This is a genomic window from Micromonospora sp. NPDC047521 (genome assembly GCF_055587305.1).
Genome location: NZ_JBVJGN010000002.1, coordinates 519250 through 575554 on the forward strand (window position 1 = coordinate 519250; position 56305 = coordinate 575554).

The 56305-nt window shown below is 72.2% G+C and carries 51 protein-coding genes and 1 tRNA gene (2 of these 52 running past the window's edge); 20 read left to right on the top strand and 32 right to left on the bottom strand.

Annotation, left to right across the window (positions count from 1 at the left end; genetic code table 11):
* The 7 genes in view from pknB to ACZ6N8_RS06395 are tightly spaced (at most 30 nt apart) and all read right to left on the bottom strand, a layout consistent with a single transcriptional unit that may run on beyond the window.
* Positions 1-717: the 5' end (the start) of a Stk1 family PASTA domain-containing Ser/Thr kinase gene (gene pknB, locus ACZ6N8_RS06365; protein ID WP_466007984.1), read on the bottom strand. Its footprint begins 1101 nt before the window's first position; 717 of the gene's 1818 nt are visible here — the first part of the coding sequence; it begins with the start codon at positions 715-717; its stop codon lies off the left edge, out of view.
* Positions 714-2120 (bottom strand): serine/threonine-protein kinase, encoded by a 1407-nt coding sequence (locus tag ACZ6N8_RS06370; protein WP_466007986.1) that lies wholly within the window; start codon positions 2118-2120, stop codon positions 714-716. Before ACZ6N8_RS06370 ends, pknB begins: the two co-directional genes overlap by 4 nt.
* Position 2121: 1 nt before the next feature.
* On the bottom strand, positions 2122-3627 hold the full coding sequence (locus tag ACZ6N8_RS06375; RefSeq protein ID WP_466007988.1) for a peptidoglycan D,D-transpeptidase FtsI family protein: 1506 nt from the start codon (positions 3625-3627) through the stop codon (positions 2122-2124).
* Positions 3624-5114, bottom strand: coding sequence for an FtsW/RodA/SpoVE family cell cycle protein (locus ACZ6N8_RS06380; RefSeq protein WP_466007990.1), 1491 nt, complete (start codon positions 5112-5114; stop codon positions 3624-3626). Before ACZ6N8_RS06380 ends, ACZ6N8_RS06375 begins: the two co-directional genes overlap by 4 nt.
* Positions 5115-5144: 30 nt before the next feature.
* Complete coding sequence (locus tag ACZ6N8_RS06385; RefSeq protein ID WP_466007991.1) at positions 5145-6599, bottom strand: PP2C family protein-serine/threonine phosphatase; 1455 nt, start codon at positions 6597-6599, stop codon at positions 5145-5147.
* The gene (locus ACZ6N8_RS06390; protein ID WP_074315675.1) at positions 6596-7081 is read right to left on the bottom strand and encodes an FHA domain-containing protein FhaB/FipA; all 486 of its coding nucleotides are present in this window, start codon (positions 7079-7081) and stop codon (positions 6596-6598) included. The genes ACZ6N8_RS06385 and ACZ6N8_RS06390 overlap by 4 nt, the downstream gene beginning before the upstream one ends.
* Positions 7082-7087: 6 nt before the next feature.
* Entirely contained in the window at positions 7088-7876 is a 789-nt protein-coding gene (locus tag ACZ6N8_RS06395; protein WP_139586798.1) for an FhaA domain-containing protein, read from the bottom strand.
* A 208-nt stretch (positions 7877-8084) separates the two neighbouring features.
* Here ACZ6N8_RS06395 and ACZ6N8_RS06400 point away from each other — a divergent pair.
* From ACZ6N8_RS06400 to ACZ6N8_RS06410, 3 genes are all read left to right on the top strand, one after another.
* Positions 8085-8170 (top strand) — tRNA-Leu (locus ACZ6N8_RS06400).
* Positions 8171-8234: 64 nt separating this feature from the next.
* Entirely contained in the window at positions 8235-9350 is a 1116-nt protein-coding gene (locus ACZ6N8_RS06405; protein ID WP_466007993.1) for an NAD-dependent epimerase/dehydratase family protein, read from the top strand.
* Positions 9347-10153, top strand: a complete 807-nt coding sequence (locus tag ACZ6N8_RS06410) for a WecB/TagA/CpsF family glycosyltransferase (protein ID WP_466007995.1) — start codon at positions 9347-9349, stop codon at positions 10151-10153. Before ACZ6N8_RS06405 ends, ACZ6N8_RS06410 begins: the two co-directional genes overlap by 4 nt.
* Before the next feature lie 66 nt (positions 10154-10219).
* On the opposite strand, the gene ACZ6N8_RS06415 is transcribed toward ACZ6N8_RS06410, so the two are convergent.
* Entirely contained in the window at positions 10220-11779 is a 1560-nt protein-coding gene (locus ACZ6N8_RS06415; protein WP_466007997.1) for a S8 family peptidase, read from the bottom strand.
* Positions 11780-11912: 133 nt separating this feature from the next.
* Between ACZ6N8_RS06415 and ACZ6N8_RS06420 the strand changes: the two genes are divergently transcribed.
* The gene (locus ACZ6N8_RS06420; RefSeq protein ID WP_466007998.1) at positions 11913-12581 is read left to right on the top strand and encodes a hypothetical protein; all 669 of its coding nucleotides are present in this window, start codon (positions 11913-11915) and stop codon (positions 12579-12581) included.
* Here the strand turns inward: ACZ6N8_RS06420 and ACZ6N8_RS06425 are convergent.
* The 3 genes from ACZ6N8_RS06425 to ACZ6N8_RS06435 form a co-directional block, all read right to left on the bottom strand.
* Positions 12564-12950, bottom strand: coding sequence for a hypothetical protein (locus tag ACZ6N8_RS06425; protein ID WP_139586803.1), 387 nt, complete (start codon positions 12948-12950; stop codon positions 12564-12566). The two genes, ACZ6N8_RS06420 and ACZ6N8_RS06425, sit on opposite strands and share 18 nt — an antisense overlap.
* Before the next feature lie 204 nt (positions 12951-13154).
* Complete coding sequence (locus tag ACZ6N8_RS06430) at positions 13155-13376, bottom strand: DUF397 domain-containing protein (RefSeq protein WP_466008330.1); 222 nt, start codon at positions 13374-13376, stop codon at positions 13155-13157.
* On the bottom strand, positions 13346-14227 hold the full coding sequence (locus tag ACZ6N8_RS06435) for a helix-turn-helix domain-containing protein (protein ID WP_030487606.1): 882 nt from the start codon (positions 14225-14227) through the stop codon (positions 13346-13348). The genes ACZ6N8_RS06430 and ACZ6N8_RS06435 overlap by 31 nt, the downstream gene beginning before the upstream one ends.
* Positions 14228-14855: 628 nt before the next feature.
* Between ACZ6N8_RS06435 and ACZ6N8_RS06440 the strand changes: the two genes are divergently transcribed.
* Together ACZ6N8_RS06440 and ACZ6N8_RS06445 are read left to right on the top strand one after the other, a co-directional pair.
* Positions 14856-15140 carry a hypothetical protein gene (locus tag ACZ6N8_RS06440; protein WP_466008000.1) on the top strand — a complete coding sequence of 95 codons (285 nt, stop codon included), beginning with the start codon at positions 14856-14858 and terminating at the stop codon, positions 15138-15140.
* A gap of 103 nt (positions 15141-15243) precedes the next feature.
* Positions 15244-15681 (top strand): hypothetical protein, encoded by a 438-nt coding sequence (locus ACZ6N8_RS06445; protein ID WP_466008002.1) that lies wholly within the window; start codon positions 15244-15246, stop codon positions 15679-15681.
* Positions 15682-15688: 7 nt separating this feature from the next.
* Here ACZ6N8_RS06445 and ACZ6N8_RS06450 read toward each other — a convergent pair whose 3' ends face one another.
* Positions 15689-16582, bottom strand: coding sequence for a PASTA domain-containing protein (locus ACZ6N8_RS06450; protein ID WP_466008004.1), 894 nt, complete (start codon positions 16580-16582; stop codon positions 15689-15691).
* A 123-nt stretch (positions 16583-16705) separates the two neighbouring features.
* Entirely contained in the window at positions 16706-17401 is a 696-nt protein-coding gene (locus ACZ6N8_RS06455) for a PASTA domain-containing protein (protein ID WP_466008006.1), read from the bottom strand.
* A gap of 114 nt (positions 17402-17515) precedes the next feature.
* Between ACZ6N8_RS06455 and ACZ6N8_RS06460 the strand changes: the two genes are divergently transcribed.
* Positions 17516-18865, top strand: coding sequence for a hypothetical protein (locus ACZ6N8_RS06460; protein WP_466008008.1), 1350 nt, complete (start codon positions 17516-17518; stop codon positions 18863-18865).
* A gap of 20 nt (positions 18866-18885) precedes the next feature.
* On the opposite strand, the gene ACZ6N8_RS06465 is transcribed toward ACZ6N8_RS06460, so the two are convergent.
* Together ACZ6N8_RS06465 and ACZ6N8_RS06470 are read right to left on the bottom strand one after the other, a co-directional pair.
* A complete protein-coding gene (locus ACZ6N8_RS06465) occupies positions 18886-20364 on the bottom strand; it encodes a glutamate-cysteine ligase family protein (protein WP_139586898.1) in 1479 nt (492 codons plus the stop codon).
* Positions 20365-20649: 285 nt separating this feature from the next.
* Positions 20650-21231 (bottom strand): YceI family protein, encoded by a 582-nt coding sequence (locus tag ACZ6N8_RS06470; protein WP_139586897.1) that lies wholly within the window; start codon positions 21229-21231, stop codon positions 20650-20652.
* Between the two features lie 99 nt (positions 21232-21330).
* Here ACZ6N8_RS06470 and ACZ6N8_RS06475 point away from each other — a divergent pair, with 99 nt between their 5' ends.
* On the top strand, positions 21331-21846 hold the full coding sequence (locus ACZ6N8_RS06475; RefSeq protein ID WP_466008010.1) for a MarR family winged helix-turn-helix transcriptional regulator: 516 nt from the start codon (positions 21331-21333) through the stop codon (positions 21844-21846).
* A gap of 255 nt (positions 21847-22101) precedes the next feature.
* On the opposite strand, the gene ACZ6N8_RS06480 is transcribed toward ACZ6N8_RS06475, so the two are convergent.
* From ACZ6N8_RS06480 to ACZ6N8_RS06490, 3 genes are all read right to left on the bottom strand, one after another.
* Positions 22102-24774 (bottom strand): ATP-binding protein, encoded by a 2673-nt coding sequence (locus ACZ6N8_RS06480; protein WP_466008012.1) that lies wholly within the window; start codon positions 24772-24774, stop codon positions 22102-22104.
* A 168-nt stretch (positions 24775-24942) separates the two neighbouring features.
* Positions 24943-26091, bottom strand: a complete 1149-nt coding sequence (locus tag ACZ6N8_RS06485; RefSeq protein ID WP_466008014.1) for an acyl-CoA dehydrogenase family protein — start codon at positions 26089-26091, stop codon at positions 24943-24945.
* A gap of 77 nt (positions 26092-26168) precedes the next feature.
* Positions 26169-27701, bottom strand: a complete 1533-nt coding sequence (locus ACZ6N8_RS06490; RefSeq protein WP_466008016.1) for an acyl-CoA carboxylase subunit beta — start codon at positions 27699-27701, stop codon at positions 26169-26171.
* 151 nt (positions 27702-27852) lie between these two features.
* Here ACZ6N8_RS06490 and ACZ6N8_RS06495 point away from each other — a divergent pair, with 151 nt between their 5' ends.
* On the top strand, positions 27853-28425 hold the full coding sequence (locus ACZ6N8_RS06495; RefSeq protein ID WP_466008018.1) for a snapalysin family zinc-dependent metalloprotease: 573 nt from the start codon (positions 27853-27855) through the stop codon (positions 28423-28425).
* Between the two features lie 61 nt (positions 28426-28486).
* On the opposite strand, the gene ACZ6N8_RS06500 is transcribed toward ACZ6N8_RS06495, so the two are convergent.
* The 5 genes from ACZ6N8_RS06500 to ACZ6N8_RS06520 form a co-directional block, all read right to left on the bottom strand.
* Positions 28487-29398 carry a hydroxymethylglutaryl-CoA lyase gene (locus ACZ6N8_RS06500; protein WP_466008332.1) on the bottom strand — a complete coding sequence of 304 codons (912 nt, stop codon included), beginning with the start codon at positions 29396-29398 and terminating at the stop codon, positions 28487-28489.
* A 224-nt stretch (positions 29399-29622) separates the two neighbouring features.
* The gene (locus tag ACZ6N8_RS06505) at positions 29623-30960 is read right to left on the bottom strand and encodes an acetyl-CoA carboxylase biotin carboxylase subunit (RefSeq protein WP_466008020.1); all 1338 of its coding nucleotides are present in this window, start codon (positions 30958-30960) and stop codon (positions 29623-29625) included.
* 72 nt (positions 30961-31032) lie between these two features.
* Entirely contained in the window at positions 31033-31632 is a 600-nt protein-coding gene (locus tag ACZ6N8_RS06510; protein ID WP_466008022.1) for a TetR/AcrR family transcriptional regulator, read from the bottom strand.
* A gap of 73 nt (positions 31633-31705) precedes the next feature.
* Complete coding sequence (locus ACZ6N8_RS06515) at positions 31706-34567, bottom strand: hypothetical protein (RefSeq protein WP_466008024.1); 2862 nt, start codon at positions 34565-34567, stop codon at positions 31706-31708.
* Positions 34568-34569: 2 nt separating this feature from the next.
* Positions 34570-36357 (bottom strand): HSP90 family protein, encoded by a 1788-nt coding sequence (locus ACZ6N8_RS06520; protein ID WP_364370067.1) that lies wholly within the window; start codon positions 36355-36357, stop codon positions 34570-34572.
* 120 nt (positions 36358-36477) lie between these two features.
* On the opposite strand from ACZ6N8_RS06520, the gene ACZ6N8_RS06525 reads away from it, so the two are divergent.
* Positions 36478-37686 (top strand): MFS transporter, encoded by a 1209-nt coding sequence (locus ACZ6N8_RS06525; RefSeq protein WP_466008026.1) that lies wholly within the window; start codon positions 36478-36480, stop codon positions 37684-37686.
* On the opposite strand, the gene ACZ6N8_RS06530 is transcribed toward ACZ6N8_RS06525, so the two are convergent.
* Positions 37683-38840 carry an FAD-dependent oxidoreductase gene (locus ACZ6N8_RS06530; RefSeq protein ID WP_466008028.1) on the bottom strand — a complete coding sequence of 386 codons (1158 nt, stop codon included), beginning with the start codon at positions 38838-38840 and terminating at the stop codon, positions 37683-37685. The genes ACZ6N8_RS06525 and ACZ6N8_RS06530 overlap by 4 nt on opposite strands.
* A 107-nt stretch (positions 38841-38947) precedes the next feature.
* Here ACZ6N8_RS06530 and ACZ6N8_RS06535 point away from each other — a divergent pair, with 107 nt between their 5' ends.
* The 3 genes from ACZ6N8_RS06535 (at position 38948) to ACZ6N8_RS06545 (ending at position 41316) form a co-directional block, all read left to right on the top strand.
* Complete coding sequence (locus ACZ6N8_RS06535) at positions 38948-39520, top strand: TetR/AcrR family transcriptional regulator (protein WP_466008030.1); 573 nt, start codon at positions 38948-38950, stop codon at positions 39518-39520.
* A gap of 69 nt (positions 39521-39589) precedes the next feature.
* Positions 39590-40135 carry a SigE family RNA polymerase sigma factor gene (locus ACZ6N8_RS06540; protein ID WP_364370079.1) on the top strand — a complete coding sequence of 182 codons (546 nt, stop codon included), beginning with the start codon at positions 39590-39592 and terminating at the stop codon, positions 40133-40135.
* Positions 40132-41316: a hypothetical protein gene (locus tag ACZ6N8_RS06545; RefSeq protein WP_466008032.1), complete on the top strand. Its 1185-nt coding sequence runs from the start codon at positions 40132-40134 to the stop codon at positions 41314-41316. Before ACZ6N8_RS06540 ends, ACZ6N8_RS06545 begins: the two co-directional genes overlap by 4 nt.
* Before the next feature lie 50 nt (positions 41317-41366).
* Here the strand turns inward: ACZ6N8_RS06545 and ACZ6N8_RS06550 are convergent, their stop codons facing one another.
* The 3 genes from ACZ6N8_RS06550 to ACZ6N8_RS06560 form a co-directional block, all read right to left on the bottom strand.
* Complete coding sequence (locus ACZ6N8_RS06550) at positions 41367-42269, bottom strand: sulfurtransferase (RefSeq protein ID WP_466008034.1); 903 nt, start codon at positions 42267-42269, stop codon at positions 41367-41369.
* A gap of 72 nt (positions 42270-42341) precedes the next feature.
* On the bottom strand, positions 42342-42788 hold the full coding sequence (locus tag ACZ6N8_RS06555) for an imidazolonepropionase-like domain-containing protein (RefSeq protein WP_466008036.1): 447 nt from the start codon (positions 42786-42788) through the stop codon (positions 42342-42344).
* A gap of 2 nt (positions 42789-42790) precedes the next feature.
* A complete protein-coding gene (locus ACZ6N8_RS06560) occupies positions 42791-43558 on the bottom strand; it encodes an SGNH/GDSL hydrolase family protein (protein WP_466008038.1) in 768 nt (255 codons plus the stop codon).
* Positions 43559-43810: 252 nt separating this feature from the next.
* On the opposite strand from ACZ6N8_RS06560, the gene ACZ6N8_RS06565 reads away from it, so the two are divergent.
* The 6 genes from ACZ6N8_RS06565 to ACZ6N8_RS06590 all read left to right on the top strand — a co-directional run bounded on the left by ACZ6N8_RS06565 (position 43811) and on the right by ACZ6N8_RS06590 (position 49421).
* Positions 43811-44935: a transporter substrate-binding domain-containing protein gene (locus tag ACZ6N8_RS06565; RefSeq protein ID WP_466008040.1), complete on the top strand. Its 1125-nt coding sequence runs from the start codon at positions 43811-43813 to the stop codon at positions 44933-44935.
* On the top strand, positions 44899-45939 hold the full coding sequence (locus ACZ6N8_RS06570) for a hypothetical protein (protein WP_466008042.1): 1041 nt from the start codon (positions 44899-44901) through the stop codon (positions 45937-45939). Before ACZ6N8_RS06565 ends, ACZ6N8_RS06570 begins: the two co-directional genes overlap by 37 nt.
* Positions 45940-46058: 119 nt before the next feature.
* Positions 46059-47828, top strand: a complete 1770-nt coding sequence (locus ACZ6N8_RS06575; RefSeq protein ID WP_466008044.1) for a proline--tRNA ligase — start codon at positions 46059-46061, stop codon at positions 47826-47828.
* Between the two features lie 56 nt (positions 47829-47884).
* Positions 47885-48310 (top strand): CBS domain-containing protein, encoded by a 426-nt coding sequence (locus ACZ6N8_RS06580; protein ID WP_466008046.1) that lies wholly within the window; start codon positions 47885-47887, stop codon positions 48308-48310.
* A 26-nt stretch (positions 48311-48336) separates the two neighbouring features.
* Positions 48337-48765 (top strand): SufE family protein, encoded by a 429-nt coding sequence (locus ACZ6N8_RS06585; protein WP_387117173.1) that lies wholly within the window; start codon positions 48337-48339, stop codon positions 48763-48765.
* A 20-nt stretch (positions 48766-48785) separates the two neighbouring features.
* Entirely contained in the window at positions 48786-49421 is a 636-nt protein-coding gene (locus ACZ6N8_RS06590) for a DsbA family oxidoreductase (RefSeq protein WP_466008048.1), read from the top strand.
* Positions 49422-49475: 54 nt separating this feature from the next.
* Here ACZ6N8_RS06590 and ACZ6N8_RS06595 read toward each other — a convergent pair whose 3' ends face one another.
* The 5 genes from ACZ6N8_RS06595 to ACZ6N8_RS06615 all read right to left on the bottom strand — a co-directional run bounded on the left by ACZ6N8_RS06595 (position 49476) and on the right by ACZ6N8_RS06615 (position 52793).
* Positions 49476-50024: a YbaK/EbsC family protein gene (locus ACZ6N8_RS06595; RefSeq protein WP_357992535.1), complete on the bottom strand. Its 549-nt coding sequence runs from the start codon at positions 50022-50024 to the stop codon at positions 49476-49478.
* 83 nt (positions 50025-50107) lie between these two features.
* A complete protein-coding gene (locus ACZ6N8_RS06600; RefSeq protein ID WP_278136729.1) occupies positions 50108-50302 on the bottom strand; it encodes a hypothetical protein in 195 nt (64 codons plus the stop codon).
* 74 nt (positions 50303-50376) lie between these two features.
* A complete protein-coding gene (locus ACZ6N8_RS06605; RefSeq protein WP_466008050.1) occupies positions 50377-51030 on the bottom strand; it encodes a GAP family protein in 654 nt (217 codons plus the stop codon).
* 63 nt (positions 51031-51093) lie between these two features.
* On the bottom strand, positions 51094-52473 hold the full coding sequence (locus ACZ6N8_RS06610) for an MFS transporter (RefSeq protein WP_466008052.1): 1380 nt from the start codon (positions 52471-52473) through the stop codon (positions 51094-51096).
* Positions 52474-52532: 59 nt separating this feature from the next.
* The gene (locus ACZ6N8_RS06615) at positions 52533-52793 is read right to left on the bottom strand and encodes a hypothetical protein (protein ID WP_466008054.1); all 261 of its coding nucleotides are present in this window, start codon (positions 52791-52793) and stop codon (positions 52533-52535) included.
* Positions 52794-53011: 218 nt separating this feature from the next.
* Here ACZ6N8_RS06615 and ACZ6N8_RS06620 point away from each other — a divergent pair, with 218 nt between their 5' ends.
* On the top strand, positions 53012-56305 hold the 5' portion of the coding sequence (locus ACZ6N8_RS06620) for an HAD-IC family P-type ATPase (RefSeq protein WP_466008055.1). The gene runs 1140 nt beyond the window's last position; the window shows 3294 of its 4434 coding nt (coding positions 1-3294); it begins with the start codon at positions 53012-53014; the stop codon falls past the right edge of the window.

The window sequence follows — 56305 nt, forward strand, 5'->3', positions numbered from 1 at the left end:
GCTAGGCGTCGGCGGGGTCTCCCGTACGTGCTGGTACGCGACGCTCACCGGGCTGTCGCCCACGAACGGCGGGTGCCCGCAGACCAGCTCGAAGAGCACGCAGCCGGCGGCGTACACGTCGGAGCGGGCGTCCACGGCCTCGCCGCGCGCCTGCTCCGGGGACAGGTACTGCGCCGTGCCGATCACCGCGCTGGTCTGCGTCATGGTGGTCGCGCCGCTGGCCAGAGCCCGCGCGATGCCGAAGTCCATCACCTTGACCTGGCCGGTCTGGGTGAGCATCACGTTGCCGGGCTTGATGTCCCGGTGGATGATGCCGTGCCGGTGGCTGAACTCCAGGGCCGCGCACATGTCGGCGCAGATCTCCAGAGCCCGGCGGGGCTGCAACCGACCCTCGGCGCCGAGCACCTCCTTGAGCGTCCGGCCGTTGACGAACTCCATGACGATGAACGGCAGCGTCTCGCCGGTCGGCGCGGTCTCCTCGCCGGTGTCGTAGACCGCCACGATCGCCGGGTGGTTGAGCGACGCCGCGTTCTGCGCCTCCCGCCGGAACCGCATCTGGAACGTCGCATCCCTGGCGAGGTCGGTGCGGAGCATCTTGATCGCGACGTCCCGACCGAGCCGGAGGTCGCGACCGCGGTGCACCTCGGCCATGCCGCCATAGCCGAGCAGCTCGCCGACCTGGTACCTGCCACCGAGCAGGCGGGCCTGCGCTGTCATCGCGTCTGTCGTCCTTCGCTCGTCGTCGTCCCGCCGTCGACCGGCTGGAGCCGTACCTCACGACGGTACGACGTCCGGGTCGGATCGTCGCGTCCGTCGAGCCGCAGCGCGCCGGACGTCGCCGCGTGCGGAGCCAGCGCACCGGTTTCGCCGGACTGCGACTGCTTCCGCAGGTTGTAGGAAATCACGCCCGAGCAGAGCAGGACCAGTACGGCGAGCAGGATGGCGAGAAGCACCATTCCGGGCCGGGACCTGTGGGGTTCGGGCGTGGATGGCGTCGGGCCGGCCTGCCGCACGTACGCCGGGGGGTGTTCCTGCCGGGTCTGTGCCGGCGGCACCGCCGCGGCGCCGCGCGGGTAGCCTGCCGCGCCGGCCGGGGGCCGGGCGTACGGGACGGCCGGCGCGACGGCGGTGGGGCGGGGCTGCTGGGGCGGGGCGACGGCGGTCGGTCGCTGCCCGGCGGGCGCCGGACGGTGCGGGGCGCGGTGGTGCTGCGACTGGGGCACCTGGGCCCGACCGGGTGCCGCCGGTGAGGCCGGCGCCCCGGAGACCGGGCCGGGGTGACCGCCGCCCCGGGCCTGCTGGGAAAGCGCGGCCTTGAGCTGACGGGCGACCTGCGCGAGAGCTGCCGCGCTGGGCCAGCGCGCGGCCGGGTCCTTGGCCAACGCCCGTTCCACAACGGCCCTGACCTGCGGCGGGATGTCCGCGGGCAGTGGGCGGGGCGTCTCCCGGACGTGCCGCATGGCGATGTCGAGCGGGTTGTCACCCTCGAACGGGCGCCGCCCGGCGAGGCACTGGTACGCGACCACGCCGAGCGCGTACACGTCGGACGCCGGGGTGGCGACGCCGCCCGTGGCCTGTTCGGGCGAGATGTACGAGGCGGTGCCCAGCACCGACCCGGCGGCGGTGAGCTGGCCGACCAGGTCGGAGCGGGCGATGCCGAAGTCGGTGAGCACGAGCGTGCCGTTCGGCCGGACCAGCAGGTTGCCCGGCTTCACGTCCCGGTGCACGATGCCCTTCTCGTGCGCGGCGTGCAGCGCGTCGGCGGCCTGCGCGACGAGGGCCATCGTCCGGGCCGGGGTGAGCCGGCCGACCCGGCTCAGCGTCGACGACAGGGCGTCGCCCTCGACGTACTCCATGACCAGGAAGGCGATCTGCTGGTCGTTGCCGAAGTCGTAGACGTCCACGACTCCTGGGTGGTTGATGGTGGCCATCGTCCGGGCCTCGCCGCGGAAGCGTTCGGCGAAGTCCGGATCGTCGAGCAGGGCGGGGAGCAGGCTCTTCACCGCCACCGTCCGCCCGAGGACCTGGTCGGTGCCGCGCCACACGTCGCCCATGCCGCCGCTGGCGATCCGCTCGTCGAGACGGTAGCGGTTGCCGAGCTGGACCCCGGGGCTGAGCATGTCAGCGGCCCCCGGGGTCGGCGATGGCCGCGCGCATGATCTGACCGGCGATCCGGGCCGCCTCGGCGCTGCCACCGCTGCCTGCCTGCTCCAGCACCACGCAGACCGCGGAGACGGGCTTGTCGTTCTTGTCCAGGGCGAAGCCGATGAACCAGCCGTGGTCGGGCCGGTCCGGGGCGGACTGCGCGGTGCCGGTCTTGCCACCGACCTTGTAGCCGCTGATCGCGGCCTTCTTACCTGTCCCGTTCTGGACCACGCTGACCATCATGTCCCGCAGGTCGCCTGCGACCTGCGGGGTGACCGGCTGGCGCAGCTCCCGCGCGTTGGCGGTGTAGTAGCTGGTGGTGCGGTCGGGAGCGAGCAGTTGCCGCACCAGGTACGGCCGCATCTGCTTGCCGTTGTTGGCGACCGAACCGGCGATCATGGCGCCCTCCAGCGGCGTCATCCGCACGTCCCGCTGACCGATCGAGGACTGGGCCAGCGCGGCCGGGTCGTCGCCGCCGTCGGTGTTCTGGATGGTGCCGGTCCGGCTGGCCGCCGTGGGCAGGCCACCCTCACCGAGCTGCCCGACAGTCAGGTCCTCCTGCTCGAAGCCGAACTGGCGGGCCTTCTCCTTGAGGGCGTTGGCACCGAGTCGCACACCGAGCTGGGCGAAGCCGGTGTTGCACGACTCGGTGACCGCCTCCATCAGGGTGACCTGCGACTCTGGGCAGATCGAGGGGGCGGCGTTACGGATCGGCTCGCCGGACGTGGGAGGGGTGTAGCTGGAGCCGGCCGGGATCGGGGTGTTCTTCGTGACGCCGTTCTCCAGCGCCGCCGCCGCCACCACGATCTTGAAGGTGGAGCCCGGCGGCAGCGTCTCGCCGAGCGCCCTGTTGTTCAGTGGACGTTCCGGGTCCTGTTCCAGCTTGTTGAACGCCGCCGCCGCCTCGTCCGTGTCGTGGCTGGCCAGCGGGTTCGGGTCGAAGCTCGGCATGGAGACGAGCGCCTGCACCGCCCCGGTACTCGGGTCGATGGCGATGGCCGCGCCCCGCTTCGCCCCGACCTGGTTGTTGCGCATCTGGTCGTACGCCACGTCCTGGGCCCGCTTGGAGAGCGTGAGCAGCACGTTGCCGCCACCGGTCTGGTCACCTGTGAACATGTCCTTGAACCGGTCACCGATGAGCTGGTCGCTGGTGCCGGCCAGGAAGTCGTTCTCCACCTGCTCGATGCCCCGGTCCGCCAGGTTGACCGGCTTGTAGCCGAGCACGTGGGCGTACTTGGCGCCACCCGGGTAGGTGCGCAGGAACTTCAGCTTGCCGGTGGTCTCCTTGCTGGTGGCCAGTGCCGTGCCGCCGGCCTCGATGTTGCCGCGCTTGATCTTGTAGTCGGCGACCTGGACCCGACCGTTGTAGTCGCTGGTGCGGTACTCGTCCGCCTTGTAGGCCTGGATCCAGTTGAGATTGGCGAAGAGCAGACCGAACAGGACAATGACGACGACGCCGACGCGGCGCAGGGGTGCGTTCACGGCTTGATCACCTCCGTGGGGGCACCGTGCAGTTGCTCCGGCGGACCACCGGCGGGCCGGGCGGCCTTGCCGCCACCACCGGTGACCGGCCGGCGGGCTCCGTCGGAGACCCGCAGCAGCACCGCGATGAGCAACCAGTTGGCCATCAGCGACGAGCCACCTGCGGACAGGAACGGGGTGGTCTGACCGGTCAGCGGAATGAGCTTGCTGATCCCGCCGACGATCACGAAGACCTGCAGGCCGAGGGTGAACGCCAGACCACCGGCGAGCAGCTTGCCGAACGAGTCCCGTACCGCGAGCGCGGCACGCAGCCCCCGCTCCACGATCAGCAGGTAGACCACCAGCAGCGCGGAGAGCCCGAAGAGGCCGATCTCCTCACCGATGCCGGCGAAGATGAAGTCGTTCTGCACCTCCGGCAGGATCTCCGGCTGGCCGCCGCCCGGCCCCGCGCCGAAGAGCCCACCCGTGCCCAGGGCGAGCAGCCCCTGCACGAGCTGGTAGCCCTTGTCGGTCGGGTCGGCGAACGGGTCCAGCCAGATCTCCGCCCGCAGGTAGAAGTTGGCGAACGGGCCGCCGACCGTCGAGCCGAGGACGTACGCCAGGTAGGCGCCGCCGAAGAACAGGACCAGACCGATGAGCAGCCAACTGACCCGTTCGGTGGCGATGTAGAGAGTCACCACGAACATGCCGAAGTAGAGAAGCGAGGTGCCCAGGTCCTTCTCGAAGACGAGCACCAGAAGGCTGATCAACCAGACCACGACCACCGGGCCGAGGTCGCGCCCGCGCGGGAAGTCGATGCCGAGCACACGCCGACTGGCAAGCGACAGCACCTCACGCTTGCGCACCAGGTAGTAGGCGAAGAAGACAAGAAGCGCCAACTTGGCGAACTCACCCGGCTGGATCGAGAAACCGCCCACCCGGATCCACAGCTTGGCGCCGTTGATCTCCGAGATGCTGGACGGCAGCACCGCCGGAAGCATCACCAGCACGATGCCGGCCAACCCCAGGGTGTACGCGTACCGGGACACCGAGCGGTGGTCTCTCATGATGGCGAGCAGGCCGGCGGCGAGGATCACCGAGGCGAGCGTCCACGCCAGCTGCCGCCCCCCGATGCCCGCGAACACCGCAAGGCTCTCCCGGTCGGCCACCGGCGCCTCGCCCAGGTCGATGCGGCGCAGAAAGCCCACCCCGAGGCCGTTGAGCAGGGCCACCGCCGGCAGCAGGGCCGGGTCGGCGAACGGGGCGAGGAACCGGATGACCAGGTGCAGGCCGAGGAAGACCGCGCCGAGTGCGGCGGCGGGCATCCAGAAGTCCGGGGTGACGGTGTCGAGCAGGTTCGCCTCGACCGTCGCCCCGTACGCGGCCACCAGCACCATGGCGAGCAGCAGCAGGGACAGCTCGGCGTTGCGTCGGGACCGGGCCAGGCGTACGCCGGACTGCCCGCCCGTGGTCGCGGGCGAGGGCGCCGGTGTGGCCGCTACGGTCACGGGTGGAATCCTCGGGATCTCAGTCGACGCTCACTCAGGAGACCGGCAACCGGCCGGATCGAGCGTCGGCGGTGTCGAGTCGGAGGGCGTGGCGTCGGGTGCGGTCGTCGGGCCGGTCACGCCGGCGGTGGCGGTGATCCCAGGGGTCGGGCCCGTGGTCACGGACCCGTTGGGAGTCGCCGGCGCGCTGGGGCTGCCGTTCGGTGGCGCGGGCGTCCCGTCCGGGGTCGGCGAGCCGGCCACCACCGTCGGGTCGGACGGGCAGAGCGGCTTCAGGTTGGGGTTGGTCGGGGTGTCGCTCGTCAGCTCGGCGAGCTGGCGCTCGGCGTCCGGCTCGTTCTTGGCCCGGATGCCCACCTTGACGGTGTCCTGCGCGGCGACGGTGAGGTCGTCAAGCCTGGTCCCGCTGGTGCGGTGCACGGTGGAGAGGTCCATGCCGGCGATCTGACCCTGGATGCCCCGGAAGACGGCGACCTGGCCCTCCTCGGTGGCGCCCACGTAGTACTGCCGCTGGGTGTACGTCCAGCCGCCGAAGGCCGCGCCACCGACGATCACCAGCAGGGCCAGCGCCATGGCGGCGGTCCGCACCGGCCGGCGCTTCGGCCGCTCCGGCTCGTCGTCCGACGCGTTCGGCTCCTCCGGCGCGGCCGGGCGTGGCGCGGAGAGCGCGGAGGCCCGGGCGGCCGGGGTGGAGTCGTCGGCGGAGGTGGCCATGCCCCGGTCCCGGGCGGCGGCGCCGCCGACGATCGGGGTCGCCTCGACGATGTCCTGGTCGGTGGCGTCGGCGATGATCACCGTGATGTTGTCCGGGCCGCCGCCGCGCAGCGCGAGCTGCACCAGTCGCTCGACGCACTGCTGCGGGTCGGTGTACTCCCGCATGGTCTCACCGATGGTCTCGGCGCTGACCACGCCAGACAGTCCGTCGCTGCAGATCAGGTACCTGTCGCCGGGCAGGACCTGACGCACCGAGTACTCCGGGTCGATGTCCCGGCCGTCCAGGGCACGGGTCAGCAGCGACCGTTGCGGGTGGCTGCTCGCCTCCTCGGCGCTGATCCGGCCCTCGTCGACGAGCATCTGGACGTACGTGTCGTCCTTGGTGATCTGCGCGAACTCACCGTTGCGCAGCAGGTAGGCCCGCGAATCGCCGATGTGGACCATCCCCAGCTTGCTGCCGGTGAAGAGGGTGGCAGTCAGCGTGGTGCCCATCCCCTCCAACTGCGGGTTGGCGTCCACCGTGTCGCGGAGTTGTTGGTTGGCGGTACCCACGGCCGAACGCAACGCGTCGACGAGAGCGTCCCCCGGGACGTCCTCGTCGAGCGGCGCCATGGCACCGATGACGATGTTGCTGGCGACGTCACCGGCGGCCATGCCGCCCATGCCGTCGGCAACGGCGAGTAGCCGCGGCCCGGCGTAGACGGAGTCTTGATTGCCGTCTCGGATCAGACCGCGGTCGCTGTGGGCCGCATAGCGCAGGGTCAGAGTCATGGCCGTAATTCGAGGGAAGTGCGGCCGATCCGGATCGGCACGCCGAGGGGGACGGGGGTTGGTCCGGTGACCTTAGCGCGATCGAGGTACGTGCCGTTAGTCGAGCCGAGGTCCTCGACGAACCACTGACCGTCGCGGGGCACGAGCCGGGCGTGCCGCGCGGAGGCGTAGTCGTCGGTGATGACCAGGGTGGAGTCCTCGGCCCGACCGATGGTGATCTGCGCTTCACCGAGAGTGATCCGGGTGCCGGCCAGTTGGCCGGCGGTCACCACCAGCTGGTGTGCCGCCCTGCCCCGTTTCACCTTCGCCGGCTTGGCCGCCTGCCCCGTCGAGGCGCCAACGGCTCGTGGCGCCGCCACCAGGCGACCGGACCGGGCCCCCGCGAACAGGTCCCGACGGATCACGCCCACCACCGTGAACACGAAGATCCACAGCAGGATCAGGAATCCGAACCGGGCAACGGTGATGACCAGTTCCGGCAAGGCGGGTCAGCCGTCCACGCGGAAGGTCAGCGTCGTGGTGCCGAGCTGGACCATGTCACCCGGGTTGAGGGCGACGGCGGAGACCCGCTGACCGTTGACCATGGTGCCGTTTGTCGACCCCAGATCGGTGAGCACCACCTGACCGCCGTCGAAATCCAGCCGGGCGTGTCGCCGGGAGATGCCGACGTCCGGCAGGCGCAGGTTGGCCTGGTCGCCGCGACCTATCACCGTCGACCCCATCTGGAGGGGGTAGGTGCGGCCGTCGCCGGAGACCAGCCGCACGTTGCGGCCGCCACCGTGGCCGGGCGGCGGGCCGTAGCCACCGCCCTGGTCGTACGCGGGGTAGGCGGGCGGGCCGGCGTCGTAGCCGGGTGCCGACACCGGGGCGACCTCGCCACCGGTGTAGACCTCGGCGGTGACGCGGAACATCCCCGTGTCCAGGCCGTCCCCCCGCTCGATCTCGACGATCACGTCGCCGTAGACCGTCCAGGCCTGCTCGCCGATGAACTCCGCCTGCGACTGGGCCAGCTCCTGGGCCAGTGCGGCGGCGTACGGCGCCAGACGACTGTGGTCGAACGGCGAGAGATCGATCACGTAGCGGTTGGGCACCAACGTGCGCCCACCGGCCAGGATCGCCTTGTGCGCCTCGGCCTCCCGCTGCATGGCGTTGAGGATCTCCACGGGGTGGACCACCCCTTTGAAGACCTTGGCGAAAGCCCCTTCGACCAGGCCTTCCAGACGCTTCTCGAAGCGTTGCAGCACGCTCACCGGCTCCTCCTCGGGTCCCGAGGACATGATGGTATCCGGCCGGCGCGCGTGCAGCTCACACGCCGCTCGGCCGCCTGCTCCCGGCCCGCTCGGAAGGACCGGGACTGCCGTGCTAATCTTTCGTCCGCCACGAACGGTAACCGCTCGTGGCGAGCGCCTGGGACAGCGTAGTATTCCCGAGGCCCGCTGGAGACAGCGGGATCGGGACGGCTTAGAGTGTTCCGGGTTGTGCCACGGGGATGTGGCGGAATGGCAGACGCGCACGGTTCAGGTCCGTGTGCCCGAAAGGGCGTGGGGGTTCAACTCCCCCCATCCCCACCAACGACGAGGGCTCCGCACACTGCGGGGCCCTTCCGTCATATCGGGGCGTGCCGGGCGTCACGCTATGCTCCGATGGATTCTGCCTCCGATGGACCAGGAGTGGCGTGTGAGTGTCGCGTTGGTGACCGGGTCTGGTGGTCTGATCGGCTCCGAGGCGGTCCGGCACTTCGCCGGCCTCGGCCTGGATGTCGTCGGCATCGACAACGACATGCGCCGGTACTTCTTCGGTGAGGACGGCTCCACCTCGTGGAGCCTGGAGCGGCTCGGCCGGGACCTCGGTAGTGCGTACACCCACTTCGCGGTGGACATCCGGGACCGCGACGGCCTGGAGCAGGTGTTCAAGAAGTACGGCTCGGACATCGCCGTGGTGATCCACAGCGCCGCGCAGCCGAGCCACGACTGGGCGGCGAAGGAGCCGTACACGGACTTCGACGTCAACGCCGGTGGCACTCTCAACATGCTGGAGAACACCCGGCTGCACGCCATCGACGCGCCGTTCATCCACTGCTCGACGAACAAGGTGTACGGCGACCGGCCCAACAGCCTGCCGCTGATCGAGCTGGAGACCCGGTACGAGCTGCCCGAGGACCACAGGTGGTACAACGGGATCACCGAGGACATGTCGATCGACAGCTCCCTGCACTCGATCTTCGGCGCCTCCAAGGTCGCCGCGGACGTGATGGTCCAGGAGTACGGCCGCTACTTCGACATGAGGACCGCCTGCTTCCGGGGCGGCACACTGACCGGCCCGGCGCACTCGGCTGCCGAGCTGCACGGCTTCCTGGCGTACCTGATGCGCTGCGTGATGGAGGGCCGGACGTACAACCTGTACGGCTACAAGGGCAAGATGGTCCGCGACGCGATCCACTCCCGGGACGTGCTTACCGCGTTCGAGGCGTTCTTCCGGGCGCCGCGCTCGGCTGAGGTCTACAACCTGGGCGGTGGACGGCACTCCAACACCTCGCACATCGAGGCGTTCCGGATCGCCGAGGAGATCGCCGGCCGCGAGGCGCGGATCAACTACGTCGAGCAGAACCGCACGGGCGACCACCAGTGGTACGTCAGCAGCATGGCCCGGTTCGAGGAGCAGTACCCGGACTGGAGGATCACCTACGACGTACCCATGATCCTGCGGGAGATCTACGAGGCCAACGTGGACAAGTGGGTGCCCCAGTCATGACCGCTCGGACCAAGCGCAACGTACTCGGCGTCCTGGTCGACGCCACCGACTACGCCACGGCGACGGACGCCGTGGTGACCGCCGCGCACGAGCGGCGTCCCTTCGCGCTTACCGCGTTGGCCGTGCACGGCGTGATGACAGGCGTCCTGGATCCGGCGCACAACGCCCGGCTCAACTCGTTCGACATGGTCACGCCGGACGGTCAGCCGGTGCGCTGGGCGCTCAACCTGCTGCACCACGCCGGGCTCACGGACCGCGTCTACGGGCCGACGCTGACCCTGCACGTGCTGTCCCGTTTCGCCGACGAAGGGCTGCCGGTCTACCTGTACGGGTCGACCGAGGAGACGCTCGCCAAGCTGATCCCGGCGCTGGAGCGGATGTTCCCCGCGCTGAAGATCGCCGGCGTGGAGCCGTCCAAGTTCCGGGCCGTCCAGCCGGGCGAGGACGCGGAGATCGCCGACCGGATCCGGTCCAGCGGCGCCCGACTGGTCCTGGTCGGGCTCGGCTGCCCGCGCCAGGAGGTCTTCACGTACGCCATGCGACCGCTGCTCGACATGCCGCTGATGGCTGTCGGCGCGGCGTTCGACTACCACGCCGGGCTGCTGCGCCAGCCGCCGCCGTGGATGCAGCGTGCCGGGCTGGAGTGGTTCTGGCGGCTCGGTCTGGAGCCGAAGCGCCTCTGGAAGCGTTACGTGATCCTCAACCCGGCGTACCTGGCCCGGCTGGCGGGGCAGAAGACCGGCCTGTGGAAGGCGCGCCCGCCGGCCCCGGCCACCGAACGGCCGGCCACCTTCGCGGTCTGACAGCCGATCCGGTACGACACGAGGCCCCACCCGCGGAAGCGGACGGGGCCTCGCTCGTGGAGGCGGTCAGACGGTAAGGGTCCAGGTGTTGATGTAGCCGGTGTCGGCCGAGTACGTGTCGCGTACCTGGAGCCGCCAGGTGCCGTCGGCGGCCTCACCCGAGACGTTGGCCGTGTACGTGGTGTTCACGTTGTCGGCGCTGTCCGAGGTGCTGCTGTTCTTCAACCGGTACGCGCTGCCGTCCGGTGCGAGCAGGTCGATGACCAGGTCACCCCGGTAGGTGTGCACGATGTTCACCGCCACCGTGGAGGCCGACGAGGCGTTCCGGCCACAGCCGGAGATGGTGATCGAGCTGGTCACCGCCGCGCCGGCGTCCGGGATCGAGACGTCGGTGCCGTTGGTGCCGGTGCAGCCGGTCGGCGGCGGCGGGGTGGTGCCGCCGGAGCCGACGTAGAGCAGCCGGTTCGGCGAGCCGGAGCCGGCGTTGCCCACCACGTTGGCTGTCGCGTTGGCCACCATCTGGTCGCGGACCTGCGCCGGGGTCCAGCTCGGGTTGGCGCTGGCCAGCAGAGCAGCCGCGCCGACCACGTGCGGCGTGGCCATCGAGGTGCCGCTGATCGTGTTTGTCGCGGTGTTGCTCGTGTACCAGGCCGAGGTGATCGACGAGCCCGGGGCGAAGATGTCCAGGCAGGTGCCGATGTTGGAGAACGACGAGCGGGCGTCCGAGTTGGTCGTCGAGCCCACCGTGATGGCCTCCGTGACCCGCGCGGGGGAGGTGTTGCAGGCGTTCGCGCCGCTGTCGTTGCCGGCCGCCAGGCCGTACGTCACGCCGGAGGCGACCGAGTTGCGCACTGCGGTGTCCAGCGAGGTGTTCGCGCCGCCGCCGAGACTCATGTTCGCCACCGCCGGCTTGATCGCGTTCTGGGTGACCCAGTCGACGCCGCCGATCACGCCTGCGGTCGTGCCGCTGCCGGAGCAGTTCAGCACCCGTACGCCGACCAGCTGGACGCCCTTCGCGACCCCGTACGCCGACCCGCCGACGGTGCCGGCGACGTGCGTTCCGTGGCCGTTGCAGTCGTCGGCCGACCCGCCGTCCACCGCGTCGTAGCCGGAGGTGGCCCGGCCGCCGAAGTCGTTGTGGGAGAAGCGGATGCCGGTGTCGATGATGTAGGCGTGCACGTTGCTCGCCGTGTTCGGGTAGGTGTAGGAGCTGTCCAGGGGCAGGTTGCGCTGGTCGATCCGGTCCAGGCCCCAGGAGGGCGGGTTGGCCTGCGTTCCGGAGATCGAGACGGTGTGGTTCTGCTCGACGTACGCCACCGCCGGGTCGGCGGCGATGCGGGCCGCCGCGTTCGCGCTCAGGGTGATTTCGAAGCCGCGCAGCGCCGCGCCGTAGGTGCGGGCCACCTTGCCGCCGTGACGGCCGGACAGCCGCTTCGCGGTGTCACCGACCCGGTCGCGGGACACCGCGCTGTCCTTGAGCACGACGATGTAGCTGTCCGACACGGCGGTGGCTCCGCCGGCGGACCGGATCTCGCCGACCGGTTCGGCGGCCAGGGCCGGGGTGCCGACGGCCAGCACGGTCGCGGTGGCCACCCCGACCAGTACTGATCTGCGTGGAAGACCCATCTGCCTACCTCCCTCCGACCGGCGGCGGATCGCGACCACCGGCCCCAACATCGATCGACTGTTGCCGATCGAGCTGAGGGTATTTCAGCACCCGCCCGGGGGGACATGTCGAAACGTCCATAACATCGGAGGGATGACCCCCTACGGGACCTGGGTCCGGGGCGAACGGGGGCAGGCCCGGATTCGCGCCGGGCCGATCCGGGAAAGACTCTCCGACATGGAGAGTCAGCTCACCATCCTGCTGCCGATCGCCGCCGTCTGGGTGGCCGCCGGCGTCCTGGCCGACAGCCTGCCCCGCCTGCGCAACACCCGCGCGCTGCGCCGGCGTACCGGATGGTTGCTGGCCCTCGCCGCGACCGGCGTGGCGCTCACCGCGGCCGTGCTCGCCGGCGGGCTGTTCAGCTCCGGCGCCGCCCCGATCGACCGGGCAGCCGCCGGACTGACCCTGACCATGGGCCCCGCGCTCGTGGTGGCGGCCAGTTCGGTACGCCGCATCCGCCGGCTGTGGGCCGGAGCCGGCGCGTTCGCCAGCGCACCGGGCACCCCCGCGCCGTACGGCCTGCGCGCCGACGCGGCCCATCCCCTCGTCGGGCTGCCGTTGCAGGTGAGCGCCCTGACCACACTGCCGGCGGTGATCGCGGCCACCGGCGCCGACCTCGGTGCCGAGCCGGGCGTGACAGGTCCGGCGATCACCGTGGGCGCGCTCGCGGTGGCTGTCATCGGCGTCCGGCACGCGCTCCGGCACAGCCGGCTCGCCGAGCGGACCCGACCGGCGGCGTCGCCGTCAGCGCGAGCGGCCTGACCCCTGCACGTACAGCAGCTCCAGGATCGCCCGGGTCGCCTCGAACCAGCGGTCCAGCCAGCCGGGCGGCGGGACGCTGCCCTTCGGCGGCAACTCCAGCAGCAGACCGCGCAGCAGCGGATGGTCGGCAAGTGACCCGGTGGCCTCCGGCGGCCAGCCGCTCGGCGGGAACGACGGCTCGACGAGCGGATTCGGGTCGAGAGAGGGCAGCGAGAGAGGCGGGTCGGCCGACTCGGCGGCGGACGGCTCCTGCTCGCTCGACACCACCTCGGTCAGTACGGTGTCCCGGCGCGCCCCGCGGTACTTGCCACCGAACCGCTCCGGCTTACCCGGACCGTTGGTGAGATTGTCTGACCCGATCGTCGTCATCCGTCTCGCCTACCTCGCTCGGTTGCGGGATCGGTGCGGCGGGTCATCGACCAGCGCCGCTCCGACCGGTTCAACGAGACGGACCCGCTGTGGCGACGGGAATCCCGGCGGAACCTCGCGGCCGGCGCCCTTCACAGCACCCGCCCCGGGCACGGGAAGGCCCCCGCCCGGTCGGAACCGGACGGGGACCCACGTGATACTCGGTCAGGCCGAGCCGAACACACCACCTCTGGCGCCGGCGACGAAGGCGTGCCAGTCACCCGGGGCGAAGACCAGGGCCGGGCCGGCCTTGTCCTTCGAGTCCCGCACTCCGACCGCTCCGGTCACGTACGCCACCTCCACGCAGTTGTCACAGTTCGGCCCGCTCTTCGAGCTCTTGAACCACGTTGCCTGCGTCAGGTCCACGGGGAACCCCTTGGTCGCCATTTCCACAACGGCTCCTCTGCCAGTTTTGCGATGTGTGCGACGGACTCCTCCGGACGAATGGCCGCGGCACGGATGTGATCGAAGATGAAGCTGTACTTCTGTAGTTCGTCGCTCTTCTCGAGGAAAAGCCCACCCGTGGCGTTCTCCGCGTACACAACATCCGGATCACCGGGCTCGGGGAAGCTGAGGATCGTGAAGGTCCCGTCCATGCCGGCGTGCGCCCCCACCTCGAAGGGGAGGATCTGGAGCGTCACGTTCGGCAACTCGGCCACCTCGACCAGCCTTTTCAGCTGGCCGCGCATCACCTCGTCCCCGCCCACCGGCCGACTTACCACCGCCTCATCGAGCACCACCCACAGATCGACCGGATCGTCCTGGGTCAACAACGACTGACGGCCCAGACGGACACGCACCCTCTGGTGCACCTGATCGGCGGTGAAGTCCGGCCGGGCGGCGCGGATCATCGCCCCGGCGTACTCCTCGGTCTCCAGAAGACCCGGCACCACCTGCTGTTCGTACGCCCGGATCGAACTCGCCGCGGCCTCCAGCCCGACGTACGCGCCGACGAGCACCGTGCTGTACGGGTGCCACCAGCCCTTCTGCCGGGCCTCCCGGGCGATCTGCACGAGCTCGTCGCTCTCGGCGCCCACCACGCCGTAGATCCGGAGCATGTCCCGCACGTCGCGGGGCGTGGCAGTGGTGTGGCCCGTCTCGATCCGGGAGACCTTCGACGCCGAACACTCCAACTGCTCGGCGACCACCTCGATGGTGATTCCGGCGGACTCCCGTTGGCGGCGCAGCTCGGCACCGAGCCGCCGCCGTCTGATGGTCGGACTGCGCCGCTCACTCATGGCGCGATCCAAGAAGTCAGTGGTCCCCGCCGCTGGCTGCTCGACCCCACTCGGGCTACCTCCGGTAACGCGCCACTGGGTGACACCCGCCGGGGGCGCGACCGTCGACCGGCGAGCGTTCGCGACGAGGGGGGGTGGTGCCGGTCATCGGCCGGCCGCGACGGGCGAAACCGGCCCTCAGTGTGCCGTCCGGACGCGGATGGCTTCAAGCGCCGCTTTGCGCGACACGCTCACGTATCGGCAAAAGTCGACGTGCAACTTGCATGAAGCACGTCCCTGATGCAGTCTGTCCGTATGGCACGGATCACTCAGCGTCTCCGTCCGCTCCCCCGGAGTGGTGACCCCACCGATCCGGGGCCGGACACGACGCGGATCCGGCCGGCGACACCGAGACCTGCCCCCGGGTGAAGACCCCGCCGCTGCAAGCCGGCAAGCTGCGGCGGCGGGCGCGGTTCCCGGAGAGCAGCCGGGTGATGGTCGGGTGGCGGCGCGCCACCAGCGAGGTACGGCCCGACCACCACCATCGCATCACCGGTCCACGAGGCACGACCCCGTCACCGGCCGAGACTCTTCCCCCCGATCAGTCACCGCCGGCCCCACCGCCGGCCAACCCTCCCCAGGAGCCCATGTGCTTCCCCGCTCCGGTGACGTTCTGCACGTGACTCGCGCGGCGAGTGTCCAGTTCCTCAGGCCGATCATGTTCCGGGTCATCCGTGTGCTCGACTGGCCGACGTACGACGGTTGGCTCTGGCTCGACGGCTACGAGCTCAACGCCGCGGGCGACGCGGTCAACAGACGGTCGATCTTCGTTCAGCGGGAAGGGTTGCAACAGGTGCAGGCCGCACCGGAACCCCGCCCGCACACCGTAAGGACGCGGCGGCCCGCCTCCCGTACCCCGGTCCGGGTGGGCTGACCACCGCGATCCGCCGCGGTGGGCGTGCCGTCGCCATAGAATTGGTACGCCCACCCCGGCACGTTCCACCGCACGTTCCAGGGCCCTGAGCCTGGGATGGTTCATGGTCAATCAGCCCGCCCCGCGGCGGCACCACCGCTCCCGTATCGCCTACGCTCTCGGACTGCTCGCCCTGCTCGGGGCCGTGGCCACACTCGTGGTCCTGGCCCGCGACCCGGCGTCGTCCGCTACCCGGCTGACCACTCCGGTACCCGCACCGGAGATCACAGTGGTGGACGCCGACCCACACGTGCAGGACGACCCCGGCTGGATCGGTGCCGTCGCACCCACCCAGCACGCCGAAGCGACAGACCCGACCGGGTCGGTCGCTGGTGGCGGCGCCGGGGGTCAGTCCGACGGACGGCAGGACCTCGCCGGGTCGGGCCCGGCCGGGCACACCGCCACGGACGTCCGCAGGTCCCTGTTCTGGTCAGGGATCTTCGGTCTCACCATCTCGCTCGCCGGCCTCGGCCTGGTCGGCACCCGCCGTCGGATGTGGTGAGCAGGGGTCACGGCGTGCTGGTCGCCGTCCTGCCAGGTGTGGTCGTGCCGCTCCCGGTCGAGGGGCGGGCCTGCGAGACGATCAGCAGGACGTCCTCGCCGTCCGACACGGTCGCCCCGGCCTCCGGCTCGGTGCCCACCACGGTCCCCGGCGGCAGCTCCGACGGGCGGTACACCACCCGGTAGGACAGGCCGAGCCGTTCCAGCAGCCCTTCGGCGGTGGCCTGCGGCAGGCCGGCGACCGGCGGCACGGGCACCTCGGCGGGCTCGCTCGACGGCGGCGGGCTGCTCGGCGACGCACTGCTCGGCGACGCGGACGTCGGAGCGGCGCTTGTCGGCACGGCGCTGGTGGCACTGCCCGGCGGCGGCGACGGGGTGGACCCCGGGTCGTCCCGGTCGTTGTCCCGGGCGTTGAGCACCACCCAGAGCGCGGCCCCGAGCAGACCTACCAGCACCAGCGCCAGCACGCCCCAGAGGATCGGCAGCCACCACCGCCGCCCACTCTGCTCCTCGGCGTACCAGTCGCCGGCGGGCTCGGCCGGTCGCGGCGGTCGCACCTCCGCGCGCCCCGACCACGGCGCGGGGTTGGACCGCTCGACGGGCATCCGCGCCGTGCGGTCCGCCGGCTGTGACGGCCCGGACCTGTCGATGGGCATGGTCTGGTCGGAGGGCACCGTCGCATCGGGCCCGCCCGGCGGCGCGGCCCGGTTCATCGGCGCCGTCTCATCCGGCGACGCGGCCCGGTTCAAGGGCGCGGTCTCATCGGGCGACGCGGCACGGTTCAGGGGCGCGGTCTCATCGGGTGCGGCGCGCGGCGGCGCCGGCCGGTCGGCGGGAGGGAGAGGGCGGGTCCGGTCGTCGTCGGGCTCCCCGGCGGGCGGCTCCTGGCGGTCGTCGCTCATCGCACGTCCTTTCCGGAACCGGGGCGGGCGGCACGGCCCTCGACCGTCAACCTAGCGGCCCGTACCGCCATCGGCGCGGATCAGCGGCCCCGGCGAGCCGGAAACGAACGCCGGACCCCAGGGTCAGGAGGTGGGTTTCACGCTCGGCTGGTCGCCCGGGTTCGCACCGCACCAGATGCTCACCTGGTCGTTCCAGCGGGCCGAACCGTCCTCGGTCGGTTCCTGTCGGCTGACCTTTCCACTGCGCCCGCTGCGGTAGCTCGGGTAGAGCCCCTCCTCGACCAACTCGTCGGCGGCCCTGGCGCAGTCGTCACCGACCACATCCGGCACCTCCGCGGGCGGCGGCGGGCCGGCCACCTGGAGTTGCACGGTGGTGCCCCTGGTGACCTCGGTGCCCACGGAAGGCGAGGCGCTCTGCACCGTACGACCGGTGCCGCCGCCGAAGACCAGCCGCCAGCCCAGCCGCTGCTTGCGCAGCATGTCCCGGGCCTCTTCGAAATCGGTGCCAACGACGGGCGGGACGGTCAGCCCGGCCCCCTTCGTCGCGCTGGCGGAGGTCCGGGGAGCCGAGGGCGTGGTCCGACCCGTGCTCGGCCGCGCTGTGACAGTCCGGGCGGTAGGCGTGCCGGTCAGGCTCGCCACCGCGAGCGGCTCGTCCGGGGCGTCGTCCTCGTCGGCCAGCAGCCAGCCACCTGTCGCACCCACCGCGGCGAGGAGCACCGCCACCAGCCCACCGCCGAGCAGGACGGTGGCCCGGCTCGCGCCGCCCCCGTCCCGACCGTCGGCGGGATCCCGCCGACCCGTGTTCGCGTCCGTCATACCGCACACCGCCTCATCACCGGCGACCGTACCGGTCACCGCCAAGCCCGTTCGCGCCTGCCGGCGCGTCATCGCGACTCGCCGCGTCGCCGACGGGACGTTACGCTGCCCGGCATGGCCAGACGGGGCTGGGGAGTATCGATCGCGACGGCGATCGGGGTCGCTGCCGGCGCGGGCGCCGCACAACTGGGCTTCGGCTACGGGCTCGGCGTCATCACCTGGACGCCCACCGACGCCGGCGCCGTCGACACGGCCTGGGCGGACGGCCTCGCCTGGGCGACCTGGCTGGCCGGCAGCTCAACGGTCCTCGGTGCGGTATGCGCCCAGCGGCTGCACCAGCGGCCGGTCCCGGTCGACGAGTCCCAGGTGGCCAGCGATCACGGGCCGTCGGCGACCGACAGGCCCGGCACTCCGGCCGTGTCGGACGACCCACCCACAGCGGACCGGCGACGTACCGACGCCCCACCCGCTGAAGGCGGCAGCCTGCTGGGACGGGTGGCCATCGCCCTGGGCGCCGGGCTCGGCGGGCTGATCACCGTGCTCCTCGTCGCCGTACCCGCGCGGGTGGCGGAGGGCGCCGACACCGCGGCGCCGCAGCGCGTCGCCGCCGTCCACACGGCGCTGGGAATCGTCATCGGCGTCCTCGTCGCGCTCTGGGCACTGCGCTCCCGCGCCGCCGCCGTGAACGTGACGGCGACGGCCGCCTGGCTGTGGCTGCTCGCCGTGGTCTCGGTGATCGACGGGGTACGCGTCGGACGCGGTCTGGTCGGTGCCCAGCTCGGCACCTGGCAGCTCGACCCGGACCACAGCAGGTACTGGATCGGAGACCAGCTCTACTGGCCCGGTGCGCTGCTGGCGCTCCTCCCCGCACTCGTGATCGGGGCGCTGGCCGCCCGGAGGACCACCCGATCGCCGGGGCACCGGGTGGGCGCGACGGCGTCGGGGGCGGCCGGCCCGCTGCTCGTCGCGCTCGCGTACCTGAGCACCCTGCCGCGCTGGTCGGCGCTGGGCCCGGAACAGCTGTCCACCCAGCTTGTCGCCCCGTACGCAGTGATCGCCGGAATCGGTGGCTCGGTGCTCGTCGCCGTCCTCGCCGAACGCGCCGAGCGACACCGGGCAGCCAGTCCGGGTACGCCCGACACGAGCACACCGCCCGACCCGGCTGCTCAGCCCGAGCGGGCTGCCCAGGCCGACCCGGACGTTCAGCCCGAGAAAGCCGACGCAGCGGAGCCCGACGCAGCGGAGGCCGGCGCGTCGGCAGGTACCTCGACCGCCGCCTCGCCACGGCGGGGTCGAACCGACGGCGCAGCGGCAGGGTCCCGGCCCGGCGACGCGAGCGCCGCACCCCGGATACCGGCACCACGGACGGAGCCCGACCTCCCCACCCCGGCCGACACGGCGACGCCGGGGCCGACCCCGGCCGGCCGCCGTGCCCGCAAACCCTCCCGCCCCTCCACCGACTGACCGCCCGCCGCGTCAGTGGGTTACGGGAGCGGCCAGGTGTGGACCGGTTCGTTCGTGCGCTGGAGTTCCGCGTAGCGCTGGACCATGTGGTGCAGCGCCGCCGCCCGGTCCATGCCCTGGTGCCGCTCGGCCGCCCAGACCGTCTCCGTCTGCCAGACCGCGCCGTTGCGGCCGGTTCGGCAGCGCTGCTCGATGATGCCGAGCAGCCGGTCCCGCTGCGCCGCGGTGACGCCGAAGCCGTCCAGTCCCGCGGCGGCGGTGGGTAGCAGCTCGTCCAGCACGAGCTTGGTGACCGGCACGTCGCCGAGCTGGGGCCAGTGCAGTACGGCCTCCAGGCCGCGCCGGGCGGCAGCGTGGAAGTTCTCCTCGGCGGAGCTGAAGGTGAGCTGGCTCCAGATCGGCCGGTCCGACTCGGCGAGCCCACGGGCCAGGCCGAAGTAGAAGGCCGCGTTCGCCAGCATGTCCACCACCGTCGGGCCGGCCGGCAGTACGCGGTTCTCCACCCGCAGGTGCGGGCGGCCGTTCATGATGTCGTACACCGGGCGGTTCCACCGGTAGACGGTGCCGTTGTGCAGCCGCAGTTCACCGAGCTGGGGCACACCGCCGGCGTGCAGCACCTCCACCGGGTCCTCGTCCTCGCAGATCGGCAGGAGCGGCGGGAAGTAGCGGACGTTCTCCTCGAACAGGTCGAAGATCGAGGTGATCCATCGTTCACCGAACCACACCCGGGGTCGTACCCCCTGGGCCTTCAGCTCGTCCGGGCGGGTGTCGGTGGCCTGCTCGAAGAGGGCGATCCGGGTCTCGGCCCAGAGTTGACGGCCGTACAGGAAGGGAGAGTTGGCCCCGACGGCCACCTGAACCCCGGCGATGGCCTGGGAGGCGTTCCAGTAGTCGGCGAAGCTGTCCGGCGCGACCTGGAGGTGGAACTGGAGGCTGGTGCAGGCGGCCTCGGGCGCGATCGAGTCGGTGTGCGTACGCAGCTGTTCGACGCCGCGGATGTCCAGCTCGATGTCCTCGCCGCGGGCACCGACGATCTGGTCGTTGAGCACCCGGTAGCGCTCGTTGGTGGACAGGTTGTCCTCGACCAGGTGCCCCTCGGTGAGGGTGGGGAGGATGCCGACCAGGACGATCTTCGCGTCGGACCTGGCCGCGCGCTCGTCGGCTCGGGCGAGACTGCTGCGCAGGTCGTCCTCGTAGTCGGCGAAGCCGGTGCCCTCGATCAGACGGGGTTCGGCGTTGAGTTCCAGGTTGAACTGCCCCAGCTCGGTCTGGAAGAGCGGGTCGGCGATGTCGGCGAGGATCTCCTCGTTGCGCATCGCGGGCTCGGCGGCCGAGTCGACGAGGTTGAGTTCGATCTCCAGGCCGGTCATCGGCCGGTCGGCGTCGAAGCCGAAGTCGTCGAGCATCAGGGCGAAGACGTCCAGGCATCGCCGGACCTTGTGCCGGTAGCGGACGCGGTCCTCCCGGGTGAAGGCGCCCTGCGAGACGTCCCTGCCCATGTGTCCTCCCGACGGACGGCGCGGTCGGGATTCTGCCGTCCCGGAAAGCGCATTGTGAACCATCCACGTTAAGAGCGCTCGCCTGGCCAGGGCCAGAGGCCGTTGTCGGTGACCCGACGCCGTCCGCAGCGAGCGCGTTCGTGCTGCCACCTGTACCCCGTTCCGGGGGTGACCCATCCGGTGGCGGCGCTAACAACTCGTGACAATTCACATCGACGTCGGGAGACGGAGGCGGGCCCGCGTCGACGTACGACGCGGGCCCGGAGCGTGCCGGTGATCCGAGGATCAGGCCTGGCGGACGGCCTCGCCCTCGATCTCGATCTTGATCTTCTTGCCGACCAGCACGCCACCGGTCTCCAGGGTGACGTTCCAGGTCAGGCCGAACTCCTCGCGGTCGATCTCCGTGGTCGCGGAGAAGCCGAAGATGTCCTGGCCGAACGGGCTGCGGCCGACGCCCTCGAACTCGACCTGGAGCTCCACCGGACGGGTGACGTCCTTGATGGTCAGGTCGCCGGTGAGAACGAACTCGTTGCCGCTGCGGGACTTGACCCCGGTGCTGCGGAACTCGAGCGTCGGGTACTTCTCGACGTCGAGGAACTCGGCGCTGCGCAGGTGCGCGTCCCGGTCGCCCTGGGTGGTGTCGATGCTGGCGCCCTGGATGGTCGCGACGACCGACGACTGCAGCGGGTCCTCGGCGATGGTGATGGTGGCGGTCGCCTCGTTGAACTCACCGCGGACCTTGCTCACCATCATGTGGCGGGCGACGAAGCCGACCCGCTTGTGGGCGGCGTCGAGCACGTAGGTGCCGGCCGCCGGGATGGTGAGGCCGTCCCAGTCGCGGGTAACCGCATCGGTGCTGCTGGTCATGCTGCTGTCCTCCAGGAGATTGTTTAGTAGCCCAACGACTGCCTTAGCAACTATAACGGCAACAACATTCCCCGTGTCAAGTACTGGTAGGATGAACGAGTGACCAACGTCTTCGACGATCCCCGGATCACCGCCGTCGGCCTTCTCTTCGAGGTGCACGCCGGGCTGTCGACCCGGTTCACCACTCAACTGGAGGAGCACGGCTTCTCCGCTGTCGAGTTCGAGGTCATCACCCGACTGGCCCGCTCACCGGGTAACCAGCTCAGGATGACCGATCTCGCCGCGCAGACGTCGCTGTCCACAAGCGGGGTGACCAGGGTGGTCGACCGCATGGAACGCGACGGTCTGCTCACCCGCAGGGCATGCCCCAACGACCGCCGCAGCTCGTACGCGGTGGTCACCCCGAAGGGCATGCAGCAACTGGACGAGACGCTGCCGGGGCACCTGCAGATGATCGAGCAGTGGTTCACCGGTCAGCTCGACCCGCAGGCCCTGGACGCGCTCCTCGACGGTCTGCGTCGGATCCGTGACGCCGTGCATCCCTGCGCCACCGCCGGCAGCACCGACGTCGCCCCGGAGCAGGAGACCGCCGCCGGAGGCACGCCCCGACAGTGATCGGCGACGGCACAGGCCAGCAGGGAGATTGGTCCGGAAACGCCGACACCCACCGGCAGAAAGACCGGCAGAACTGACCTTGCTGACCGGGCAAACGGGCATGAAATGCGCCTTCCGCCCGGGAAGCGGTGGCAGGCTTCGACCACCGGGGATCCACCGGGGGGTGACGGCGCGGGCGAACAGCGAGGGGTAGCACAAAGGGGGCTTTTCGCCCGCGCCACTCCACCCCCGCCGCCCGTGGCGGCGCTGGCCGCGCTACCGGGGCGCCGACCCACCACGAGTGGCGGTCAACGCGTAGAGCAGCCCCGACTCCTGCGGCAACAGGCGGATTCCGGTCTCCCGGCAGGCCCGGTCGAGCCGGTCCAGGACCGCCGGGTCCCCGGTGCTCGCCGCCAACCCCACAAGCGCCTCCACCACGTCCCGCCGATCGTGACCGGCATCGGCGGCGGCGGCGAACCACTCGGCGGCCAGTTCGCGCTCACCCCGGTGCAGCGCCAGGTTCCCCTCGATCAACGCGCAGATCCCCGCCTCCGGGCCACCCCAGGAGAGAACTGTGTCGTCCGAACGCCGCCGGGGCGAGCCGGGCACCCGCGGCACCGGTACGCCCACCGCCTCGGCGGCCCCCGCCCGCAACTCGGCGAGCACGTCCGTCGCCTCCCCGGCACGACCGTCCTGGGCGAGCGCCAGACCGACCGTGCCCAGCACCCGGCGCCGATGCCCCGGATCGCCCAGCTCGGACAACGCGGTCGCCGCGCGCCGCCCCTGGTCCACGGCATCGGCGTACCGGCCCTCCAGGCGGGCGACCTCGGCCCGGTTCGCCCAGGCCAGCACCCGCAACCGCTGCTCGCCACCCTCGGCGGCGAGCCGGTCCACGGCGGCCAGCCGGCGGCGCGCCGCCGCCAGGTCACCCACCCGGATCTCGTGCCACGCGAGACTGTTCTGGGCCACCGCCAGATCCCGCGTCCGCCCGTGGCGGGCCGCCAGCCGCAGCGCCGCCTCGGCCTGCTCACGGGCCTCCTCATGCCCTCCGACGGTGATCAGCAGCGCGCCGAGCACCGTACGCGCCTCCAACTCCCCGGTCACGTCACCCGCCTGCCGGAACATCTCCAGCGCGGTCCGCGCGGTCGGCAGCTCGTCGGCGCCGGCGCCGTGCTCGGCGGCGAGCCGAGCCACCCCCAGTGTCGCCCAGGCGCGCAGGACAGGATCGGCGTCGGCGGTCCTCGGGTCCGCCAGCAGCCGCCGCAACCACTGTCGACCGGCGACGTCCCGCCCACGGAACCGCCACCACCTGGTGAGGCTGGCCGCCAGGCCGAGCGCGGTCAGCGGATCGTCGGCCGCCGCATGGGACAGCGCCGAGCTGATGTCACTGCTCACCTCGTCCAGCCGGTGTATCGCGTCGGGCAGCCGAGGGCCGGCCAGGTCGGTGGCCGTACGCGCCACCAGGCGGGCTACCACCTCGGCGTGTCGGCGTCGCAGACAGCTCAACTCGCCGGCCCCGGCTGCCTGCTCGACGGCGAAGTCACGGACCGCGTCCAGCAGACGGAACCGGAACGAACCGGTGCCCCGCACGCTGAGCAGGCCCAACTCGACGAGCCGGTGCAGCACCGGGAGGGGATCGATCGCCACGGTGCCGTCGCGGTCAGCCTCGTCGGCGAGCATCTCCTCGGCCTGCTCGACCGACCACCGGTTGCCGAACATGGCGAGCCGCCGCAGCGCCGCCCGTTCGTCAGGCGCGAGCAGCCGGTAGCTGGTCGCCACCGCGTCCCGCAGGGTGCCCACCGCAGCCGTGCGGGTGCCGTCGACGCCGCTCGGCCGACCGCTCGCCGCCTCGGGTCCGTCCCAGCCCGGATGGGCCGGCGGGTCCGCGGGGGTGGCCAGGTCGAGCACCCGGTCGCCGTACCTGTCGAGCAATTCGGTGAGGTTGAGGAGCCGACCCCGGGCAGCCATCAACTCGATGGCCAGCGGCAGTCCGCCCAGCCGGCGGACCAGCGCGGCCAGCGCCGGCAACTCGTCGGAAGTGGGCGGCTCCCGTCGGACCTGGGCGAGCCGTGCGGTGAACAGCGCCACCGCCGGCCACGACCCGAGCGCGGAGGGCCCGGCCTCGTCGGCGTCCGGCGGAGGTACGTCGAGCGGCGAGACGGGCCAGACCCGCTCGCCGGGCAGCCCGACGGGGTGCCGGCCGGTGACCAGCACCCGCAGGGAGGGCAGCACGCCGACCAGCCGGTGCAGCGTCTCGGCCACCGGGCCGGGCGCGCGCTCGACCGCGTCCATCACCAGCAGCGCCGGGCGCCCGGAGAGGTGCGCGGCGAGTTCCGGCAGCCGGGCCGCACCGAGAACCCCCATCGAGGCGGCGAGCACGTCCGGGCCGTCCGAGCCCTCACCGATCAGCACCCCGGCCACGCCACCCGGGTACGCCCCGGCGGCCGCGTGCGCCACGGACAGCGCCAACGCCGTCTTGCCGACACCTGTCAGCCCGACCAGGCTCACCAGGCGGGGACCCGGCTCGGTGGTCAACATGCGTGCCAACTCGGTGACGTCCCGGTCCCGGCCGATCAGCGCCACCGGCGGCGGGAGGGCGACAGGCGGATCCGGCCCGGCGGGGCGGGCGAGCGACGGGATTTCCGACGGCGACGTCGGGGGCTCGTCCGGCGGGGCGGGCTCGCCCCTGACGGGGCCCCGGGCGGCGGCCATGAACGCCGCCCGGGTCGCGCCTGTCAACTGCAACGCCTCGGCGAGCAGGCCGACCGTGGTGCGCTGCGGCCGGACGGACCGGCCACGCTCCAGGTCACGCACCGTCCGTACGCCCACGCCGGCCCGGGCCGCGAGTTCGGCCTGGGTCAGGCCGGCGGCCCGACGGTGGGCCCGGAGCAGTTCCGACAACCCGGTACGACCGGACGGGCCCCGTGACCCGTCATGATCCGGAGTCATGGGCAGGAAGAGTACGGATCGACTCCGACCATCGGCAGTCGAACGTCGGGCTGCCGACGGCCACTCGCCGAAACCCGACAGCCGAACGGACAGTCCCGCCCGGGTCGGCCGGTTGAGCCGTCCCGGCTGACGCCCGTCGGGGGCAGGCGTCCGGACCGGTCGGTCCGCTCAGAGGCCCAGGTCGCGCGCGATGATCATGCGCTGCACCTCGCTGGTGCCCTCACCGATCTCCAGGATCTTGGAGTCCCGCCAGAAGCGGGCGACCGGGTACTCGTTCATGAAGCCGTAGCCGCCGTGGATCTGGGTGGCCTCCCGGGCGTTGTCCACAGCGATGGTGCTGGCGTGGAGTTTGGCGATGGCGGCCTGCCGCTTGAACGGCTCGCCGGCCAGCATCCGGGCGGCGGCGTCGTAGTAGGCCAGCCGTGCGGTGTGCGCCTTCAGCTCCATGTCGGCGATCTTGAACTGGATCGCCTGGTTGGCGCCGATCGGCCGGCCGAAGGCCTGCCGCTCCTTCGCGTACTTGATCGACTCGTCGACGCAGCCCTGGGCGAGACCGACGGCAAGCGCGGCGATCGCGATCCGGCCCTCGTCGAGGATCCGCAGGAACTGGGCGAACCCACGACCCCGCTTGCCGAGCAGGTTGGCCGCCGGAACCCGGCAGTCGTCGAAGGTCAGCTCGTGGGTGTCCGAGGCCGTCCAACCCACCTTGGAGTAGCCGGGCGCCACCGTGAAGCCGGGCGTTCCGGTGGGCACGATGATCGTCGACAGCTCCTTCGAGCCGTCCGGGTTCGTACCGGTTACCGCGGTGACGGTGACCATGGCCGTGATGTCGGTCCCCGAGTTGGTGATGAACGCCTTCGATCCGTTGATCACCCACTCGTCACCGTCCAGCACCGCCCGCGTCTGGGTGCCTGCCGCGTCCGAACCGGTGCCCGGCTCGGTGAGCCCGAAACCGGCAAGCGCCTCCCCGCTGAGCAGCTTCGGCAGCCAGGTGGCCTTCTGCTCCTCGGTGCCGAACCGGTAGATCGGCATCGCGCCGAGCGAGACCGCCGCCTCGAGGGTGATCGCCACGCTGGAGTCGACCCGGGCCAGCTCCTCCAGGGCCAGGCAGAGCGCGAAGTAGTCGCCACCCATGCCGCCGTGCTCCTCGTCGAAGGGCAGGCCGAACAGGCCCATCTTGCCCATCTGCCGGATCACCTCGTACGGGAAGGTGTGCTGCTCGTAGTGCTCGGCGATGACCGGCGCGACCACCTCACGCGCGAAGTCCCGCACGCTCTCCCGCAGCGCCGTTTGGTCGTCGGTGAGCCGGAAGTCCATCTCATCCTCCTGTTAGGGACGGTGCCGCCTGGCGCTTGTGGCGCCGGGACGGTGGCGGTGCGGGACTGGTGGTCGGGTCAGACCGGGGTGACGCCGTGCCGGCGCCGGGAGAAGTGCCGATCCTTGGTACGCGCGGCGGCGAACCGGCGAACCAGCTCGCCGCGCAGGTCCTGCGGCTCGACGATGGCGTCCACCACCAGTTCGCTTGCGAGCCGGACCACGTCGATGTCCTGCTCGTACTCGGCCCGCTTGGCGGCCACGAACGCGGCCCGCTCGGACTCGTCCTCGATCGCCGCGATCTTGTTGGCGTAGACCGCGTTCACGGCGGCCTCGGCGCCCATCACCGCGATCTTGGCGGTGGGCAGCGCGATCGTGGCGTCCGGCTCGAACCCGGGGCCGGCCATCGCGTAGAGGCCCGCCCCGTACGCCTTGCGGACCACCACGCAGATCTTCGGGACCGTCGCCTCGGAGATCGCGGTGATCATCTTGGCGCCGTGCCGGATGATGCCCTGCTTCTCCACCGCGCTGCCGACCATGAAGCCGGGTACGTCGCTGAGGAAGAGCAGCGGCACGTTGAACGCGTCGCAGAGCTGCACGAACCGGGTCGCCTTGTCGGCGGAGTCGACGAAGAGCACGCCGCCCTTGAACATCGAGTTGTTGCCGAGCACACCGACGACCTGGCCGTCGAGGCGGCCGAAGCCGATCGTCAGCTCCTTGGCCCACAGCGCCTGGATCTCGAAGAACGAACCCTCGTCGAGCAGGCCCTTGACGTACCGCCGCATGTCGAACGCCTGCCGCTCGCTGGCCGGCACGAGCGCGGCCAGGTCGGCCTTCGCGGGCGCGGCGACGGCCGGTGCGGCGGGCGGCGCCTGCGTCCAGTTCGCCGGCAGGTACGACAGGTAGGTCTTCACCACGTCGAGCGCGTCGGCCTCGGTCTTGCAGAGGAAGTGCCCGACGCCGGACTCGGCGGTGTGCACCTTCGCGCCGCCCATCGCCTCCAGGGTGGTCTTCTCCCCGGTGACCATCTCGACCATCCGGTCGGAGCCGAGGTACATGCTGGCGTTGCCGTCGACCATGGCCACCACGTCGCAGAACGCCGGAATGTACGCCCCACCGGCGGCACTCGGGCCGAACAACGCGCACACCTGCGGGATGGAGCCGGAGGCGCGGACCTGGTTCCAGAAGATCTTGCCGGCGCCGCGTCGGCCCGGGAAGAGGTCGACCTGGTCGGTGATCCGTGCGCCGGCCGAGTCGACCAGGTAGACCATCGGTACGCCGGCGCCGTACGCCCGCTCGATGATCCGGATGATCTTCTCGACGGTGCGGGCACCCCAACTGCCGGCCTTCACCGTGGAGTCGTTGGCCATCAGGCAGACCTGGCGGCCGTCGATGGTGGCGGTGCCGGTGACCACGCCGTCGGCGGGGAGCCCGTCGGCGAGCGCGTTGGCGTAGAGGCCGTCCTCGACGAACGAACCCTCGTCGACCAGGAGCGCGACCCGTTCGCGGGCGAACAGCTTGCCCTTGGCCGCGTTGGCCGCGTGGTACTTGTCCGCGCCGCCGGACCGGGCCCGCTTGCGCAGCTGCTCCAGCGCCTCACCGTCGAGCGTCACGCCGACCCCCTCACCGCACCAACCTAAACGATCGTTAGGTTAGCGCATCCACGCGGCACTCGGCGACCCGATCACTTCCCACTCAAACATTGAAATGTATTGATGCTCACCGTTAGGCTCCTGACACCCCCCTCCCAGATTGGAGTCAGCGATGACCTCACGACTCAATCGGCTCGCGGTCGCGTTCCTCGCGACGGCACTCGCCACCCTCGGCGTCACGGTCGCCAACCCGTCGCCCGCGTCCGCCGCCATGACCATCTGCTACAACACCAGCCAGGCGGGAAGCTACGCCAGCGTCGCCAACCAGGCCGCCTCGATCTGGAACAACGCCACAGTCAACCTGACGCTCTCGGCGAACTGCGGCTCCAACCTCCGGATCTACCGGATCACCGGCGGCGGCTCGTACGCCGTGCGGACCAGCCTCGGCAACGGCCGGGTCTACATCGACACCCAGCAGGCCGCCCAGTACAGCGTGCTGCGGATCATGACCCACGAGATCGGGCACATCCTCGGCCTGCCGGACAACTACAACGGCAACTGCTCGCTGCTGATGTCCGGCGGCAGCGCCGGCACCAGCTGCACCAACGCCTACCCGAGCACCGCCGAGGCGAACCGGGTGAGCAACCTCTTCGCCGGTACCTTCGCCGCCACCGACCGCAGCGCCGACCGCAGCGCTGACATCTTCCGGGACAGCTGGCCGGCCGCGCTCGCCCCGGTGAGCTGACCGACCTGGTACGCGGGAGGGGCCGGCAGCACGCCGGCCCCTCCACCCATGTCGCGCAAAATCAGCTCGGCATCGGCGTCAGCCGGGTACGCGGCCCGGCCCGCAGCACGCCCGACGGGAGCTTCTTGCCGAGCAGTTCCTCGGCCAGCTCCGCCGCCTCGATGAGGGCCGCCAGGTCGATCCCGGTGTCGATGCCCATGTCGTGCAGCATGTGCACGGCCTCCTCGGTGGCCAGGTTGCCGCTCGCGCCTGGCGCGTACGGACAGCCACCCAGGCCACCGACGCTGGCGTCGAACTCGGTCACCCCCAGCTCCAGCGCGGTCAGCAGGTTGGCGAGCGCCGCACCCCGGGTGTTGTGGAAGTGCAGGAGCACCGGCACGTGCGCGTTGCGGTCGCGTACCGCGGTCACCAGCTCGCGGACCCGGCGCGGCGTCGCCATGCCCGTGGTGTCGCCGAACGCCACCCGGTCCGCGCCGTCACGGACCACCCGGTCGACGATGCCCGCCACCCGCGCGGGGTCGACGTCCCCTTCGTAGGGGCATCCGAAGCTGGTGGCGACGATCACCTCGACCCGCGCGGACGCGCCGTGCAGCAGGTCGATCAGCTTGGCGATGTCGTCGAGCGATTCGTCGGTCGAGCGGTTGACGTTGCGCCGGTTGTGCGTGTCGCTGGCCGAGACCACCACCTCGATCTCGGTGAACCCGGCGGCCAGGGCCCGCTGGGCGCCCCTGGTGTTCGGCACCAACGCCGAGTACCGCACCCCGTCGGCCTTCCGGGCCCGTTGCCACACCTCGTCGGCGTCGGCCATCTGCGGAATCGCCTTCGGATGCACGAACGACACGGCCTCGATCCGGCGTACGCCGGTGCCGGAGAGCGCGTCGAGCAGCCGCACCTTGGCGTCGGTCGGAATCGGGTCCTCGTTCTGCAACCCGTCGCGCGGCCCGACCTCACGAATCGAGACGGAATCTGGCAAGTGGCTCATCGGTCACCTCGCTGTGACGTCGGATCGGGACCTGTGGCGTCGGGTCGGGTTGTTCGGCCGCTTTGCTCTGCTTACCTGTACGCAACGGCCGCCATCCGGTATCCGCACCACCGCTGTCGCCTCCAGGTAAGCAGAGCAAAGGGCGCGGGTACCAGTCCCCGGGCCGTCGGGGACTGTCGGGCGGCCGCCCGGCGGCCGGCCGACGACCTGGCCGGTCAGCGCATACGGGAGACGATGCCCGTGTCGTAGGCGCCGGAGCGGAACTCCTCGTTCTCCAGCAGCTCGGTGAAGAAGGGGACGTTGTTCTTCGGGCCCTCGATCCGGAACGCGGCGACCGCGGCCTTCGCCCGTTCCAGCACCTCGTCGCGCGTCGCGCCACTGATGATCAGCTTGGCCAGCAGGCTGTCGTAGAACGGGGTGACAGTGTTGCCCTCGGTGTAGCCGGAGTCCACCCGGACACCCTCGCCCGTGGGCTCCACCCAGGTCTTCACCACGCCGGGGCCGGGCAGGAAACGCTTCGGGTCCTCGGCGTTGATCCGCATCTCGACCGCGTGCCCACGCGGGGTCAACGCGTCCGGGTCGAAGGTCGGCGCCAACCCGGACGCCACCCGCAACTGCTCCTCGACCAGGTCGATGCCGTAGACGTACTCGGTCACCGGGTGCTCCACCTGCAACCGCGTGTTCATCTCCAGGAAGAAGAACTCGTTCGTGCTCGGATCGAGCAGGCACTCCACGGTCCCCGCGTTGCGGTAGGCGACCGCCTCACCGGCGCGCACCGCCGCCGCCAGGAAACGCTCCCGCAGCTCCGGCGAGACCGCCGGGGACGGGGACTCCTCGACCAGCTTCTGGTTGCGCCGCTGCACCGAGCACTCCCGCTCGCCGAGCGCCACCACCCGGCCGTCGGCCAGGCCGAGGATCTGCACCTCGACGTGGCGTACCCGGGGGAAGTACCGCTCGATAAGCACGGACCCGTCGCCGAACATCCGCTCCGCGAACGCCCGCACCTTGTCGTACTCGGTGCGCAGCGCGGCCTCGTCGACTGCGACGCCCATGCCCATACCGCCACCGCCGGCGGCGGCCTTGACCATCACCGGGTAGCCGATCTCGGCGGCGGCCGCCACCGCCGCGTCCAGGTCGGCGGCCGGGTCGGTGGTGCCTGGCGCGACCGGAACGCCTGCCGCCGCCATCAGGTTCCGGGCGTTGATCTTGTCGCCCATCGCGGTGATCGCGTCCGCGCCGGGCCCGACCCAGATCAGGCCGCTCGCCTCGACGGTACGGGCGAACTCGGCGTTCTCCGACAGGAAGCCGTACCCGGGGTGGATGGCCTGCGCGCCCGTCGACTTCGCGGCGGCGAGGATCGCCTCGGTGTTGCGGTAGCTCAGCGCCGGGTTGGGAGGGCCGATGAGGACCGCCTCGTCCGCCTCGGCGACGAACGGCAGGTCGGCGTCCGCCTCCGAGTACACAGCGATCGCGCGGATGCCGAGTCGCCTGGCGGTACGGATGATCCGGCGGGCGATCTCGCCCCGATTGGCGACCAGCAGTGACTCGATCATGATTTCCTCCCGGCGTCCGGATGTTGGGACGGAGTCAGGAAACCATGACCGGTACGCCGGTGACGAGTCGACTCAGGCGAGCAGGGCGGCCAGCGTGGCGCCGCGCAGCAACTCGGCCCGGCGTCGCCGGTCCACCTCACCACCGAGGAACGGCGTCGAGTTCATCAGGCCGAACGCGGCGTGGGCGAGCACCCGCGCCTCACCGTCGGGCATACCCGGGTGCAGCGCGGTGAGCACCGTCACCCACTCCTCGACGTACATCCGTTGCAGGCGGCGGATCCGCCGCCGTGGCTCCTCCGGCAGGCGGTCCAACTCGTGCAGGTGCAGGGCGATGACCGCCGGGTTGGCAAGCGCGAACTCGACGTGGAAGTCGATAAGCGACTCCAGCACCAGACGCGGGTCGTCCGGATGCCCGGCGGAGCGTTCCCGCCCGCCGGCCAGCAGCCCCTCGCTGACCGGGATCAGCGCGGCGGCAAGCATCGCCTCCTTGCCGGCGAAGTGGTGGTAGAGCGCCGGACCGGTGACTCCGGCGGCCGCGCCGATGTCGTCCATCGACACGCCGTGGTAGCCCCGGGCGGCGAACAGACCGACCGCGATCTCCAGGATCTCGTCCTTGCGGGACCGGCGCCGGCCCGCGCCCGCCGCCCCCCGTGCCTGCTGCTCCACCGTCACCGGGCAAGCGTAGACCGCGCACCGACCACGGTGGGTCGCCGGTCAGCGAGGGGTCGCGCACACCCCTGCCCGCTCAGTCGTCCGCGTCCAGGTCGTGCTCCGTCCGCAGGGCGGCCGCCTCGTCGGGCCGGTCCAGCAGGTCCAGGGCGCGGGCCAGCAGCCAGGCCGTCTGGCGGACCGGCCGCGAGTCGGCCGGGAGCCCACCGAGGACACGCCGCAGGAGCTGTTCCGCCTCGGCCGGCCGGTCCAGTCGCAGCAGCAGCTCACCGGCGAGAATCTCCACCTGCGCCGCCTCGCCGAACGCCTCGATCGACCGCAACCGGTCAGGCACCCCGTCGAGCCGGGCCAGCGCCTCGTCCGGTCGGCCCTCGGCCGTCAGCACCCGCGCGCCCGCCTCGGCGGCCATCGCCAGCTCGTACGTCACAGGTGGATCCGGCTGCCCGGCCAGCGTCGCCGCCAATCCGTCCACCTGCTCGACGGCACGGATCGCCGCCGGCCGGTCGTCGGCCCAGAACCAGGCGTACGCCTCCCGCCGGCGCGCCCGCAACTCGTCGAGCGGCAGGCCGCCGAGCCGGTACGCCGTGGCCGCCGCCGCGAACCGTTCGGCGCCGGCGGCGTCCCGGTCCGCGTCGTACAGGATGCCGCCGGCCTCCTCCAGCACCTGCGCCCGGTACGGGAGGTTGTCCGGGCCGTCCAGGTTGCCGGCCAACTGCTCCAGCAGGGCCAGCGCCGGGTCGATCTCGCCGAGCCCCGCGTACACGCCGGCCAGCAGGTGCCGGCACCGGTCCGCCTCGGCCTGGGCGCCCATCCGGTCGAGACCGAGCACGGCCTCCTCGGCGACCTCGGCGGCCTCGGCGAGCCGACCCACCATCCGGTACGCGTTCGCCAACTCCCAGCGCAGGAAGGAATCCCCCTCGGCGCCCCGCTCCACGCAGAGCGTCACCGCCTCGACGAACTCGTCCACCGCCTCGGGGGCCCGGCCGGCGGAGACCAGCGCGCGGGCGCGGGCGACGCGTACCGGCAACTCCGCGTCCGCAGGTGCCACCCGCAGTGCCTCGTCGCAGGCGGCCACCGCGTCGGCGGGATCGTCCACCGTGCGGGCGTACGTCAGGCAGGCCGCCGTGACCAGTTCGCCGACGCCAAGCTCACGGCCGATCCGGCGGGCCTCGGCGGCGGCAGCGCGCGCCTCCTCGACCCGCTCGGACTGCTCCAGCAGGTGCGCGCGGTGCAGCGCGATCCGGGCCGCCAGATGTGGATCGCCGCCGGCGTCGGCGGGCACCAGGTCGAGCGCCGCGAGCGCCTCCGCCCAGCGTTCCCGGTGCAGCAGCGCCAACGCCACCCGGTCGTGGGCGGCGGCCCGCTGCCGGGCGTCACCGTCCCGATCCAGTGCCTCGGCGGCCTCCCGGACCAACGTCAACCCCTCGTCGGCGTCGTCGTCGGACCGGGTCAGCAGCACCCCGAGCCGCCCGGCGACCACCTGGGCGGTCACCGCATCACCCGCCGTGCGGTACAGCTCCAGTGCCGCCCTGTTCACTTCGATCGCACCCGGGATGTCGTCCTCGTCGCCGCGCTCGGCCGCCCGCAACGCCAGCCGGTGCGCTGCCGTACGCGGGGGCACGTCCTCCGAGCCGAACCGCTCGTCGTAGGCGGCCAGCGCCGCCCGGAACGTGGCCGGGTCGTGTCGACCCCAACTCTGCTCGGCGAGAGCCAGCAGCTCGTCCGGGCCGGCGTCGGCGGGCACGACAACCACTTGCGCCTCGGCCTGCCGCTCCGCGCCGGCCCGCACCGGGGCCGGCTCCTGCCCGGTCGGGCGCGGTGCGCGTCGGCGGACGCTCGCGGACAGCGGCAGGTGCTCGCCGTCCGGCCGCACGGCGAGCCGGCGGGCGATCCACTCCGACTGGTGGGTGGTGCCGTTGCGGGAGTCGAAGCGTGCGGCCAACCCGGTCGCGGTCCGCGTCAACTCGTCGGCCAGCGCCAGTGCCGCCACCTCGCCGGCGGGCCGGCCCTCGGCGGCCCGCCGGTACACGGTCACCGCGCCGCTCTGGCCGGCCTGGCGCAACGCGGCGGCTGCCGTCGCCGCGAAGTGCATGGCGGCGGCCGGTGACGGTGCCCGGTCCAGCCAGTCCAGGTGCCGTTCGACGAGTTCCACCGCACGCGCCTCATTGCCCGTCATCGTGCAGAACTCGATGTGGTCGCCGATGTCCCACAGGTTGGCGAGGTTGCCGCGCAGCCGGCGGTACGCTTCCCGGTGCGCGTCCCGCGCCGACTCACCGCGCCCGGTGCGCAGGTACGGCAGGAGCAGGGCCGTGAGGATCGACTGCGGCTGCTCGTTGCAGCTGAGCCGGCCGGCGAGCACCGGCTCGGCCAGTGCCACCGCCTCCGCGTCCCGTCCGCTGTCGGCGAGGTAGCCCACCTGGCTGGTCGGATCACAGCCGGCGCAGTCGGAGAGGTCGTCGCGCGGGGTGGTCTGCCAGAGCCGGTACCAGTGCGCTGCCGCGTCCGCGTCCCCCACGTGGTCGGCGACCCGGAACCGGTGCTTGTGGACGGTCTGCAGGCTGTGCCCGCCGGCCCGGTAGCGGCGTTCCATGTCGTCGAGCACGGCGTACGTGCGGTCCAGCGGCACCTCGGGGAAGTTCAGCAAACCGGAGATCATGTACTTGAAGTGCCAGAGCAGGTTGTGCAGGTGACGCTGGTGGTAGGGCTGCGGGTCGTGGTCGAACTCGGCCAGGCACCAGGAGAAGGTCACGAAGGACTTGGCCGGCTCCCCGCCGTAGATGTATCCCACGGTGGACTGCATCCGGGCGACGAAGGCCAGGTGCCTGTCGTCGGCGGCGTCCACCCGGCGCAGCAGCTGTTCCAGGGCGGCGATCTGCCCCGCCCCGTACGGCATGTCGGTGATGCCGCGCAGCGCCCGCCACAGATCCTCGTCGCTCATGCTCACTCCCGTCCCGGCACGGCCCGGCCGAGCAGGCCGAGGAAGGAATCGTTGAGCAGCGCCGCGTCGGCCGCGCGGATCGGATGGTGACCGAGCAGCAGCGCCTGCCCGTACAGCGCCTCGATGGCGAGCCCCACCAACTCCGGGTCGGCCAGCATGGTGACCCGGCGGACCAGCGGGTTGCGGTGGTTGAGCACCAACTGTGGACGGTCCGGTGGGGCGGTGGCGGCGAGCGCGTCGAGGACCCCGCCCCACAGCTCGTCGGCCCGGTCCCGGCTGGCCGCGAGCTGGTCGTTGAACGCCGCCGACCGGCTCACCAGGTAGAGGGCGGGCAGCGACACCGGGTCGTACGCGCGGATCACCACCTCGCAGCCGGACCGTTCGACGGCCCGTTGCGCCGCGCTGAGGAACGGCCTCAGCGCCAGCTCCACCTGCGGGTCGAGGCCCTCGAAGCGGGTCGTGAGGTCGCTCGGCTCCAGCCGCTCGATCAGCACCGAGCGGTCCACCGCCGGCAGCCGCTCGATCAGCTCGGTGTCGTACGTGTAGCCGGCGTTGACCACCGCCAGGTCCTGCGCGGCGGCCACGGCGGCGAGCTGGCGGAACTCGTCCAGGCTCGCCGCGTAGCGCACGACGCCGTGGCGTTCCCGGAACTCGGCGAGGGTGAGCGTGCCGACGTTGGTGTCCATCGGCCACCACCTGTCGACCAGTCGCAGCATCTCGTCGTCGTGCAGCGCCAACGCCTTCACGCCGAGGTGGTGCACCTGGAGGAACTCGGCCAGCCGGTGCGGGTCGTGCCGGGCCAGCCGGACCAGCCAGCCGCGTACCTGGTCGCCGAGCGCCTCCCGGGTCGCGGCCAGCAGGGTGTCCTCGTAGAGGGCCTCGCGGCTCGCGGTGGGGCGCAGCTCGGTGGCGTCCACCACGCAGTGGGCGAAGAACGCCCAGTCCGGCAGCAGCCCGTCGGCGTGCTCGGTGAGCAGCATCCGCTTGAGGTAGACCCGGTGTCCCGCGCGGGCGGCCGGGTTCACCGGGGTGGGCAGGATGACGGCGACACCTGTCAGCCCGGCCTCCGCGACTGTCAACGGCAGCACGTCGAACGGGTCGACGCCGAGCGTCTCCCTCGCGTACGCGACGAGGGCCGCCCGGTCGACAGGCGCCCCCGGCGTGGTGGGCCACGGCGGCTCGCCCGTGGTGGTGACGACGTCACCGACCCGCACGGTGACCGGCAGCAGCGAACCGAAGAGGCGAGCCAGGTCGGTGACCGTCGGCGTGGTGAACCACTGGTCGGCGTCGCGGCGGGGCACCAGCGTGACTGTGGTGCCCGGTTCGGCGCGGGCGGCCTCCGGCGGTGCGACGCTCACCGCGTACCTGCCGTCGGCGTACCCGGTCCAGCGGACCGTGGGGTGTTCGCCGTTGCGGGTGAGCACCTGGATCTCGTCGGCGACCAGGAAGCAGGAGAGCAGACCGATGCCGAACTGGCCGAGGAACTCGTGGCGGGAGAAGCCCAGCTCGTCCCGCTTGGAGCTGCGGCCGATGGTGGCCAGCAGCTCGTGCACCTGCGCCTCGGTGAGGCCGATGCCTGTGTCGTGTACCCGCAACGTGCCGTCGCCGGTCAGCTCGGGGGTTTCGATGCGGATCAGGGCGGGCGCGTCCGGTTCGGTCGAGCGCCGTGCGGTGATCGCGTCCACGGCGTTCTGCAACAGCTCGCGGACGTAGACCCGCGGGCTGCCGTAGAGGTGGTGACTGAGCAGGTCGACCACGCCACGGAGGTCGACCTGGAAGGTGTGGTCCACGCCTGTTTTCTCCCCCGGTCCCGAATACCGGCGCCCACCGTACCGATGATCACCGACGGGCGCGTCCCCCGTTCGCGGCGGCTTGACCCTCGACCCGGTCGAACCCGCACGGTCTCCGGCATGACAGCTTCCGTTCTCGGTCGGGACTTCCGGCTGCTGTGGTGCGCCACCGTCTCGTCGCGGTTCGGGGACGCGCTCCGTACGCCGGCTCTGGCCCTGCTGGCGGCGGCGATGACCCGCGATCCCCGGGTCATCGCCGCGGTCACAGTGGTCGCGCAGGTGCCGCCACTGCTCTTCGGCCTGCTCGGTGGCGTGTACGCCGACCGTTGGGACCGCCGGCGGACGATGGCCCTGGTGGACGGGATCCGCGCCGGGGTGGTGGCGGCGTTGGCGGTGGCTGTCGCCGTCGACCGGGCCGGCATCGCGGCCCTGCTGGTGGCGGCGTTCCTCCTTGCCGCGCTGGGCACGCTCTTCGACTCGGCCTCGTTCGCGCTGCTTCCCGCGCTTGTACAGCCGGCCGCGCTGCCCCGGGCCAACGGCCGCCTCCAGGCGGGTACGGCGGTGGCCGGCGGTTTCCTCGGTGCGCCCGCCGCCGGTGTCCTCTTCGCCGTCGCACCGGCCCTGCCGTTCGCTCTGGACGCCGTCACCTTCGCGGTGGCCGCCGTGCTGGTACTGGCCTTGGCCCCGGTGCCCGTGGCCGACCCGAACGCCGGATCCGCCGCACCGCGCGGGTCGGTGTGGGGCGAGATCATCGAGGGGGTGCGGTGGCTGCACGGCCACCGGACACTGTGGCACGTCACAGTGCTCGCCGCCGGGTGCAACCTGGCGATCAGCGGCCTCATGGCGGTGCTGGTGCTGTACGCCCTGGACGTGCTGCGCGTGCCGCCGGCCGGGTACGGGCTGTTCGCCGCGTCGGCGATCGTCGGCGGCCTGGCCGGGGCACTGGGCGCGGGTCGGCTCGCCGCCCGGCTCGGCACGGTGCGGGCGCTGTGCGCGGTGCTCGCCGCGCAGACCGTGGCGTTGGGCGGGTTCGCGCTGGCCCGGCATCCGGTGCCGGGCGGGTTCGCGCTTGCCGTCTTCGCCGCCGGGACTGTGGTGTGGAACAGCTTGTGGGCGTCGTACGGGCAGCGGCACGTGCCGGCGGGGCTGCTGGGTCGGGTGGGTGCCGCCCAGCGGATGGTGGGTCTGCTCACCGCTCCGGTCGGCGCGGCGCTCGCCGGGCTGGTCGCCTCCGCATCGGGGACGGTGCCTGTGATGTGCGCCGCTGCGGCCACGTTCGCGCTGGTCACCGTGGCGGCGTGGTGGACCCTTCGACGGGGTGCCGTCTAGTGCGTGGCCCGTTCCCGGTGGGACAACCCGGACAGGCGCAGCGCGATCCGCCGCCGGACCGGTGGCACCCCGCCGAGCAGCCGGAGCAGCATGTCGCGGGCCGGCCGGCGGGCCGGGGAGGTGGTGGCGAGCCGGGTCAGCCCGGCGGCGAAGCTCAGCACGTCCTCGGCCATCGGGCGCTGCCGGGCGTCGTACCCGTCCAGCGCCGTCTCCGGTCCGCCGTCCAGCGCGTCGGCCAGCGCGGTGCCGAGGGCCACCGCGTCGCAGATCCCCAGGTTCATGCCCTGTCCGCCGGCGGGGCTGTGCACGTGCGCGGCGTCCCCGGCGAGCAGCACCGGACCGGCGCGGAAGGTGTCGGCGATGCGGTGCCGCACCCGGAACCGGGAACCCCACAGCACCTCGGTCACCAGGTCCGGCCGCCGTTTCGGGCCGCGCTCGTCGAGCAGCGCCTGGAGGTACGCCGCGTCCGGTTCGGCGGGTGCCGTCGGCACGGCGGCGACGATCCGGACGATGCCGTCCGGCAGCGGCGCCCAGACCAGCGGCCCGGGGCGGGCGAGGAACAGCGCGGCCTCGTCGCGGGGCAGCACGCTCTGCACGCGTACGTCGGCGAGCACGAAGGACTCCTCGTCGCTCGGGCCGCTGAAGCCGATGCCTGCCGCCTGCCGGACGGTGCTGTGCAGGCCGTCCGCACCGACCACGTACCTGGCGCGCAGCTCGGCGCCGTCGACCTGCGCGCGTACGCCGTCGGCGGTGTGGCTCAGGCCGGTCAGCCGGCACGGCCGCCGTACCCGCACGCCCAGGTCGGCCAACTGGTCGGTGAGCACCTTCTCGGTGACGGCCTGGGAGACCAGCAGCGCGTAGGGAAAGCGGGACGGCAACCCGTGGAACGGGACCGCCAGCAGCACCCGGTCGCGGTCGCGGACCGTGAAGCGCGGCGCCCGCACGCCCTGGGCGACGAGCGACGCCGCGGCGCCGATCCGGTCCAGCACCTCAAGGGTGTACGCGTGCACGACCGCCGCGCGGGAGGTCACCGGTGGGGCGGCCACCTGGTCGAGGACTGTCACCTCGGCTCCGCGTCGGGCGAGCGTCAGCGCGGTGGCGAGGCCGGTCGGGCCCGCCCCCACCACCAGGACGTCGGTACTCGTGGGCAGCATCGCCACCTCCGGAACGTCAGTTGCCAACACGCGTTGGCAAACAGTTGTTGGCAACGGTAGAAGCCCGTCGATTGCGTGTCAACAGGTGTTGGCATACGGTCGTTGACATGACCGCTTCCGCCCGTCCCCGCCGCTCGGACGCCACCCGGGCGGCGATCCTGCGAGCCGCCCGGGAACGGTTCGCCGCGGACGGGTACGAACGCGCCACCATCCGGGCCATCGCCGCCGACGCCCGGATCGACCCGTCGATGGTCATGCGCTACTACGGCAGCAAAGAGGGGCTCTTCGCGGCGGCGGCCGAGTTCGACCTGCGCCTGCCCGACCTGACCGCCGTCCCTCCCGCGCAACTCGGCGAGGCGCTGATCCGGCACTTCCTCGCCCGCTGGGAGGGAGACGAGACACTCGTCGCGCTGCTACGCGCCGCCAGCACCAACCCGGGCGCGGCCGAACGGATGCGCGGCATCTTCGCCGACCAGCTCGCCGCGGCCGTCGCCACGTTCGACACCGAGGCGCGGACGACCGGCCGACGCGCCGGCCTGGTGGCCAGTCAGATCCTCGGCCTCGCCTTCACCCGCTACATCGTCCGCCTGCCGCCCATGGTGGACGCCGCACCCGACGACCTGGTCTCCTGGATCGGGCCGACTCTCCAGCGCTACCTGACCGGGCGGCCGGAGGACTGACCCAACCTTTTCCCTCTCCCCGTGCGTCTGCCAGGTGACGCGCGACGCGACGGCCGGAAGGGGGGGCGGATGGGATCGACGGCGAACGACGACGGCCGCGACGGCTACCTCGCCTTCGTGGAGACCCACCAGCACCGGTTGCTGCGCGCGGCCTATTTGATCTGCGGCAACCGGCACCAGGCCGAGGACCTCCTCCAGGACGCCCTGTTGAAGCTGGCACTGCGCTGGTCGTCGGTACGCGACGGCGACCCCGCCGCGTACGTGCGGACGATCCTCTACCGCGACGCGGTGTCCTGGTGGCGTCGCCGTCGCCGCGAACGGCTCAGCGCCGCGCCTCCGGAACAGGTGGCCCCCGACCGGGACGGCGCGTTGCGGCTGACGCTGCACGACGCGCTGGGGCAACTGCCGCCGCGGCAGCGGGCCGTCCTGGTGCTGCGCTACTACGAGGACCTGACCGAGGTCGCCACCGCGGAGGCGCTGGGGGTGACCGTCGGCACCGTGAAGAGCCAGTGCCACGCCGCCCTGCGCCGGCTCCGCGAGGTGGCTCCGGACCTCACAGTGGACACCCGGCCGGCCCCGGGCGCGGCAGCCACAGGCCTGGAGGTGAACCCGTGAACGAGCAGGATCTCCGTCGACTTCTGACCGTCAGCGTCGAGGACGTGCTGCCCAGCCAACCCGCGACGGCAGGCTGGGACCGGGCCCGGCGCACCAGGCGTACCCGGCGGGCGGTCGGTGCGGTCGCCCTGGCCGTGGCACTGATCGGCGGCGGCACGGTGGCCGCACTCCGACCACCTGCCGATCCTCCACCGGACCACCCGGTGGCCCCGACCCCGACCGTCGAACCCACCCACGCAGGTCCCGTGCAGCGGCCCCCCGCCGAGCTGACCTACCCACCCGACCCGCTGGCCCGGCTCGCCGACCCGCCGACCGTGCCGCTGTCCGAGCGGCCGGTCCGGCAGGCGCTGGCGCTGTACCAGCCCCTGGACGAGGAGGGACGCGCCGTCGGACCGGTCCGGGTCCTCGGCGACGACGATGTCGTACGCGGTCTGGACGTGGTGACGCTGGCGCCCACCCGGGACGCGGGCGGCAACGAGGCCGCCGCCGTGAAACCGGGGGTGCTGTCGCCGGACGGCCGATGGGCCGCGTTCGCGCAGACCAACGAGCTGGTCATGGTCGACCTCACCAGAGCCGGTGTACGCCGGATCCCGCTCGACGGCTACCTGGAACTGGTGGTCTGGGCGAGCGACCGGGTGCTGGTCGGCGGCGACAACCGGACGTACGCGGTGGAGCGGGACAGCGACGCGGCGAGCACCATCGACGTGTCCGCCTGGGACGTGGTCGCACCCGACCCGTCGGCCGGCCGCGAGGCGGCGCTGATCGAGCTGGCCGGCCAGTGGGGTGGCCTGACGCTTCGCAGCCGGACCGCCGACGGCAAGGTCCGCCCCGAGCAGCGGATCACCGATGACGCGCTGCCCACGCCGTACCGGGTCAACGAGTTCTACGGCCGGGGCTGGCTGCACGGCGGACGGATCGCCAGCGGGGCGTGGATCGTCAGCGGCGAGATCGACGGCGCGGAGGGGACAGCCGTGCTGGACGCCCGCACCGGAGCGGTGACCCACCTGCTCGACCTGGGCCGGGACCGCGCCAAGGGCTGCTGCCCGGTGCTGGGCTGGGACAACAAGGGGGCCGTGCTGCTCCGCCTGGAACCGGCCGGCCTGGCACGGTGGAACCCGGAGACCGGCGAGATCACCGGCATCGTCCGCGACCTGCGCGGCGTGGTCGCCCTCGCGGGCTGACCACCGGTCCCCGCGCGGCCGTCACGGTCACGCGGGGACGGTGGGGTCGCTCAGCTGGCGAGGCCGCCGGGCTGGTCGCCCTTGACCACTGGCGCCCGGACCAGGTTGCCCCACTCGGTCCACGAACCGTCGTAGTTGCGCACCTGCGGGTAGCCCAGCAGGTGCCGCAGCACGAACCAGGTGTGGCTGGACCGTTCACCGATCCGGCAGTACGCGATCACGTCGTCGTCCGGGCTCAACCCGAGCTGGTCGGCGTAGATCGCCTTCAGTTCGTCGGCGGACTTGAAGGTGCCGTCCTCGTTGGCGGCGGACTTCCACGGCTTGCTCACCGCACCCGGGATGTGCCCGCCGCGCAGCGCGCCCTCCTGCGGATAGTCGGGCATGTGCAGCATCTCGCCCGTGTACTCACCGGGCGACCGGACGTCGACGAGCGGCCGGCCGGCGGCGACGTGGGCCATGACCTGCTCGCGGTACGCCCGCAGCGGCGCGTCGTCGCGCAGCGGCACCGGATAGTCGGCGCGGGGACGGGCCGGCTTGTCGCGGGTCAACGCGCGGCCCTCGGCGATCCACTTCTGCCGGCCGCCGTCGAGCAGCCGCACGTCGGCGTGGCCGAAGAGCGAGAACACCCAGAGGGCGTACGCGGCCCACCAGTTGAAGTTGTCGCCGTAGAAGACGACCGTGTCGCCCCGGCCGATGCCCTTCGCGGCACACAGCTCGGCGAAGCTCTTCGCGTCCAGGTAGTCCCGGGTCACCTGGTCGTTCAGCTCCAGGTGCCAGTCGACCTTGACGGCACCCGGGATGTGACCGGATTCGTAGAGCAGCACGTCCTCGTCGGACTCGACCACCACGAGGCCCTCGTCGCCCAGGTGCTCGGCCAGCCACTCGGTGGTGACCAGCCGCTGCGGGTCCGCGTACGACTGGAGGCGGGGATCAGGATCGTTGGGCACAGACATGATCCCCAACCTACGCCGCAACTACGCCCGCCGACCGACCATCGGGTGCGACGCGGGCCACGTGATGTCCGGTCAGGCCCGGCGGTGGGCGATCCGGCCGGCGACAACTGTCACCAGGCAGGCGTCGGCGGCGCCGTGCACCGCGAGGTCGGCCCGCCCGCCCGGACGCAGCGTCACCGCCACGGGTGCGGGCAGCACCAGCAGGTCGCTCCGGTCGACGGCGGCCCGCAACGCCGGATCGGCGAGGTGCTCCGCCAGCACCGCCGTCACCCCGTGCCGCAGCAGCGCGTGCACCCGCTCGCGTGGGGTGGGTGCCGCCGGCAGCGGACCGTCGTGCAGCAGCCCCGGCCCCAGCGTGCCCGGCCAACGGCGGAGCCGCACACCCTCGTACGCCCCGCTCAGCTCCGCCAACGGGCCGACGGCCTGGACGCGGTCGCCGTCGACGAGTACGGCGTACTCCGGCACCGGTTCGCCGTCGGGGGTGTGCCGCAGCAGTGGCGCGGTGTGCAGGGTGCGCACCGTCAGTCGACGATCGGCCCGAGCAACGGACGCTTGGCGGTCACCGTGTCGCCGGACGATCGGCCGGTGAGCCGCCGCTTGATCCACGGGGCGAGGTGCTGCCCGGCCCAGCGCAGGTCGGCGGCGCGGGCGGCCAGCCACGGCGACGGCGCCGGATGCGGCGGGACCATCAGCCACTCCTCGTCGCAGCCCACGCCGAGCGCGTTAAGCACCTGCGCGGCGACCCGGCGGTGCCCGGCCGCGGAGAGGTGCAGCCGATCCGTGCTCCAGAGCATCGGGTTGAGGAAGGTGTCGTCGGCGTACAGGTCGACCATGATCGCGCCGTGCCGCTCGGCGGTCTCGCCGACCGCCTGGTTGAGCAACTGCACGCGGGGGGCGACGAGGCGCTGACCGGGCAGACGGGCCATCACGTCGGCGAAACGGAAGAGCAGCACGTCCGCGCCGCCCGAGCGCAACTGCCGGACCACCTCGTCGAAGCGGGCGACAAGCGTGTCCGGGTCGAAGGTGCGGCGCAGCACGTCGTTGCCGCCGGCCGCGAAACTGATCAGATCCGGCTTCATCGCCACGGCGGAGGGCACCTGCTCGGCCACCACGCTGGGGAAGAGCCGGCCCCGGATGGCGAGGTTCGCGTACCGGAAGTCGGGGCCCGCCTCGGCGGCGAGCCGGGTCGCGACCAGATCCGCCCAGCCCCGGTACGAGCAGTCCGGGTAGGCGTCGTCCATGCCCTCGGTGAAGCTGTCCCCGACCGCGACAAAACTGCGCCAGCGCACCCGCGCCTCCCTCACGCCACCCGTTGCCTGCGGCGACCAGTCTGTCACCGGGGACGCGGCGCGCGGTGCCCCCGATCGGACGACGTGGCGGAGGTCATCCGCGGGTGTCCTCCCCGGTCGAACAGCGTGGCGCGCTCCAGACCCATGTCGATCATGACCTCGGACGGAGTGCGCGCGGCGGGTCGCCATGGCTCGCTCGCAGACCCCACAATGGAGGGCCGGTCACCGGGGCCAGGCAGCGGGGAGGCCGAGTTGAGTCAGGCAAGCGAGCCGAGCCCCGCCGGGCCGGCCACACCTACACGCAGCGCCCGCACCCGCCAGATCCGAGTCGTGGGACTTGTCGTCGCGTTGGCCGTCCTGGCGGCGGCCCTGGTCCCGATCGTGCTCGCCGTGGGTCCCCCGACCCGCGATGAGCTGCTGGAGCAGGCCGGGATGAAGGGCAAGCAGCAACTGGTCATCGGGGTGAAGGACGACCAGCCGGGCATCTCCCAGCGGTTCTCGAACAACGTCTGGAAGGGCTTCGACGTCGACATCGCCTACATGATCGCCAGCTTCCTCGGGTTCGACCGCTCCCAGGTGCGGTTCCTGCCCATCGAGAGCGAGGACCGGGCCCGGCGGCAGGCCAGCGACGGGGACGGGTTCGTCACCGTCGACCTCGTCATCGCCTCGTACAGCATCAACAAGAAACGTGAGGAGGAAGGCGCGGTCTTCTCCTCGGCCTATCTGCACACCGAGCAGTCGGTGGTGACCCTGCAGAGCTTCAAGGGGCCGGTGAGCAGCCTCCAGGATCTCGCCGGGCGGTCGGTCTGCTCGCTCACCACCTCGACCTCGATCGACCGTCTGACCGAGGCCGGCGCGAAGCCCAGGGGCCGGAACCGGATCAGCGAGTGCATCCAGGAGTTGTACGACGGCGAGGTGGAGGCCGTGACCACCGACGCCGCGATCCTCGCCGGCTTCGTCACCGCCGACCGGCCGGGCGACGACGGTCAGCGCTTCCCGGTAACCCTCCGGAACACCAAGCCTCTCCGGCACTGGGACATCGGCTCGTCCCCCCAGGAGAGGTGGGGTGTCAACACCGGCCCCAACCAGGCGCTCCGCGACCTGGTCGACCTCGCGCTGTACACGTCGGCAAACGACGAGGAGAACGCGACCTGGGAGAACGCGTACAACGCCAACCTCCGCTGGCAGCAGCAGTACAACCCCGGGCAGCCGGTCGCGGAGCAGGAGCAACCCGAGGCTCGGAAGGTGGAGGTGCGGCAGTGGCCGTGGGAGAGGATCGCGCTGCCGGCGCCGGCGCACCCCGGATCGCCACCGACCTCGGTGACGGCAAACCGCGCCGGATGGCGGGGGCGCGGCAGGCGCAGCAGTGGCTGCTGACCCTCCTGCCCGCGTTCCCCGTCCTGCTCCTGGTTCTACGGCTGTGGCAGCTCAGCCGGCAGGACATGTCGACGATGCTGCTGCTGGTGCAGTACGTCAGCCCGCTCGGCCTGCTGAGCGCCCTGCTGATCGCCCTGGTGTGGGCGTTCCCCGTGGTGGTGCTCGCGTTCGGCGTGCTCGGTCGGCTGCTCCGGCTCAGCGCCCCTGACCGCTTCGACCCGGAACGGTCGCTGCTGGCCTCGGGGACCGCGCGTACCCCCGGTTGGGTGATCAGCGCGGCCGTCGCGCTGGGGGCCCTCACCTGGCAGCTCCGCTTCCTGCCGTCGCTGCTGATGCTCGGTCTCTGGCTGCTCGCGCTGCGGACCCGCTACCTGCACCCGGACCAGCCGACCCGGATCCTGGTGGTGACAGTGGCGCTGCCGGTGGCGGCGGCGGTGCTCGCGTACAGCGTCCTGGCTCCGGCGATCTGGACGGCGGTCCAGGAGGGCGAGTTGTCCACGGCTGCGCTGCTCGCGGTGCCGCCCGCCGCCACCCTGCTGCTCACCGGCCCGATCCCCGGCTGGATCGCCCCGGCGCTGACCCACGGGCTGGCGTTCACTGTCGCCGCCGTGCTCCCGGTCGTGATGGGAGCGGTCTTCCTTCGGGTGCCCCTGCTGCCCACCGCCGCGATCGAGGTCGACCCGAATAAGGCCGCCGAGGCTCCCGTGAGCGACGCGGTTCCGTCGCCGCCCGACCGGGCCGGCCTGGAGGTGGTGCTCGGCGCGCTCATCGCGGTCACCGACACGTCGACGATTGTGCTGGACCAGACCGGCCGGGTGCGGTTCCTGCCTAACGGTCAAGTCCAGTCGCAGGTCCTCTGCCCGCAGGCGGCGCAGGTGCCGTACAGCCTGGTGTCGGTACGCGGCTGGCCGGTGGAGGAGACCGCCCTGGACTGGATGATGCCCCGGCGGCCGGTGGTCGATCCGGACGTGCGCTGCGAGGGCCGGCTTCCCGGCGCGGGATGACAGTGCGGAGAGGACCGCGGCCAGCACCCGGCCGGTTCGGACGCCGATGGTTGCCGTCGTGGGCGGGCTGGGACCGAAATGGATCGCTCACGCTGCCGCACCGGTCGTAGGCTGCGCGGATGCTGCTACGCATGTCGACCCTGTTGCTGCGGACCCTGCGCGAGGATCCGGCCGACGCGGAGGTGCCGAGTCACCGGCTGCTGCTGCGCGCCGGTTACATCCGCCGTGCCGCGCCGGGCGGCTACACGTGGCTGCCGCTGGGCAAACTGGTGCTGGACCGGATCACCGAGATCGTCCGCGCCGAGTTGACCGCGATCGGCGACCAGGAGGTGCACTTCCCGGCGTTGCTGCCCGCCGAGCCGTACCGGACGAGCGGCAGGTGGACGGAGTACGGTGACCTGTTGTTCACCCTCGCCGACCGGCGCGGTGCCGAGCACCTGTTGGCGCCCACCCACGAGGAGATGGCGGCGCTGCTGGTCAAGGACGTGTTCACCTCGTACCGGGACTTCCCTGTGACGTTGTTCCAGGTGCAGACGAAGTTCCGCGACGAGGCGCGGCCCCGGGCCGGTGTGCTGCGCGGCCGGGAGTTCCTGATGAAGGACGCGTACTCGTTCGACCTGGACGAGGCGGGGTTGCGGGACGCGTACGCGCGGCACCGGGTGGCGTACCAGCGGATCTTCGAGCGGCTGGGCCTTGAGCACACGGTGGTGCACGCGATGTCCGGTGCGATGGGCGGTTCGGCGTCGGAGGAGTTCCTGGCCACGACGCCTGTCGGTGAGGACACCTTCGTCGGCTGCACCGCCTGCGACTACGCGGCGAACACCGAGGCGGTGGTCGCCCGGGCGCCCGCTGCCGGCGATCCGGCCGCGCAGCCGGCCGTCGAGGTGCACGACACGCCGGAGACCCCCACGATCGCCAGCCTTGTCGAGCTGGCGAACGTCCGCCGGCTCGGCGGTCGGGACGGCTGGACCGCCGCCGAGACACTGAAGAACGTCGTGTTGACCGTCCGCCAACCGGGGGCCGAGCGGGCCGAGCTGCTGGTGGTAGGGCTGCCCGGTGACCGGGAGGTCGACCTGAAGCGGCTCGGCGCCGCGCTGGAGCCGGCCCAGGTGGCCGTCTTCGACGACTGGGCCGCGCATCCGGAGCTGGTACGCGGGTACATCGGCCCGCAGGTGCTGGACAAGTTGGGCATCCGCTACCTCGTCGATCCCCGGGTGGTGCCCGGCTCCGCGTGGCTGACCGGCGCGAACGAGCCCGGCCGGCACGCGACAGGTGTGGTCTGCGGACGGGACTTCACACCCGACGGGACTGTCGAGGCGGCCGAGGTGCGCGCCGGGGATCCCTGCCCCGCCTGCGGCGACGGCGAGCTGACCATCAGGCGGGGCATCGAGATCGGGCACATCTTCCAGCTCGGACGCCGGTACACCGACGCGTTCGCTGTCGACGTGCTCGGTCCGGCCGGCAAACCGGTCCGGCCCACGATGGGTTGCTACGGCATCGGGATCTCCCGGGCGGTCGCGGCCATCGCCGAGCAGCACCACGACGACCGGGGGCTCATCTGGCCGGCGGCGGTCGCGCCGTGCGACGTACACCTGGTGGTGGCGGGCAAGGGGCCGCAACTCGACGCGGCGCTGGAGCTCGGCGGACGCCTCGCCGCCGCCGGTCTGCGGGTGCTCGTCGACGACCGGACGCACGTCTCGGCCGGGGTCAAGTTCACCGACGCCGAGCTGATCGGCATCCCGCGCACCGTCGTGGTCGGCCGCCGTCTCGCCGAGGGGTACGTGGAGTTGCGCGAGCGGGCCGGTGACGGGCGCGTGGAGTCGCCGGTGGACGGTCTGGTCGAGCGGATCGTCGACGAGGCGCGTCGGGAGCGTGCGAACCTGGTGTAGCGGCCGCGTCACGGGGTAGTGCAGTTCGATCGGGTGCAAACGCTTCGGAGGCTCTCATGACCGGTTACCGGGTCAGCGACGTCATGACCAAGCAGGTCGTCTACCTGCCGGTGGAGACGACCCTGGACGAGGCGGCCAGGGTGATGAAGGAGGCGGACATCGGCGACGTGGTGGTCACCGACGGCGCCAGTCTCGCCGGCATGCTCACCGACCGGGACATCGTGGTGCGGGCCGTTGCGGAGAACAGCTCCCCGGCGGCCACCACGATCGGCTCGATCATCACCCGTGAGGTAGTGATGATCGAACAGCACTGCACGGCGGGCGAGGCGGCGACGCTGATGCGCGACAGGGGGATCCGGCGGGTGCTGGTCTGCGACAGCGACCGCAAGCTCGTCGGGATCGTCTCGCTCGGCGACCTGGCCATGCAGCTCGACCCGACGAGCGCGCTCAGCGAGATCAGCGAGCAGTCCCCGACGGTCTAGGAACGGGCCGGCGGTAGCCTCGACGCATGGCTGACATGCCGGCCCGACTGGCCGAGATCGTCGACGAGTTCGCCGCCGCGCCGCGCGACCTGGTGCTGGAGATGCTGCTGGAATACTCCGACGCAATCCCCCCGCTGCCCGACGGCGCCGCCGACCGCGAGGGCATGGAGCAGGTGCCGGAGTGCCAGACGGCGTTCTTCCTGCGCGCCCGGGTGACGGCGCAGGGCACCGTCGAGACTCTCTTCGACTGCCCGCCCGAGGCGCCCACCACCCGGGCGTTCGCCGGCATCCTCGCCGAAGGCCTGGCCGGGGCGAGCGCCGAGGAGGTGCTTGCCGTGCCGGACGACCTCTACCAGCGGATGGGTCTGGCCCAGGCGATCAGTCCACTGCGGGTACGCGGCGGCACGGCTATCCTGGGCCGGCTCAAGCGGCAGGTCCGGGAACAACTCGGCTGACCTGGCAGTTGCCACCGGTCATGGAGATCGAGATCTACGCGGACCTCGTCTGCCCCTGGTGCTACATCGGCAAGCAGCGGCTGGAGCAGGCCCTCGCCAGCTACGACGGCGAGGTGACGGTTCGCTACCGGCCGTTCCAGCTCGACCCGTCGCCTGTCGCGGAGCCCCTGCCGCTGGTGGCGGCGATGGCCGCCAAGTTCGGCGGGCCGGAGCGCGCCCGGCAGATGTTCGACCACGTGACAGCGGTCGCGGCGGGTGACGGGCTGCGGTTGGACTTCGACCGCGCGGTGATCGCCAACACCTTCGACGCGCACCGGCTGGTCGCGTACGCCACCGACCACGGTCGGGCCGGCGAGATGGTGGAGGCGCTCTACCGGGCGCACTTCACCCAGGGCGTCGACCTCGGCTCGCGGGAGGCGCTGGCCGCCGTCGCCGGCGAGGTCGGCCTGGACGCCGACGACGCACGCCGGTTCCTCGACTCGGACGAGCGGACCGCCGACGTCACCGCAGACCTGGCCAGGGCACGGGACCTGGGCATCACAGGCGTCCCGATGTTCGTGCTGGCCGGGAAGTACGCGGTGTCCGGCGCGCAGGAGGCGCAGACGCTGCTCGCCGCACTCGCCGAGGTCGAGCAGCGTGAGGCCGCCGCTACCTGATCACATCGACGGCCGTGATGTTTCACGTGCAACGGTATCGACGCCGATGCCTGGTCAGGCCGGTCGGGCCAGCCCTTCCACCACCTGTGCACCGGGCAGCGCGCCAAGCGCCGGCCCCGGCAGGGCGATCTTGCTGTGGCGTACGCCGGATCCGATGATCACGTGCGGCGTGGCGATCACCCGCGAGTCCACGAGGATCGGCCACTGCGCCGGCAGCCCGATCGGGGTGATGCCGCCATACTCCATGCCTGTCAGCTCCACCGCGTCGTCCATCGGGGCGAAGCTGGCCTTGCGGACGTCAAGCGCGCGGCGGGCCACCCCGTTCACGTCGGCCCGGGTGGTGGCCAGGACGACGCAGGCCGCGTAGCGGACCACGCCCTCACGCTTGCCCGCCACCACGACACAGTTGGCCGACACGTCAAGCCCCACCTCGTACGCGGCACAGAACGCGGCGGTGTCGGCCAACTCGGCGTCGATCGGCGCGACAAGCACGTCGTCGACGTCCACAGGCGCCTCGGCGGGCCACTGCGCGATGGCCTCCGCGACCGGAGGGGCGAGCAGGTCGAGGCGGGCGCGGGCCGGTTCGGTCTTCAGCGTTCCCATCACGGGTGCGATCCTCGCATCCGCCGCGACGGACCGCCCGGCGACTCCCGGGCCACCCTCGGACGTCACCCCCGTACCGGGACTCAACTGCCCGCCAGGAACGCGTTGTCGCGCATGAAGGAACGGTCGCGGGCAGCCGCCAGCTCCTCTTCGCGCCGGGCCTTGGCCCGCTGTAGCTCCAGATCCTCGAGAGCGTGCCGGACACCCAGCCGGATCACGCCGTAGAGGAAGACGAAGCCGAAGACGTAGAGGATCACCGTGGTGACGACAGCGAACATGCCGCCACGGTAAGGCGAACGTGAACGGTCGCAGCTCTCATCTCCGCCCGGTTCCCCCGTACGTGTCGGCGGCCTCACCCGGAGCGCACCAGGTCCACGACTGTCAGCAGCGCGAAGAAGCCGATAAGCACCTCGTCGACCACCCAGGAGTGCCCCTCGGCCCACTTCCGCATCCGCGTCAGCGACCGCACGGCACGCCGCCCGAGCAGCAGCACAGCCAGCAGCGGCAGGGCGAGCAGCACGACCGTGACCAGCACGAACGGCAGCAGATCCCACCACGGCAGGTCGTGCCGGGCGACGCTCGCCCCGACCGCGGCCATGGTCAGGTCGTCGCTGGGCGTCACCACGAAGAGCAGCGCGCAGAGTCCCGCCGCCCGGGCCGGCCCGGCATGCCCGAGGTCCCCCAGCCATCGTGGCGGCCCGGCCCGGTGCCGCCGCAGCCACACCACAGCGGCGAGGGCGACCAGCAGGACGAGCACCACCACGTCGATGGCGGGACCCCGGTCGACCCGGCCGGCGAAGGCACCGGCGTCGCTGGCCACACCGCCCACCAGTCGGGTGAGCAGCCAACTCGCGGTCACCCCGATGGTCACCACCAACCCGCCACCGAGGAGGAAGCCCAGCGACGCGGCCCGGGGCCGATCCGACGAGGCGAGAAAGACGGCCACGACCACCTTGGTACCGGCGACCATCACCACGGCCAGCGGCAGCACGGTCAGGAAACTCATCGCCCGCCATCCTCCCGGCCGACAGGCGTCGGACGGTGCCGAATCTGCGGATCACCAACTCCGCTACGCGCTCGCGCGCACCACGACCCGTCCCGCCAGCAGCGTGCCGAGCAGCGCCAGGGCGGCGGCGACCGCCAACGTCGACGCGTAGCTGGCCGGGCCAGGCGCGCTGCCGGCCGCCAGCACCGCACCGGTGAGCGCCAGCACTGTCGCCGCGAAGAGCGAGTCGCCCAGTTGCAACGACGAGCTGTTGCGGCCCTGCTCGCCGGGAGCGGACAGCTCGAGGGTGAGCACCGACAACGACGGGTAGAGCAGCCCCATGCCGATACCGGCGACCGCCCAGCCCAGCACTGCGACGGCCACCGGCAGCTCGGGCCGTACGGCGAGCGCCACCGTGGCGGTGCCGACGGTGATGCAGCTCAACCCGGCGCGGGGCAGGCTGGCACGGGACGCCGGCACCGGAATCCTGCCCTGGATCCAGGAACCCACCGACCAGGCCAGCGCGCCTACCGTGAGGACCAGTCCGGCGCCGGTCGGCGACAGCCCCCGCTCCCGGGAGAGCATCAACGGGATGACCACCTCGGCGCCGACGAACGCCGCCGAGGCCAGCCCGCGCAGCCCGATCACCGTGGGCAGGCCGCGGGCCGCCCGGAGGAAACCGGCCGGCAGCAGACGTGGGGCGCAGACCAGCAGGCCGGCCACGGCCACCGCCACAAGCGCCAGGGCGGTGACGCCGCGCTGCTGTCCCCCGATGTGCAGCAGTGCGGCGCTCACCGCCGCCCCGCACGCCCAACCGATCCGCGCCGCCGCGCCCGCCGGCACCCCGGTCCGCACCGACTGACCGAGCGACCGCAGGCCGGGGTGGATCAGCAGGACCGCCGGCACGGCCACCGCCGGCACCGCCAGGAAGACCCATCGCCAGTTCAGGTGCTCGACGATCAGGCCGGCCACCGCCGGTCCGACCAGCGACGGTACGACCCACGCCGCCGCGAACGCGGCGAAGATCCGCCGGTGCAGGTCCTGCGGGTACGCGTGTCCGACGATCACGTAGAGCGCCACCGCGAGGAGCCCCGAGCCGAAGCCCTGCACCACCCGGCCGACGACAAGCACGCCCATCACCGGCGCGGTCCCGGCGATCAGAAGCCCGACAACGAACCAGGCGACGCCGTGCCACATCGGTCCCCGGGGTCCTCGGGCGTCGCACCAGATGCCGGACACCACCATGGCCAGCACGTTCGTGGCGAACGGTCCACCGAACGCGATCCCGTACAGGGCCAGCCCGTCCAGACTGCGGGCGACAGTGGGCATCGCCGTGCCGACCGCCAGCGCCTCGAACGCGAGCAGCGAGATCAACGCGACGCTGCCCACTGTCATCGCCCGCAGCCGGGGTGCGAACAGACCGGGCGCGGCCGGTACGGCGACGACTGTGGTGGGACTCGGCATGCACCGAGCCTGCGACCTCAACCCGGATTCATGTCAACCCGGCGGTGACCCAGCTCTCGTCAGGCCTCCTTGAACGCCTCGCCGATGCCGCCGACGAGGCCGGAGAAGTGCTGGTCGGTGAGGAGATGCCCGGCGGTGATCGCCAGGGCGAGCGGCCACTCGATGACCTGGAGCGCGACGAGCACCCCGATTCCGGCGTAGTAGGCGATCCGGTCCGGCGGTGGCACCGCCACTTCGCCGAGCATCGGCAGGTCCATCCGTCGGCTGTACATCCTGACGTTCTCGCGCGGCCCGTTCAGGTGTCGGCTGAGTGCGCTCATTCCGGCCTCCCCGTGTCCGGTGACAGTCGCCGAATTCCACAGCCCATCTCGTCCATGCGCAGACTACGGCGGAAACTTCCGCTTCTGCGAGGGCATAACGGACGGCAGGTCGGGAAGCCAGGCCGCCGGACGTGAGGGCGGCGGGAGGGCGAGATGGCCGAGGTCAGCACCACCAGCACCAGGGAGCCGGGCCGGCGTCCGTCCAGCCGTACGCCTCGATGACGGCGGCGGGTCGCGCCGCGGGACGCATCCTGCCGTCCATCGGTGTGCCGCACCTGGTCGGCGAGGCGTCCCGGACCGTCGGGGCGGCGGCGACCCGGGTCGCCCGGCAGGTCGGGCTGACCCGGCGTCGGGTCTGGTCACGGCCGGGTCGCCACCATATCGAGGTGCACGGTGTCTGCCAGGACGGCGGCGACCAGCTCGCCCGTCAGGTGGAGGGTGCGCTGGAGCGGATGCCCGGGGTCGCCTGGGCGCGGGTGAACGCCCCGTCCGGCCGGGTTGTGGTCGCCGTGCAGTCCCCGCAGCCCAAGCTGCGGGACCTGATCGCCACCATCAGCCGTGTCGAACGCACCTGCGACCACGAGCCGGACCCGGAGATCCCGCCGCCGCACCCGCCCGAGGAGGGGCCGCACACTCCCCGCACCCTCGGCGCGCTCGCCTCGGACGCGCTGGGCCTGAGCCTCTGGGCGGCGACCAGGATCCTGCCGTTCGCACCGCTGCCCGGCGAGGCGGCCGGCCTGCTGGCGGCGGTGGACCTGCAACCCAAGCTGCACGCGTTGCTCGGCAAGCCGCTGCGTTCCGACCCCCGCGCGGACGTCCTCTTCCCGCTGGCCGAAGCGGTGGTGCAGGGCCTGTCCGGCCGCTGGCCCGGTCTCATCCTCGACAGCGCCCAACGGCTTGTGCAGTGGGGCGAGGACCGGGCCCAACTCAACGCCTGGGAGAAGGCCGAGCCACGGTTGACAGGCGACCCGGAGCGGGCCGTCGCCAGGTGGCCGGTGTCCGACCGTCCCCGGCCGAAGCCGCAGGGACTGGTCGAGCGGTACATCGACCGGGCGCTCGCTGCGGGTGTGGCGGCCGGAGCTGCGGCGATACCGTTCGCCGGCCCCAAGAGGGCGGCGGCGCTGGGCCTGTCCACACTGCCCAAGGCCCCGGGCAGCGGGCGAGAGGGGTACGCGGCGCAGCTCGGTCGGATCCTCGCCCGGCGCGGGGTGATCGCGATGGACCGTGGGGTGCTGCGGGAGCTGGACCGGATCGACACCCTCGTGCTGGACGCCGCGGTGCTCGGCTCGGACCGGGGCGTACTGGCCGATCTGGCCCCGGCGAGGGGAGCGGACGTCGACCAGGTGGCGGAGCGGGCGTTCGCGCTGTTCGACCCGGACGATCCGGGCGGCTCGCGGTCGGCCGACGGTTGGCGACTGGAGCCGCTGGACCATCCACCGACCGGCGACATCCCCGACGTGGAACGGTTGCGCGCCGCAAATGGGCAGTTGCTCGGCCTGTCCCACGACGACCGGCTCGCCGCGCTGCTGCGGGTCGAGCCGGAACCCGCCCCGGGCGTCGACGGCCTGCCGACCGCCGCCCGCCAAGCCGGCCTGCGGCTGGTGGTGGCCGGGGGCGACGAGCAGCGGCACGGCTTCGCCGACGCGATCCTGCCCGGAGGTGACCGGCTGTGCGAGTCGGTCCGCGCGTTGCAGCACGACGGCGCGGTGGTCATGCTGGTGTCCGCGGACCGCAGGGCGCTCGGCGCGTCCGACTGCGGTCTCGGGTTCGCCCCACCTGAGGACCTGCCGCCGTGGGGCGCGCACCTGCTTGTCGGCGACGATCTGCGGCTGGTCGCCCTGGTGATCGAGGCGACCGGGGTGGCCCGGCGAACGGCCCAGCAGAACATCCGGCTGGCCATGGCGGGCGCCGGTCTGGGGGCGCTCGGAGCGCTCACCGCGCCGCCGGCCCGCCTGCCCCAACGGTCGCTCGTCGCGAGCAGCGGAGCGGCCGGGTTGGCCTTCGCGAACGGGGTCTGGCAGGCCCGCCGGCTGCACGACCGGTCGGAGGCCCCGGCGCCGGTGGCGACCGCCTGGCACCTGATGCCCGTCACCACAGTCCTCGACCACCTGCGGACCACACGCGACGGCCTGTCCAGCGCGGAGGCGCAGCACCGGCACCACGACTCCGGCGGGAACGGCGATGCCGCTCCCGGACGTGGTGGCCTGCTGCGCGCCTTCGTGGACGAGCTGTCCAACCCGCTGACCCCGGTGCTGGCCGCCGGGGCGGTGCTCTCCGCCTCGTTCGGCTCGCTTGTCGACGCCGCGCTTGTGGGTGGTGTGGTCGGCGGATCGGCTCTGATCGGGGCGGTGCACGAACGCAACACGGAACGGTCCCTGGCGGAGCTGCTGTCCCGTTCGGCGGTGACCGCCCGGGTCCGCCGGGACGGTGGCGAACGGGTGGTCGCCGCCGAGGATCTGGTCCCGGGGGACGTCATCGTGCTGGAGTCGGGCGACTCGGTGCCCGCCGACTGCCGGGTGCTCGATTCGGTGGGGTTGGAGGCCGACGAGTCATCGCTGACCGGGGAGTCGCTCCCGGTAGCCAAGACCGACCGACCGGTGGTCGCGGCAGCCGTCGCCGACCGGCACTCGATGCTGTACGAGGGCACCACAGTCGCCGCCGGTCACGGCAGTGCCGTGGTCGTGGCGACCGGCGCGGACACCGAGGCCGGGCGCAGTCTGGCGCTGGTCCGGCAGGCACCCCCGACAAGTGGCGTGGAGGCTCGGCTCGGCTCTCTGACAAGCGCCGCCATCCCGCTGGCCGCCGGTTCGGCAGTGGCGGTGGCCGGCGCGGGCCTGCTTCGGGGCGTACCCCTTGCCGAAACGGCGGCGACCGCCGCGAACCTCGCCGTGGCGTCGGTGCCGGAGGGGCTGCCGTTCCTGGTGAGCGCTGCGCAACTGGCGGCGGCGCGGCGGCTCGCCGAGCACGGCGCGTTGGTCCGCAACCCGCGCACGATCGAGGCGCTGGGCCGGGTGGACGTGCTCTGCTTCGACAAGACCGGCACCCTCACCGAGGGCACGTTGCTGCTCGCCGGGGTCGGCGACGGCATCGGCGACCGGTACGCCCCGGTGGACCGCCTCGACGACCGGCTGCGGTTGACGCTGGCGGCCGCGCTGCGGGCCACTCCCGCGGCGGCCGACCCGGAGCAGTTGGCGTTGCAGACGGACCGTGCCGTTCGCCGGGGCGCGGCCACCGCCGGGGTGGTGGAGCAGACCGGCGCGGCCGGTTGGCGGGCCGCCGGAGGACTGCCGTTCGAGCCGTCCCGTGGCTATCACGCGAGCATCGGGGAGACCGACGGTCGCCTGCTGTTGAGCGTCAAGGGTGCCCCGGAGACGGTGTTGCCGCGGTGCACGGCCCGGCGCACCGACGGCCGCCAGGAGCCGCTGGACGACGCGGGCCGCGCGGAACTGCAACGGACACTCGCCGAGCGGGCCGGGGCGGGGCACCGGATCCTGGCCGTCGCCGAATGCCCG

Bases quoted from the DNA above. Each gene is read 5' to 3' on its own strand.
- ACZ6N8_RS06405 (WP_466007993.1), top strand. From the start codon at position 8,235: ATGCTCCGATGGATTCTGCCTCCGATGGACCAGGAGTGGCGTGTGAGT.
- ACZ6N8_RS06550 (WP_466008034.1), bottom strand. From the start codon at position 42,269: ATGTCTGTGCCCAACGATCCTGATCCCCGCCTCCAGTCGTACGCGGAC.
- ACZ6N8_RS06495 (WP_466008018.1), top strand. From the start codon at position 27,853: ATGACCTCACGACTCAATCGGCTCGCGGTCGCGTTCCTCGCGACGGCA.
- ACZ6N8_RS06410 (WP_466007995.1), top strand. From the start codon at position 9,347: ATGACCGCTCGGACCAAGCGCAACGTACTCGGCGTCCTGGTCGACGCC.
- ACZ6N8_RS06535 (WP_466008030.1), top strand. From the start codon at position 38,948: ATGACCGCTTCCGCCCGTCCCCGCCGCTCGGACGCCACCCGGGCGGCG.
- ACZ6N8_RS06430 (WP_466008330.1), bottom strand. From the start codon at position 13,376: ATGGCGACCAAGGGGTTCCCCGTGGACCTGACGCAGGCAACGTGGTTC.
- ACZ6N8_RS06515 (WP_466008024.1), bottom strand. From the start codon at position 34,567: ATGAGCGACGAGGATCTGTGGCGGGCGCTGCGCGGCATCACCGACATG.
- ACZ6N8_RS06575 (WP_466008044.1), top strand. From the start codon at position 46,059: ATGCTGCTACGCATGTCGACCCTGTTGCTGCGGACCCTGCGCGAGGAT.
- ACZ6N8_RS06610 (WP_466008052.1), bottom strand. From the start codon at position 52,473: ATGCCGAGTCCCACCACAGTCGTCGCCGTACCGGCCGCGCCCGGTCTG.
- ACZ6N8_RS06395 (WP_139586798.1), bottom strand. From the start codon at position 7,876: ATGTCCTCGGGACCCGAGGAGGAGCCGGTGAGCGTGCTGCAACGCTTC.
- ACZ6N8_RS06465 (WP_139586898.1), bottom strand. From the start codon at position 20,364: ATGGGCAGGGACGTCTCGCAGGGCGCCTTCACCCGGGAGGACCGCGTC.
- ACZ6N8_RS06590 (WP_466008048.1), top strand. From the start codon at position 48,786: ATGGAGATCGAGATCTACGCGGACCTCGTCTGCCCCTGGTGCTACATC.
- ACZ6N8_RS06525 (WP_466008026.1), top strand. From the start codon at position 36,478: ATGACAGCTTCCGTTCTCGGTCGGGACTTCCGGCTGCTGTGGTGCGCC.
- ACZ6N8_RS06385 (WP_466007991.1), bottom strand. From the start codon at position 6,599: ATGACTCTGACCCTGCGCTATGCGGCCCACAGCGACCGCGGTCTGATC.
- ACZ6N8_RS06435 (WP_030487606.1), bottom strand. From the start codon at position 14,227: ATGAGTGAGCGGCGCAGTCCGACCATCAGACGGCGGCGGCTCGGTGCC.
- ACZ6N8_RS06595 (WP_357992535.1), bottom strand. From the start codon at position 50,024: ATGGGAACGCTGAAGACCGAACCGGCCCGCGCCCGCCTCGACCTGCTC.
- ACZ6N8_RS06370 (WP_466007986.1), bottom strand. From the start codon at position 2,120: ATGCTCAGCCCCGGGGTCCAGCTCGGCAACCGCTACCGTCTCGACGAG.
- ACZ6N8_RS06450 (WP_466008004.1), bottom strand. From the start codon at position 16,582: ATGAGCGACGACCGCCAGGAGCCGCCCGCCGGGGAGCCCGACGACGAC.
- ACZ6N8_RS06600 (WP_278136729.1), bottom strand. From the start codon at position 50,302: ATGTTCGCTGTCGTCACCACGGTGATCCTCTACGTCTTCGGCTTCGTC.
- ACZ6N8_RS06445 (WP_466008002.1), top strand. From the start codon at position 15,244: ATGGTCAATCAGCCCGCCCCGCGGCGGCACCACCGCTCCCGTATCGCC.
- ACZ6N8_RS06570 (WP_466008042.1), top strand. From the start codon at position 44,899: ATGGCGGGGGCGCGGCAGGCGCAGCAGTGGCTGCTGACCCTCCTGCCC.
- ACZ6N8_RS06505 (WP_466008020.1), bottom strand. From the start codon at position 30,960: ATGATCGAGTCACTGCTGGTCGCCAATCGGGGCGAGATCGCCCGCCGG.
- ACZ6N8_RS06415 (WP_466007997.1), bottom strand. From the start codon at position 11,779: ATGGGTCTTCCACGCAGATCAGTACTGGTCGGGGTGGCCACCGCGACC.
- ACZ6N8_RS06470 (WP_139586897.1), bottom strand. From the start codon at position 21,231: ATGACCAGCAGCACCGATGCGGTTACCCGCGACTGGGACGGCCTCACC.
- ACZ6N8_RS06530 (WP_466008028.1), bottom strand. From the start codon at position 38,840: ATGCTGCCCACGAGTACCGACGTCCTGGTGGTGGGGGCGGGCCCGACC.
- ACZ6N8_RS06585 (WP_387117173.1), top strand. From the start codon at position 48,337: ATGGCTGACATGCCGGCCCGACTGGCCGAGATCGTCGACGAGTTCGCC.
- ACZ6N8_RS06480 (WP_466008012.1), bottom strand. From the start codon at position 24,774: ATGACTCCGGATCATGACGGGTCACGGGGCCCGTCCGGTCGTACCGGG.
- ACZ6N8_RS06425 (WP_139586803.1), bottom strand. From the start codon at position 12,950: ATGACGACGATCGGGTCAGACAATCTCACCAACGGTCCGGGTAAGCCG.
- ACZ6N8_RS06605 (WP_466008050.1), bottom strand. From the start codon at position 51,030: ATGAGTTTCCTGACCGTGCTGCCGCTGGCCGTGGTGATGGTCGCCGGT.
- ACZ6N8_RS06460 (WP_466008008.1), top strand. From the start codon at position 17,516: ATGGCCAGACGGGGCTGGGGAGTATCGATCGCGACGGCGATCGGGGTC.
- ACZ6N8_RS06615 (WP_466008054.1), bottom strand. From the start codon at position 52,793: ATGAGCGCACTCAGCCGACACCTGAACGGGCCGCGCGAGAACGTCAGG.
- ACZ6N8_RS06420 (WP_466007998.1), top strand. From the start codon at position 11,913: ATGACCCCCTACGGGACCTGGGTCCGGGGCGAACGGGGGCAGGCCCGG.
- ACZ6N8_RS06485 (WP_466008014.1), bottom strand. From the start codon at position 26,091: ATGGACTTCCGGCTCACCGACGACCAAACGGCGCTGCGGGAGAGCGTG.
- ACZ6N8_RS06540 (WP_364370079.1), top strand. From the start codon at position 39,590: ATGGGATCGACGGCGAACGACGACGGCCGCGACGGCTACCTCGCCTTC.
- ACZ6N8_RS06580 (WP_466008046.1), top strand. From the start codon at position 47,885: ATGACCGGTTACCGGGTCAGCGACGTCATGACCAAGCAGGTCGTCTAC.
- ACZ6N8_RS06455 (WP_466008006.1), bottom strand. From the start codon at position 17,401: ATGACGGACGCGAACACGGGTCGGCGGGATCCCGCCGACGGTCGGGAC.